This window comes from Nocardia yamanashiensis NBRC 100130, assembly GCF_001613325.1.
Classification (GTDB): domain Bacteria; phylum Actinomycetota; class Actinomycetes; order Mycobacteriales; family Mycobacteriaceae; genus Nocardia; species Nocardia yamanashiensis.
In genome coordinates, this window is the sequence record NZ_BDCD01000030.1 from 56,252 (window position 1) to 113,922 (window position 57,671).

The following is a 57,671-nucleotide window of genomic DNA, read 5'->3' on the forward strand; positions in this document are numbered from 1 at the left end:
CGGATTCGACGCCGGTTTCCGCCGCCTGTGGCAGTTCTACCTCGCCTACTCCGAAGCCGGATTCCGTTCGGGGTATCTCGATGTCCAGCAGATCGTGCTCGATCGTCCCGAGGGAGCCTCGTGAATATCGCCGACCGCCTCGAATCCGTCCTGCGGCCGCTGCTGCGCGGGCCGCTTCCGGTGCGCCTGGACGCCTGGGACGGCAGCACGGCCGGACCGGCCGACGCACCCCGGGTAGTGCTGAGCGGCCCGCACGCGCTGCGCAGAATCCTCTGGCGCCCGAACGAACTCGGCGCGGCGCAAGCGTATGTGACCGGTGAGATCGATGTCGACGGCGATCTCGGCGCGGCGCTGACCGGCGTCTGGGCCGCGGTCGCCCAGCGTGGTCTCACCGGTGCGCGAGCCACCGATCTGGCTCGCCTCGCGGTCGCCGCCGTGCGCTGCGGAGGCTTCGGTCCGCCACCGCCGCCGCCGTCCGGTCAAGCCCGGCTGCGCGGGCGGCGTAACCGGCAGCCCCGCGATCGGGCGGCGATCAGTCATCACTACGACGTCTCCAACGCCTTCTACACCCTGCTGCTCGATCCCGCGATGGCCTACTCCTGCGCCTACTTCACCCGCGGCGTGCCGGGTATGCCCGCCGATCCGGCGTACGGTCTCGCCGAAGCGCAGCGCGACAAACTGGACCTGGTCTGCGCGAAACTCGAACTCGCGCCGGGCAAACGGCTGCTGGACGTCGGCTGCGGCTGGGGCGCGCTGAGCCTGCACGCCGCCGAGCGCTACGGCGCGGAGGTCGTGGGCATCACCATCGCGCGCGCCCAGTACGAGCACATCCGGGCCCGGATCGCCGAGCGCGGTGTCGGCGATCGAGTGCGGGTGCTGCTGTCGGACTATCGCGAATGCACCAGCACCGGATTCGACGCGGTGGCCTCGCTGGAAATGGGTGAGCATGTGGGAGAACGCAATTACCCGCAGTACGCGCGGATGCTGCACGACGCCGCCGCTCCGGGCGCGCCGGTGCTGATCCAGCAGATGTCGCGGCACGGCCGGCACCCCGGCGGTGGCCCGTTCATCGAATCCTTCATCGCACCCGATATGGCCATGCGACCGGTCGGGGACACCATCGGCCTGCTCGAGGCGTCCGGGCTCGAGATCCGCGGCGTGCAGGCATTGCGCGAGCACTACGGGTGGACCGCGCGCGCCTGGCTGCGGCGACTCGAGGAACGCTGGGACGACGCGGTCGCCCTGCTGGGGGTGGAAGGGGCGCGGACCTGGCGGCTGTATCTGGCCGGCGGCGCGCTCGCCTTCGAACAGGGACGCATGGGCGTGGACCAGATTCTCGCCCGGCGACCCGGCCCGGTGGGTGCGCGACAGCCGGCTCCGCCGCCAGAGATGGTCGTATCATGAACGCCCACAACATGTTCGAGATCGGGGCGGCCTCCGCTCTGGTTGTCGCGATCGTGCAGATCACCACCTTCCTCGTGGCCCGGCGGCTGGGCCGCTACAACATCGTGGATGTGGTGTGGGGGCTCGGATTCGGCGTGGTCGCCGTGGTCGCGGCCGTGGTGGGTGATGGTTCGGGAACGCGGCGTTGGCTGCTGGCGGCACTGGTGGGGAGCTGGGGGCTGCGCTTGAGCCTGCATCTGCGGCGGCGCGTGCGCGGACAGGGCGAAGACCCGCGCTACGCCGCCTTGCTGGAGCGGCACGGGCGCACCCCGGCGGTGGTTTTCACGCGGATTTTCCTGGCGCAAGGCGTGCTGCAATGGGTGATCTCGCTGCCCATCCAGGTCTCGGCGGCGGCGGGACCGGCACGAGGATTCGGCCGGGTCGCCGTGGCGGCGGGCGTGCTGGTCTGGGCGATCGGCTTCGTCTTCGAAGCGGTCGGTGACCGGCAGCTGGCCCGGTTCAAGGCCGACCCGGGCAATCGAGGTCGCATCATGGACCGCGGGCTGTGGGCCTGGACCCGGCATCCGAACTACTTCGGCGACTGCTGCGTCTGGTGGGGCATCTGGCTGATCGCGGCCGGTGCCTGGCCCGGTCCGCTGACCGTGTTCGCGCCGATGATCATGTCCTACCTGCTGATTCGCGGGTCGGGCGCGCGGCTGCTCGAGCAAGCGATGAGCGACCGGCCCGGCTATCGCGAATACCAGGCGCGCACCTCGGCGTTCTTCCCCCGGCCCGCACGCTGAGGTGCGCGGGTGTCCCCGCCGGTGCGCCGAGATCACCGAGTTCGCCACGCGACGCGGCGGACATCACTAGGCTTCGACTCGATATGCGAACTCTCCGCAGACCATCACGCCGACGAGTGTCCGTCAGTCGCCTCGTACGGGTGCCACCGCCCGGAGGGACACGGCGTCATGGCTGATGAGCGGCGATTCCGCACCGTCGTGCGCGACACCGGCGAAACCTCGGCCGATGCCTGCCCGGTCCGGCCCGTCACATCCGAGACCGAGATCGCGCTCCGGCTCACGGCCCTGCTGGGCGGTATCGCCGACGGCGACCGGGAGGCTTTCACCGAGTTCTACCGGTCCACCCACGACCGGGTGTACGGGCTGGCCCTGCGCGTGCTGCGGCGTCCCGCGGCGGCCGAGGAAGTCACCCAGGAGCTCTACCTGTACGTGTGGAAATCCGCCGGGCAGTTCGATCCACGACTGGCCAGTCCGATCGGCTGGCTGATGATGCTCACCCATCGGCGGGCGGTCGATCGCGTGCGGGTCGAAGCCTCGGCCACCACCCGCGATATCGCCTACGGGCATCGGCACCTGGGCCGCGATCACGACGTGGTCGCCGAGACGGTCGGCCAGCGCGCGGAAGAACAGGCCGTGGTGCACTGCCTCGAGACCCTCACCGCCACCCAGCGCGAAACCGTCGCCTTGGCCTACTACGGCGGGCGGACCTACGCCGAAGTGGCTGCGCACCTGGGCATTCCGCTCAACACCGTCAAGACGCGCATCCGCGACGGCTTGAAACGACTGCAGAACTGTTTGACGGGATCGATGAGCGATGCCTGAGCCGCACGCCGCCGGCGACCTGCTGGACCTGGCCTATCCGTACGCGCTCGACGCGTTGCCCGAGGACGAGCGCCGCGCCGTCGAGGACCTGCTCGCGCGCACCGACGAGTCCACCGCCGCGGTGTTCCGCGCCATGGTGCGGGAATTGCGGGAAACGCTGGCGAGTATGACGGTCGTGGACGCGGTGCCCGCGCCGCCGAACGTGGAGGAGACGCTACAGCGAGCCCTCGACGCCGAAGCGGACGCGGCGGCACCGCCGTCGCATCGTCACCGCGGCGTGCGATGGCTGGCGGCCGCGGCGGCGATCGCCGTCGTTCTCGGGGTAGGCGCGGGAATCACGGTCTACCGCAATCAATCCCACGACGACGGCAGCCTGACCGCGCTGCAGGTGCGCACCCATGCCGACGCCCGCGCGCAAACTCTCCCCGTCACCGGCGGCGGCACCGTCGAGGTCAGTGTCTCCCGCGAATTGCGAGCGGCCGTGGTGTCTTTCGAGACGGTGCCCGCACCGCCCGCAGCGCACACCTACCAGTTGTGGCTCATCGCCGCGGGCGGGCTGCCGGAATCGGCAGGCGTCTTCGACACGCTCCCGGGCAACGGTTCGCCACTGCTGATCCGCATCGGCGACGCCGGGCAGCTCGCGGTCTCGATCGAACCGGCGGGCGGCTCCCCGGCGCCGACCACATCGCCCATCGTCGGCGTGACTTTGAGCTGATATCGCAGGCGCGTCACCCGGTGCACCGGGTGACGTCCTGATTGTCCGGATCGAAAACTATTTAGTTTTCCGACCAATCCGATCACCCGAGCTCTGCGATTCCCTACCCGAGTGTTGCGGCAGTGTTGCTGCAACGCCTGTAGGAGAGTCCACAGTCTGCTATCGGTGATTGGAGTGTCTGGATGACCGCACTGGCCTCGGAGCCCGCAGGTCGTGACGCATCGGACAGTATCTCGCATTTCCCCTTGTCGGCGGCGCAATCCGGCATGTGGAACGCGCAGCACATCGCGCCGGACGTGCCGCTCACGGTGGCTCAGTACGTCGATATCCCCGGCGATTTCGACGCGGATCTCCTCGCGGAGGCGATGCGGCTGTGTGCTGATGATTTGCAGAGTTTCCGGTTGCGGGTGGTGGAGGTGGCGGGCAGCCCGCGCCAGGTGATCGGCCCGGACGAGCCGATCGAAGTGGTACGGCACGACTTCCGCGACTGCGACGATCCCCGTGCGGCCGCGCTGGATTGGATGCGCGCCGACGTCGCGGTGCCGATCCCGGTGCTGGGGGAGCGGCTCATCGAGACCGCGGTACTGCGGCTGGGCGATCGCGAATACCTCTGGTACGCGAAGATGCACCACATCGCCATCGACGGCTACGGGGCGATGTTGCTGGTGGCGCGCATCGCCGAGCACTACACCGCATTGGCCGCGGGCACCGACCCGAGCCCGTCGGCGGCGCACGAGCTGCGCGCGGTCTACGAATCCGAATGCGCGTATCGCGCCTCGGCGCAATTCACCCGCGATCGCGAGTTCTGGCTGGATCGGCTCGACGGCCTGCACGAAGCGACCAGTTTGAGCGATCGCTACGGCCCCGCAGGTGCGCACCGGCTCCAGGAAAGCGGCTTGCTCGATCCGGAGAGCACCGTGCAATTGGCCAGTGCCCGTGCCCGTTTCGAAGCCTCTCGGCCCGCCGTGCTGACGGCCGGAGTGGCCGCCTATCTGGCCGCCGTGACCGGTCGAGAGGAGGTCACCCTGAGCCTGCCGGTCACCGCGCGCACCACGAACGAGCTGCGGATGTCGGCCGGCTACGTCTCGAACGTGGTCCCGTTGCGGGTGCGCGTCGGGCGTGACTGCACGGTCACCGAACTGGTCGAGCAGGTGGGCACGCGGATCCGGGAGGCGTTGGCGCATCAGCGTTATCGCCACGAGGACATGCAGCGTGATCGCGGCGGCTCGGGCGACCATCGCGACTTCTTCGGCCCGGTGGTCAATCTCATGCTGTTCCACAACGGAATTCGCTTCGGCACGGTGGACGCCACCATGCACCTGCTGTCCACCGGCCCGGTCGAAGACCTGTCGATCAACGTCTACAACGGCTCCGGCGCGGGGGAGCTGTTCGTCGACTTCCTCGCCAACCCGGATCGCTACGGCGACACCGAACTCCGCGACCAGCATCGCCGATTCCTGGGCTATCTGGCCAAGTTCCTCGCCGCCGCACCGCAGCATCCGGTCTCGGACATCCCGGTCCTCGAACCCGCCGAACGCGAACTGCTGGTGCGCGATTGGGCGATCACGCCCGCCACCGCGAGCGGGCCGGACACCACCCTGGCCGATCGATTCGACGCCGCGGTCCGGGCGCACGGCGCGGCCGTCGCGGTCGTGCACGCGGGCGAGTCGCTGAGCTACCGGGAACTGGATGCCCGGGCCGGGCTGCTCGCCCGGCGGCTGGCGGACCGCGGGATCGCCCCCGAATCCCTGGTCGCGGTGGCGCTTCCGCGGTCGCTCGACCTGGTCGTGGCGCTGCTGGCCGTGATCAAAGCCGGCGGCGGCTACCTGCCGATCGATCCGGACTACCCGAGCGATCGCATCGCCTACATGCTCGACGACGCGCGACCGGCCTGCGTGATCACCGCGGCGACGCTGAATCTCGCACTGCCGCAAGAGCTGCCGGTCATCGACATGGAATCGATCGACTGGCGCGCGCCGGCGCCCGCGTTCGGTCCCGCCGATCGCCGCGCCGCCCTGCGCCCGGACCATATCGCCTACGTCATCTACACCTCCGGATCCACCGGACGTCCCAAGGGCGTGCAGATCCCGCACCGCAATGTCACCCGCCTGTTCGCCAATACCGCGGGCCGGTTCGGGTTCGGGGCCACCGATGTGTGGACGCTGTTCCATTCCTACGCGTTCGACTTCTCGGTCTGGGAACTGTGGGGGCCGCTGCTGCACGGCGGCACGCTGATCGTGGTCGACCACGAGACCACCCGATCGCCCGCCGCATTCCTCGCACTGCTGCGCGAGCAGCGGGTCACGGTGCTGAACCAGACGCCCTCGGCGTTCTATCAGCTCATCGACGCCGACCGCGCCGCGCCCGCCGGCGGCGCGCCATCGGCCCTGCGCTACATCATCTTCGGCGGGGAAGCCCTGGACCCGCGCCGACTGCGCGAGTGGTACGAACGCCACGACGACCGGGCGCCGCGACTGGTCAACATGTACGGAATTACCGAGACCACCGTGCACGTCAGCCACCGCGACCTGGACCGTGCGGCGGCCGAGGCGGGCGGCGGCGGCATCGGCCGGGCCATTCCCGGACTGGGAATCCTGGTACTGGACAGCCGATTGCGCCCTGCGCCGATCGGCGTCACCGGCGAGATCTACGTCTGCGGTGCGCAACTCGCCCGCGGCTACCTGGGACGGCCGAGCCTGACCGCGACCCGGTTCATCGCCAATCCCTACGGCGCGCCCGGCGACCGCCTCTACCGCTCCGGCGATCTGGGCCGCTGGAGCGCCACCGGCGAACTCGAGCATCACGGTCGCGCCGACGACCAGGTCAAGGTACGCGGCTTCCGGATCGAACTCGGCGAGATCGAGGCCGCGCTGCTCGCGCAACCGGCGATCCGGCATGCCGCGGTCATCATGCGAGAGAACGCCTCGGGCGCACGGCAATTGGTCGCGTACCTGGTTCCGGAGAACGACGACCTGCCCGACTCCCCGGCCTTGCGCGCGGCGCTGACACAGCGCCTGCCGGATTACATGCTGCCCGCCGCGTTCGTCGCGATCGATGCCCTCCCGCTGACCGCCAACGGCAAGCTGGACCGTCGCGCACTGCCCGAACCCACCGCCGCCACGACCACCTACCGCGCGCCGTCGACCGCGACCGAACATGCCGTCGCCCTGGCTGTCCGCGAGGTGCTCGAGGTCGAGCGCGCCGGTCTCGACGACGGCTTCTTCGCCCTGGGCGGCGACTCGCTGAGCGCCACCCGCCTCGCCGCCCGGATCGGCGCCGCACTCGATGTCACCGTCCCCGTGCGGCTGGTTTTCGAAACGCCGACCGTCGCCGCCCTCGCCGCCCGCCTGGCCGAACTGGCGCCGGAGCCGCGGCGGCCGCGGCTGACCCGCCGCTCCCGGGAAGAGCGAATCCCCCTGTCCCCGGCGCAACTCCGGTTGTGGTTCATCAACCGGTTCGATCATCACGCCGCGACCTACAACATCCCGTTCGCGGTACGGATGCGCGGCGAGCTGAACACCGACGCGCTGCGGGCGGCCGTCACGGACCTGATCACCCGGCACGAAGCACTGCGCACGATCTTCCCGGACGGCGCCGACGGACCGGCGCAACGGATACTGCCGGCGCGAGAGGCCGTGCCCGCACTGCTCCCGGTACCGGTCCGCGCCGAGGACGTGACCACCCGACTACGGTCGATCGCCGCCCGCGGCTTCGACCTGACCGTCGAACCGCCGCTGCGAATGGCGCTGTTGCGCACCGATTCCGGCGACCACACCCTCGCGGTGGTGATCCACCACATCGCCGCGGACGGCTGGTCGCTCGCACCCCTGCTGCGTGATCTGTCCCAGGCGTACACCGCGCGCGCCGCGGGCAACGAGCCGTCCTGGCACGAGCTGCCCGTGCAATACGCCGACTACAGCCTGTGGCAGCACGAGATGCTCGGCGCGGCGGCCGATCCGGAGAGCCTGCTGGCGGAGGAGCTCGCCTATTGGCGAACCCGCCTGGCCGCACTGCCCGACGAGCTCGCGCTGCCCTACGACCGCAAACGACCGGCGGTGCAATCCTTCCGGGGCGCCAAGGTCGACCTCGCGATCGACGCCGGCGTGCACGCCGCCCTCCTGGACGTCGCGCACGCAGCCGACGCCACCCTGTTCATGGCCGTCCACACGGCCTTCGCGGTGCTGCTGGCCCGCCTGTCCGGCGAGCCGGACGTCGCCGTCGGCACCCCGGTGGCCGGACGCGGGGAACCCGAACTCGACGACCTGATCGGAATGTTCGTCAACACCCTCGTCTTCCGCGCGCGCATCGACGGCGATCTGCCGTTCCGCACGCTGCTCGAAACCCAGCGCGCACTCGATCTGGAAGCGTTCGCCCATGCCCGGCTCCCGTTCGAGCGGCTGGTGGAGGACCTGAATCCGGTCCGCTCCACCGCCCGCCACCCGCTGGTGCAGATCGGCTTCTCCTTCCAGAATCTGGGCCGGGTCGAGATCGAACTGCCGGGCCTGACGGTGGCGGGCAGCGAGATCGACACGGGCGTCGCGCAATTCGATCTGCAACTGGTGCTGACCGACCACTACGACGACGCCGGGCGACCGGCCGGGATCAGCGGCCACTTCGTGTACGCGCTCGATCTGTTCGACGCCGCCACGGTCGAGAACTTCGCCGCCTGCCTGACCCGGTTGCTCGCCGACGCCGCGGCCCGGCCGCTGACCCCGGTCGGCGACCTCGACCTGCTCGGCGACGCCGACCGGACGCGAATCCTGCATCACTTCAACGACACTCACGTACCGGTCGATCCGACCCGGACGTTGGCGGGCTGGTTCGCCGATCAAGCCGCCCGTACCCCGGACGCGGTCGCGCTGGTCGCGGACACCGGCCCGGACGCCGATCCCGAGATCCTGACCTACCGGCAATTCTCCGAGCGCGTGAACCGGCTGGCCCGCCACCTCATCGGATCGGGCGTCGGGCCCGGGGTGCGGGTGGCGCTGTCGATGCGCCGCTCCACCCACCTGCTGGTGGGCATGTACGCGGTCACCGTCGCCGGCGGGACCTACGTGCCGCTGGATCCCGACCAGCCCGCCGAACGCCGGAACTACATTCTCGATACCGCCGCGCCGCACTGCGTGCTGACCGCCGGCGCCGCCTCGGACATCGCGGCCGTGCCGGTGGTGGACCTCGAAACCCTCGACCTGACAGCGGTTCCGGCGTCTCCCGTGCTGGACGGTGAGCGGCGCGCGGCCCTGTCGCCGGAGCACACCGCGTACCTGCTGTTCACCTCGGGCTCGACCGGCCGCCCCAAGGGCGTGGCCGTACCGCATCGGGCGGTGGTGAACCAGCTCGCCTGGAAGGCCGAGGCTTACGGGCTCGGCCCCGCCGACGCGGTGCTGGTGAAGACCGCGGCCACCTTCGACCTGTCGGTGTGGGAGTTCTACTCGGCGATGCTCACCGGCGGCCGCACCGTCCTGGCCGCACCCGACGGCCACCGCGATCCGGGCTATCTGCGCGATCTGTGTGCCGCGCAGCACATCACGGTGCTGCATCTGGTGCCGTCGCTGTTGAACGCGCTGCTGGCGAACGAAACACTGCCTGATTCGGTGCGGCTGGTGCTGGCCATCGGCGAGACGCTGCCCGCCGCCACCGCCCAGCGCTTCCGCCACGGCCACCCGGGCGCGGCGCTGTGGAACCTGTACGGCCCCACCGAGGCCGCGGTCTCGGTGACGGCGCACCGCGTCGATGCCGCCGACACCGACACGGTCCCGATCGGCGTGCCGGAGTGGAACACGCGCGCCTACGTCCTGGACTCGCGACTGCGGCCGGTCGCCCCGGGCGTGGTCGGGGAACTCTACCTCGCCGGAAAGCAGCTGGCGCACGGCTATTTCGCCCGCGCGGGGCTCACCGCCGAACGATTCGTCGCCGACCCGTTCGATCCCACCGGCGCCCGGCTGTATCGCACCGGCGACCTGGCAGCGTGGACGGACGCCGGGGAACTGCGCTACCACGGCCGCACCGACTTCCAGGTCAAACTCCGGGGCTTCCGCATCGAACCGGGCGATATCGAAGCGGCCCTGCTCGCCCACGACGATGTCGACACCGCCGTGGTGGTGGTGCGCGCGGACACGCGGGGCAGCGATCAGCTGGTCGCGTACGCGGCGCCGGTCCCCGGCCGCGCCCTGGACGCGGAAGCGTTGCGCGCGTGGCTGTCCGGCGCGCTGCCCGCGTACCTGCTGCCCGCGGTGGTGATGGCGCTGCCGCGGCTGCCGATGACCGCCACCGGCAAGATCGACCGAACAGCCCTGCCCGAACCCGTCTTTCCCACCGCCCGCTATCGCGCGCCGCGAACCGCGACCGAACAGATCGTCACCGACACCTTCGCCGCCGTGCTCGACGGCGAACGCATCGGACTGGACGACGACTTCTTCGCCCGCGGCGGCAACTCGCTGCTCGCGGCGAAGGTCGCGGCCCGCCTGAGCGCGGCCCTGCGCACCCCGGTCGGGGTGCGGGCGCTGTTCGACGCGAGCACGCCCGGCGCGCTCGCGGCCCGGCTGGCGCCGCTCACCGGCAGCGGCGAACCGCCCGCACTGGCCGCCGCCGCACGCCCGCAACGGATTCCGCTGTCGGCGGCCCAGCAACGCCTGTGGGTGCTCAATCAGCTCGATCCGCACTCGCCCGCCTACAACATCGCGATCGGCCTGCGACTGACCGGAACCCTGGATCGCACCGCGCTGCAGCACGCGCTCGCGGATGTCGTGGCCCGGCACGAAACGCTGCGCACGCTGTACCCGCAGGACGCGTCCGGCCCGCACCAGCAGGTGCTCGCGGCCGCCGCGGATACCGTGCCCTGCACCAGGATCGTCTCGAGCGCGCGGACCGTCGACGCCGACACCGCGGACTTCGCCGCGGCCGGTTTCGATCTCACCACGCAATCGCCGATCCGCGCCGCGCTGCTGCGCCTGGCCGAACACGATCACCAGCTGGTGCTGGTCATCCATCACATCGCCGCCGACGGCTGGTCGCTGACCCCGCTGGCGCGCGACCTGACCGCCGCCTACGAAGCCCGTTGCGCGGGAACAGCTCCCGCGTGGGAACCACTGCCGGTGCAGTACGCCGACTTCACCCTGTGGCAGCACGCCCTGCTCGGATCGGAATCCGACCCGGACAGTACCGTCACGCGCCAGCTGGCCTACTGGACCGAACGCCTGGACGGACTTCCCGAGCTCCTGGAACTGCCCACCGACCGGCCACGACCGCTCACCGCCTCCCAGCGCGGGGCGACCGTGCGGGGCCGCATCGACGGAGCGGCGCACCTGGCCGCCGCGACCCTGGCGCGCCGGCGCGGCGCGACCGTCTTCATGACCCTGCACGCCGTGCTCGCCGCCCTGCTGGCGCGCCTGGCGGCCACCTCGGACGTGGCCATCGGCACGCCGGTCGCGGGCCGCTTGGACCCAGCCCTCGACGATCTGATCGGCATGTTCGTCGGCACGGTCGTACTGCGCACCGCGGTGCCCACCGGCCTCGCCTTCGGCGAACTGCTGGACCGCGTCCGCGCCGCCGACGTGGACGCGTTCGCGCACTCGGACCTGCCGTTCGAGCGGCTCGTCGACGAGCTGCGCCCGGCTCGCTCGGCCTCTCACCACCCGCTCTATCAGGTGATGATGTCCGTGCACGACGCGCCGCCGGCGGTGATCACGCTGCCGGGGCTGGGCACGGTGACGGCCACCGCGATCGACACCGGCGCCGCCCGCTGGGACCTGCAGTTCACCTTCGTGGAAACCCGCTCCGGCGCAGGCGATCCCGACGGCGTCGAAATCTCACTGACCTACGCGACCGACCTGTTCGACGAGGCGTCGGCGGCGACCCTGCTCGACCGCTTCACCACGATGTTCGCCGCCGCGATGGCCAGCCCCGCCACCGTGATCGGCGACCTGCCCCTGCTCACCGTCGCCGAGATCGCCGCCCTGGGGCACGGACACCGCGACGCCGGACTCCCCGCTCGCACGCTGGGGGAGATCTTCGCCTCGGCCGCAGCGGATTTCGGCGCACCGGCGATTCGCTCCGGCGAGCGCGAGGTGACCTACGGCGAGCTGGATCGCTACACCAACCGGCTGGCGCGCCTGCTGATCCAGCACGGCATCGGGCCCGAAGACATTGTCGCGCTCGGCATTCCACGCTCCATCGAATCGGTGAGCGCGGTACTCGCCGTCACCAAGACCGGTGCTGCCTTCCTGCCCGTGGACCCGGCCTATCCGGAGCCGCGCAAACGGCATATGCTCACCGACTCCGGAGTCCGGGTCGGGCTGACCGTGCGCTCGCGCATCGACGACCTGCCCGGCGACGTGCAGTGGATCTGCCTCGACGACCCGCAGGTCGCCGAACGGTGCAACCGGCTCCCGGACCGCCCGGTCACCGATGGTGATCGCACCGCGTCCCAGTTGCTTTCACAGCGCGCCTACCTCATCTACACCTCCGGCTCCACCGGCACGCCCAAGGGCGTCGCGGTCACCCACCGCGGCCTCACCGACTTCGCCGCCCGGCTGGTGCGGCGCGCCGACGCCGGCGCCGGCGGCCGCACCCTGCACTTCGCCTCGCCCAGCTTCGACGCCTCGATCCTGGAACTGTTGCTGGCCTGGGAATCCCGATCCACCATGGTGATCGCCGCACCCGAGATCGTGGGCGGCGACGAACTGGCCGAACTGCTCGACCGCGAAGCCGTCACCCACGCCTTCCTCACCCCGGCCGCCTTGGCCAGCATCGACGCGATCGCCTGGCCGCTGCCGCGCCTGCGCGGCCTGGTGGTGGGCGGCGAGGCGCTCGGCCCCGAGCTGCTGGACCGGTGGGCGCACGGCCGCCGCCTGTGCAACGCCTACGGTCCTTCCGAAGCGACGGTGGCCGTGGCGATCTCGGACGCGCTCACCCCCGGAACGCCGATCGTGCTGGGCCACCCGGTGCCCGGCGCGGGCCTCGCGGTGCTCGATCAACGCCTGCGCCCGGTGCCGGCCGGAGTGACCGGCGAGCTCTACATCAGCGGTCCGGCAGTCGCGCGCGGCTACCTCGACCGGCGCGGACTCACCGCCACCCGCTTCGTGGCCGCGCCCTCGGGTACCCCCGGCGCCGTCATGTACCGCACCGGCGACCTGGTGCGCTGGAACGCCCACGGCGAACTCGTGTTCGTCGGTCGCGCCGACGACCAGGTGAAGCTGCGCGGCTTCCGGGTCGAACTCGGCGAGATCACCGCGGCGCTCTCGTCCTGCCCCGGTATCCGGTTCGCGCACAGCGAGATTCGCCGCGACGAGGCCGGCCGCCCGCAGCTCGTGGCCTACGTGCTGCCCGAAGAGCCGGGCGAGGCGAAACCGCAGGCCGTCCGCACCTATCTCGCGGCCCGGCTGCCCGGCTACATGGTGCCGGCCGCCGTCGTCGAACTGGCCTCGATTCCGCTGTCGCCCAGCGGAAAACTGGACCGTCGCGCCCTGCCCGACCCGGACTGGGACGCCGCCCGCTCCGGGCGGGAGCCCGCCACCGAGACCGAGGCGATGATCGCCGCCGCCATGGCGGAGGTCATCGGCATCGAGCGCGTGTACGCCGATCACAGCTTCTTCGATCTCGGCGGCAACTCGCTGTCGGCGACCCAATTGGTCTCCCGGATCGCCCGCGCGGGCCGGCCGCGGCCGGCGGTCCGCGAAGTCTTCGAGCACCCCACGCCGGAACTGCTGGCGCGCCTGCTCGACGGCGCGGCGCCGACGCCGCGGCGATCGCGCCCGAGACTGGGCGGCACACCGCGCCCGGCGCGGGTGGAACTGTCCTCGGCGCAACGACGACTGTGGTTCCTCAACCAGCTCGAACCCGAATCCGGCGCCTACAACATCCCCGTCGTGCTGCGCCTGCGCGGAGCCCTCGATCGCCAGGCGCTGCAAGCCGCCCTGCTCGATGTCCTCCAGCGGCACGAGATCCTGCGCACCATCTACCCGCAGGACGCCCACGGCCCGCACCAGGTGACCGTGCCCGCCCACGATCTGGTCCTGGATCTGTGCGAAACCAGTGTCAGCCCACTGGAAGTCGAGTACCACATCGAGGTCGCCACCGAGGCCGGCTTCGATCTCGCCGCCGAGATCCCGATCCGCGCGGAACTGCTGCGCACCTGCTCCGACGAGCACTATCTGGTCCTCGTCGCGCATCACATCGCCCTGGACGGCGGATCGCTGCGCCCGCTGGCCGGCGATCTCACCACCGCCTACCGGGCGCACACCGCCGGCCTCGCCCCCGAATGGTCCCCGCTGCCGGTGCAGTACGCCGACTACACCGCCTGGCATCACGAACTGCTCGGCGCGGAAAGCGATCCCGACAGTCTGGCCGCCCGCCAGCTCGACTATTGGCGCACCCGCCTGGCCGGGGCCCCCGACTGCCTGGACCTGCCCGCCGACCGCCCGCGCCCGGCCCGCGCCTCGCACCGCGGCGCGACCGTGCGCGCCCACCTGGACGCCGAAACCCGCAGGCGGCTGGCCGAATTCGCCCGCGCCCACGAGGTCACCGAGTTCATGGTGCTGCACGCCGTGCTCGCCGTCATGCTTGCACGGCTCAGCGGCAGCGCCGACATCGTGATCGGCACACCCATCTCCACGCGCTCGGAACCCGAACTCGAACCGCTGATCGGCACTTTCGTCGGCACGCTCGCGTTGCGCACCCGCATCGCGGAACCGGACTCGTTCGGCGCGCTGCTGCGGACGATTCGCGAGGACGATCTGGCCGCCTTCGCGCACGCCGACCTGCCCTTCGAACGCCTGGTGGAGGTGCTCAATCCGCGCCGATCCACCGCGCATCACCCGCTGTTCCAGGTCAGCCTGTCGATGGACAATTTCGCCGCGCCCCGGCTGTCGCTGCCCGGACTGGAACTCTCGGTCCAGTCCTTCGACGCCCCCGTCGCCAAATTCGATCTCCAGTTCGTCTTCGGCCGCAAGCCCGGCGGGCCGGACGGCCTCGAACTCTGCCTGACCTACGCGACCGACCTTTTCGACGAAGGCTCCGCACTGCGCCTGACCCGCCGCTTCCTGCGCGTACTGAACGCGGCGATGGGCGATCCGGACACGCGGCCCGGCGAGCTCGATATCCTCACCGCGGACGAGGCGCGCACGCTGCGGCAGGTGCGCGGCGAATCCTGGGACCAGCCGCGCACCCTGGCCGATATCTTCGCGAGCGCGGCCGCCGACGGTGAACGGGCCGCTCTCGTGGCGGACGGCCTGCGCGTGACCTATCGGCAGCTCGACGAATGGTCGAACCGGCTGGCCCGCAAGCTGATCCGCGAAGGCGCCGGACCGGGAACGGCCGTCGCGCTGGGCATGGGCCGCTCGCTGGAATCGGTCGTGGCCACCGCCGCGGTCGTCAAGACCGGCGCGGCGTTCCTGCCCATCGACGTGCGGCACCCCGCCGACCGCATCCGGCACATGCTCACCGACTCCGCGGTCCGGCTCGGCGTCACCACCACCGCACACCGCCGCCTGCTGCCCGCCGACCTCGCCGTGGACTGGCTGCTCGCCGATGTGGACGCCTCCGGCGAATCCAGTGCGCCGGTGACCGATTCGGACCGGTCGCGAGCCCTGCACATCGACGATCTCGCCTACCTGATCTACACCTCAGGCTCCACCGGCACGCCGAAGGGCGTGGCGGTCACCCATCGCGGGCTGGCGGCGTTCGCGGCCGAACAGCGCCTGCGCTACGAGATCGACGCCGACTGCCGGACCGCGCATTTCGCCTCGCCCAGCTTCGACGCCTCGGTCCTGGAACTGCTGCTGGCGTGGAGCGCCGGGGCGACCATGGTGGTGATCTCGCCGGAGATCTACGGCGGCGACGAACTCGCCCAGGTGCTGACCCGGGAGGAAGTCACCCACGCCTTCCTGATCCCGGCCGTGCTGGCCAGTATCGATGCCGGACGCTGGCGGCTGCCGCGGCTGCGCTGCCTGGTGGTCGGCGGTGAAGCGGTCGGCGCGGACCTGGTCGCCCGCTGGGCCGGCGGCCGGGCGATGCACAACGCCTACGGTCCCTCCGAAGCGACCGTGGCCCCGGTGATCTCGGACGCGCTCACCGCGCACGGCCCGGTGGTGCTGGGCCGCCCGATCCGCGGGGCGGCCGTCATGGTGCTCGACGACGCCCTGCGACCGGTGCCGGTCGGGGTGGCGGGCGAGCTGTACGTGGCCGGCGCCGGTCTGGCACGCGGCTATCTGGGCCGCCATGCGCTGACCGCGGCACGTTTCGTGGCACATCCCTACAGCGATGCGCCCGGCGCTCGCATGTACCGCACCGGCGACGTGGTGCGCTGGACATCCGCGGGCGCGCTGGCCTTCGTCGGTCGCAGCGACGATCAGGTGAAGGTGCGCGGATTTCGCATCGAACTGGGCGAGATCACCGCGGCGGTCGCCGAATTTCCGGGAATCCGCTTCGCGCACAGCGAGATCCGATACGACCGAGCCGGGGCCGCCCGCATCGTCTGCTACGTGATGGCGGCCGGTGCGGACCCGGTCGATCAGCAGGCGCTGCGCGACCACGCGGCGACCCGGCTGCCGGCCTACATGGTGCCCACCGCGGTGGTCACGCTGGCGGCGATACCGCGCTCGCCCAGCGGCAAACTCGATCGCGCCGCGCTGCCCGATCCGGACTGGGAGCCCGCCGCGGCCGGCCGCGAACCCGAGACCGCGGGGGAGGCCCTGGTGGCGGCGGCGATGGCCGAGGTCATCGGATGCGAACGGGTCGGCGCCGACCACGACTTCTTCGAGATGGGCGGCACCTCGCTCGCGGCCACCCGGCTGGTCGCGCGGCTCGCCACCGCGACGGGCCGGCAGCTGGGCGTCCGCGCGGTATTCGAGAGCCCCACCCCGGAAACCTTGGCGCTGGTCCTCGATACCGCACTGGCGCAGACGATTCCGAACCAGCCGGAGCTGTCCGGCGGCGATCGGCCGCAGCGGGTGCCGCTGTCGCCGGCGCAACAGCGGCTGTGGTTCCTGGACCGATTCGACCCCGGATCGGCCGCCTACAACATTCCGATCGCCCTGCGCCTGCGCGGCGACCTGGATCCGGACGCCCTGCGCGCCGCGATCGGCGACGTGATCGCCCGGCACGAGGTGCTGCGGACCGTCTACGCCCACGACGAATTCGGCCCGCATCAGCGGATCGCGGCGGGCGAAAGTCCCGCGGCGGCGCTGCCGATCGTCGAGGTCACCGCCGAGAGCCTGGACGGGCGGCTCGGCGAATTGGCCCGGACCCGATTCGATCTCGCCCTCGGCGCGCCCATCCACACCGAACTGCTGCGCCTGTCCGCCGACGACCACATCCTGGTGGTGGTCGTGCATCACATCGCCGCCGACGGCGCCTCGGCCGGACCACTGGCCGCGGACCTCGCGACCGCCTACGCCGCCCGGCGGCACGGCGAAGCTCCCCGCTGGACCGAATTGCCCGTCCAATACGCGGATTTCAGCATCTGGCAGCAGCGCCTGCTCGGCGACGACACCGACCCGGACAGCCTCGCCGCCCGGCAGACGGCCTACTGGGCCGGCACCCTGGCCGGGCTGCCCGATCAGCTCGAGCTGCCCGGCGACCGCCCGCGACCGCAAATCCGGAACCAGCACGGCGACACCGTCTCCGCGCGCGTGGACGCCGCCGCGCACGCGGCCCTGACCCGGCTGGCGCGCGACCATCAGGTCAGTCTTTTCATGGTGCTGCACGCCGTCCTCGCCGTCCTGCTGTCCCGATTGAGCGGCAGCGCCGACATCGCCGTCGGCACACCGATCTCGGGCCGCGGCGACGCGCGCCTGCACCCGCTGATCGGCATGTTCGCCGGGACGCTGGTGCTGCGCACGCCGGTCGACACCGGCCGCTCGTTCACCGACCTGCTCGCCGCGGTGCGCGAGATCGACCTGGACGCGTTCGCGAACGCGGACATCCCCTTCGAGCGCCTGGTGGAGATCCTCGCCCCGGCGCGCTCGACCGCGCACCATCCGCTGTTCCAGGTCATGCTCTCGGTCCACGACACCCCGCCGCAGCCGCCCGCCCTGGACGGGGTGGCGGTGTCGATCCAGCCCATCGCGGTCGAGAGCGCCAAGTTCGATCTCCAGTTCACCTGCACCGAAACCCATTCGGCCCAGGGCGATCCCGACGGCCTCGAACTGGATCTGACCTTCGCCACCGATATCTTCGACCGCGCCACCGCCGAACTGCTCACCACGCGGTTCACCACACTGCTGGCCGGACTCAGCGGTCGCCCGCACGCGCCGGTCGGCGACGCCGAGTTGCTGACCGTGGCCGAGCGCGCGCTGCTGGCCCCGGCGCGCGGCACCGCGGGACCGGTGCCCGCCACCCTGGCCGAATTGTTCACCGCCGCGACCGCCGATCGCGAGCGCATCGCGGTGATCGCAGCGACGGGCACCCTGACCTACGGGCAACTCGACGAACGCTCGAACCGGGTGGCGCGGGCGCTGATCGCGGCGGGCGTGGGGCCCGGCGACACCGTCGCGCTCGGGCTGCCGCGCTCGCCGGAATCGGTCCTGGCCACCGTGGCCGTGACGAAGACCGGGGCCGCCTTCGCACCGATCGACATCCGGTATCCGGCCGAACGCATACGCCACATGATCGCCGACTCCGGCGCCCGGCTCGGCATCAGCACCGACGCCGCGATACCGACCCTCCCGCACGAACTGCGCTGGCTGCCGCTCGCCGCACTCGAGGAGACGGAATCGGCGGCGGCCGTGACCGATTCGGATCGGCTCCGGTCGCCGGCGCTCGACGACGTCGCCTATCTGATCTACACCTCGGGTTCGACCGGCGTGCCCAAGGGCGTCTCGGTCACCCATCGCGGCCTGGCCGGATTCGCCGCCGAGCAACGCCGCCGGTACGCCATCGAGGCGCACTGCCGGACACTGCATTTCGCCTCACCGAGCTTCGACGCCTCGGTCCTCGAACTGCTGCTGGCCTGGTCCGCGGGCGCGACCATGGTCATCGCCGCGCCCGACGTGTACGGCGGCGACGAACTGGCCGCGCTGCTCGAACGCCAGCAGGTGACCCACGCCTTCCTGACCCCGGCCGCACTCGCGAGCATCGATGCCGTGCGCTGGCCATTGCCCGCGCTGCGCCATCTGGTCCTGGGCGGGGAAGCCGTGGGCGCGGAACTGGTGGCCCGCTGGGCCGCGGGCCGGAACCTGATCAACGGCTACGGTCCGACCGAGACGACCATCATGAGCGCCATCTCCGGACCCCTCCGGCGCGACGAACCCGTCGTGCTGGGCCGCCCGATCCGGGGCACCGCGGTCGTCGTGCTGGACGAGCGGCTGCGACCGGTCGCGCCCGGCGTGACCGGCGATCTCTATATCGCCGGGGACGGCCTGGCGCGCGGGTACCATCGCCGATCCGGGCTCACCGCACAACGTTTCGTGGCCTATCCGTTCGGCGTGACCGGCGGGGAGCGGATGTATCGCACCGGCGATGTGGTGCGGTGGACCGGGACCGGGGAACTGGTCTTCGTCGGCCGCGGCGACGACCAGGTGAAGATCCGCGGCTTCCGGATCGAGCTCGGCGAGATCACCGCGGCGGTCGCCGCTGCGCCCGGAATCGCGTTCGCGCACACCGAGATCCGGACCGACCCGGGCGGGGCGGCCGCACTGGTGTGCTACGTGGTGCCCGACGGCGGGTACGCGGCGCCGCCGCCGGACCTGCGCGCCACGCTCGCGCAGCGGCTGCCCGGCCATATGGTGCCCGCGGCGTTCGTCGCCCTGGAGTCGATTCCGTTGTCGCCCAACGGAAAACTGGACCAGCGCGCACTGCCGGAACCGGTCTGGCCGGCCGGACCCGCCGGGCGGGCCCCGGCGACGCCGAACGAACGCCTGGTAGCCGCGGTCATGACCGAGGTGCTGGGCCGGGAGATCCACGCCGATCACGGGTTCTTCGACCACGGCGGCACTTCGCTGTCGGCCACCCAGGTGGTGGCCCGGCTCGCCGAGGCGAGCGGACACGAACTGCCGGTGCGTGCGGTCTTCGAACACCCCGCCCCCGCGCAGCTGGCCCTGCTCCTGGATCACGCACCCGCCGCCCCCGCGACCGCCAGGCCGGTGCTGCGCGCCGGTGTGCGGCCGGAGCGGATACCGCTGTCGATGGCACAGCAGCGGCTGTGGTTCCTCAACCGCTTGGACACCTCCTCCGGTGCCTACAACGTGGCCATCGGGCTGCGGCTGCGCGGCCACCTCGACGTCTCGGCCGTAGCGGGCGCGATCACCGATGTGGTTGCCCGCCACGAGATCCTGCGAACCTTGTTCGCTGAAGACGGCGCCGGGCCGCATCAGGTGGTGCTGCCCGCGACAGACGTCACCCTGCACCGCGTGGTGACCGATGCGGTCGCCGTGCACGTCGACGCAGCCCGCTTCGTCCGGCGCGGATTCGACCTGAGCACCGAAGCGCCGATCCGCGCCGCGCTGCTCACCGTCGAGGAGCACGAGCACATCCTGCTCATCGTCATTCACCACATCGCCGCCGACGGCTGGTCCCTGACGCCCCTGGCCCGCGACTTCGTGGCGGCCTACGACGCGCGCCGCACCGGGTCCGCGGCGGCGCTGCCGCCGTTGCCGGTCCAGTACGCGGACTTCAGCCTGTGGCAACGCGATCTGCTCGGCGCCGAGGACGATCCCGCGAGCCTCGCGGCCCGCCAGCTCGAGTACTGGCGCGAGCGCCTGACCGGATTGCCGGACTGCCTGGAGTTGCCGGCCGACCGGCCGCGGCCGGCCATCGCCACCCACGAGGCCGCCACCACCGCGCTGCGCATCGACGCCGAAACACACCGGCGGCTGGCCGAATTCACCCGCGAGCGCGACGTCAGCGTATTCATGGTGCTGCACGCCGTGCTGGCGGTCCTGATCGCGCGCACCGCCGGCACGACCGATATCGCCATCGGCACCGCGGTGGCGGGCCGTGGCGCGAGCGCGCTCGACGATCTCGTCGGCATGTTCGTCGGAACCCTGGTGCTGCGCACCGAGGTACCCGGCGAGACGACGTTCGCCGACCTGCTCGCCGTGGTGCGGGACACCGATCTGGACGCGTTCGCGCACGCCGACCTGCCGTTCGAACGGCTCGTCGACGTCCTCAACCCGGTACGGTCCACCGCACACCATCCGCTGTTCCAGGTCAGCCTGTCGCTCACCAATACCGGCCTGCCCGCGGTGCGGCTGCCGGAGCTGACGGTGGACGCCTTCCCGGTCGATCCCGGACTGGCCAAATGCGACCTGCAGTTCACCTGCACCGAATCGCACGGCGCGCAGGGCGATCCCGACGGTATCGACCTGTCGCTCACCTACGCGACCGACCTGTTCGACAGCCCGACCGCCGACCGGCTCAGCCGCCGCTTCGCGCGGCTGCTCGAGGCACTGCTGGCCGCACCCGAGCGGCCGGTCGGTGACGCCGACATCCTGAACGACTGGGAGCGCTCGGCGCTGACGCCCGCACGCGGCAGTGCCGCCGCACCGGTCGTGACGCTGCCCGAGCTTTTCGCACGGGCCGCCGCCGAGCCACAGCGCCCGGCGCTGATCGCGGAAACCGGCGCCTGGACCTACGGTGAACTCGACGCCTGGTCGAACCGGCTGGCCCGGGTGCTGATCGGCCGGGGCATCGGGCCCGGTGACGTTGTCGCGCTGGGATTGTCCAGGTCGGTGGAATCGGTCGTCGGCTCCATCGCGATCGCCAAGACCGGCGCGGCCTTCCTGCCCGTCGACATGCGCCATCCCGCCGACCGGATCCGCCATATGCTCGGCGACTCCGGAACCCGCCTGGGCCTCACGCGCGATCGCGATCGCGCCGCGCTCCCGGCGGGGCTCGGCATCGAATGGATGACGGTCGACGGCGCGGAAACCCTTGGACCGGAAACGGTGTCGGCGGCCGAGCGAATCCGCGCGGTGCGTGCCGACGACGTCGCGTACGTCATCTACACCTCCGGTTCGACCGGCGTGCCCAAAGGCGTGGCCGTCACCCATCGCGGCGTCTTCAACTGCGCGGAGGTGCAGCGCGTCCGGTTCGGCGTCGAAGCGGATTCGCGGACACTGCATCTGGCCTCGCCGAGCTTCGATGTGGCCGTGCTCGAACTGCTGCTGGCCTGGTGCGCGGGCGCGGCCATGGTGGTGGTCCCGACCGAGATCTACGGCGGGGACGAACTCGCCGAACTGATGGACGCGCACCGGGTGACCCACGCGATCATCACCCCGGCGGTGCTGGCCGGAATCGACCCCGCCCGTTGGCCGTTGCCGCACCTTCGGACCCTGGTGGTGGGCGGTGAGGCTTTCGATCGGGAACTGATCGACCAGTGGACCCGCGGCCACGACATCGTGAACGGCTACGGTCCGTCCGAAGCCACCATCGCCGCCACTTTCTCCGAACCGATGGCGCCCGACCGGCCCATCGTGCTCGGCCGGCCGATCCGCGGCGTCAGCGCCGTCGTCCTGGACGCCCGGCTGCGGCCGGTGCCGTGCGGGGTGGTGGGAGAGCTGTACGTCGGCGGCGTCGGCGTGGCCCGGGGCTACCATCGCCGTGCCGCGCTGACCGCGCAACGCTTCGTCGCCGACCCCTTCGGCGCCGCCGGGGAACGCATGTACCGGACCGGTGATCTGGCGCGCTGGAACGCCGACGGCGACCTGGTGTTCGCCGGCCGCGCCGACGATCAGGTCAAACTGCGCGGGCTGCGGGTCGAGCCGGGCGAGATCTCGGCCGTGGTCGCCGCCTGCCCGGGAATCCACTTCGCGCACACCGAGATTCGCGCCGATGCCGCCGGAATGGACCGGATCGTGTGCTATCTCGTCGCCGCGGACGGCCATGCCGTGGACGTGCCCGCCTTGCGTGCGAACGTGGCGACGCGGCTGCCCGCGCACATGGTCCCGTCGGTGTTCCCGATCCTGGACTCGATCCCGCTCTCGCCCAACGGCAAACTCGATCGCCGCGCCCTGCCCGAGCCGCAATGGCGGGTCGCGACCAGCGGCCGGCTGCCCGCTACGGCGGGTGAGGAACTGGTGGCCGCCGCCATGGCGGCGGTGATCGGACTCGACCAGATCGGGGCCGACCAGAGCTTCTTCGAACTCGGCGGAAACTCGCTCTCCGCCACCCAATTGGTCGGCCGCATCGCCGCCGCTTCGGGCCTGCGGCTGCCGCTGCGGACGGTGTTCGAACATCCCACCCCCGAAGCGCTGGCCGAAGCACTCGATCGGGCGGCGGCCGGTCCCCGGCAGTACGCCGACCTGACAGCCGGTCCCCGGCCGGACCGGATTCCGTTGTCGGCGGCGCAGCAGCGACTGTGGCTGTTGAACCGATTCGATACCGCGAGCAGCGCCTACAACATTCCGCTCGTGCTCGAACTGCGCGGGCCGTTGGACGTGGCCGCGCTCGGGCAGGCGTTCGGTGATGTGGTGGCCCGTCACGAATCCCTGCGCACCGTGTTCCCGGCCGACGCCGAGGGGCCGTATCAGCGCATCAAGGCGGCGGCGCCGGTCACGTTGCCGGTCGCCGAACTGCCGCCCGCGGCCGCCGCGGCGTTCATCCGGTCCCGCTGCGCGGCGGGATTCGATGTCACCCAGGAGATCCCGCTGCGCGCACAGCTGATCCGGCGGGGCGAGCACGATCACCTGCTGGTCTTGGTGCTGCACCACATCGTCGCCGACGGCGCCTCGATGCCACCCCTGGCCGCCGACCTCGCGATCGCCTACGCCGCCCGCCGGACGGGTACCGTCCCGGCCTGGCAGCCGTTGCCGGTGCAGTACGCGGACTACAGCAGCTGGCAGCACCGGATGCTGGGCAGCGACACCGACGCCGAGAGCGTCTTCACGCGGCAATTGGGCTACTGGACAACGCAACTGGCGGGCCTGCCGGACGTGCTGGCATTGCCCGCCGACCGTCCGCGCCCCACCACGCCGACCCAGCGCGGGGCCTCGGTCCGGCAGCACCTCGGTGTGCAGTTGCACGCCGCGGTGGCCGAACTGGCGCGCGCCCGGGGCGCCACCGTGTTCATGGTGCTGCACGCGGCGCTCGCGGCCTTGCTGGCACGACTGAGCGGGACCGGCGATATCGCGATCGGCACCCCGATCGGCGGGCGCATCGATCCGCGACTCGAGCCCTTGGTGGGCATGTTCGTCGGCACCGTGGTGCTGCGCACGCCCGTCGATACCGGCCACTCGTTCGCCGAATTGCTGGCGGCCGTGCGCGATACCGACCTCGACGCCTTCGCCCACGCCGACATCCCGTTCGAACGGCTGGTGGACGAATTGCAACCGACCCGGTCCGCGGCCTACCACCCGCTGTTCCAGGTCATGCTGTCCGTGCACGGCGGCGTGCCACGACTGCCGGATCTCGAGGGCGTCGCGGTGACCGCGGTGGATCCCGAAGTGGAGACCGCCAAATTCGACCTCCAGTTCACCTTCGTGGAAACGAGCGCGGACTCGGGGCAACCCGCCGGCCTGGACCTGACCCTCACCTACGCGCAGGATCTGTTCGACCCGGACTCCGCGGCATCGCTCATGGGCCGCCTCGTCCGCCTGCTCGGGGCCGTCGTGCGCGAGCCGCGGTCGCCGATCGGGGACGCTGGCCTGCTCGACGGCGCGGAAACCCGGATGCTCGCCCCCGCGGTGGGGCCGGACTCCGTGGCGACGCTGACCTTTCCGCAGATCTTTGCCCGCGCGGTGACCACGGCCCCGGCGGCTGTCGCGGTACGCGATCGAGACGTCCAGATGAGCTACGACCAGATCGACCGGGCCACCAACCGACTGGCGCGGCTACTCATCGCGCACGGCATCGGACCGGAATCCTATGTAGCCCTCGCTATTCCGCGATCGGTCACCTCGGTGCGGGCGATGCTCGCGGTACTGAAGACCGGCGCCGCGTTCGTCCCGGTCGATCCGGCCTACCCCGCCGATCGCCAGCGCCACATGCTCATCGACTCCGGCGCCGCCCTCGGGCTCACCGTCACCGCCTGCCGCCCGGCGATCACCGACGGACCCCAATGGCTCGCGCTCGACGACCCGGAGATCGCCGCACGGATCCGGGCACTGCCCGACACCCCGATCCTCGACGCCGAGCGCGCGACCATCGCCGCGGCACAACCGGCGTACCTGATCTACACCTCCGGATCCACCGGCGTGCCCAAGGGCGTCACCGTCACTCACGCGGGTCTCGCGAACTTCACCGCTGAACTGACCGAACGCTGCGGCCTTTCCACCGGATCGCGCGTATTGCATTTCGCGTCACCGAGTTTCGACGCCGCGATCCTGGAACTGCTGCTCGGGCTCGGCTCGGCCGCGACCGCGGTGCTCGCCGACACCGCGGTGTACGGTGGTGACGCGCTGTGGCATCTGCTGCGCGAGGAACGCATCACCCACGCCTTCATCACCCCCGCCGCGCTGGCGACCGTGCTGCCCGACGGGCTCGAAGACCTCGAGGTGATCATGGTCGGCGGTGACCGCACCGGACCGGAACTGGTGCGGCGGTGGGTGGGCACGGGCGAGGTCCCGCAGCGCACCATGATCAACGCCTACGGGCCGTCGGAAGCGACCGTGGCCGCCAGCATCAGTTCGCCGCTGCGCCCGGACATTCCGGTCACCATCGGCGGCCCGCTGCGCGGATTCGCGGTCGCCGTACTCGATGCGCGCCTGCGGCCGGTGCCGATGGGGGTGCCGGGCGAGCTGTATCTGGCCGGTCCCGCGCTGGCTCGCGGCTACCACCGCAGGCCGGGGCTGACCGCCCAGCGCTTCGTCGCCGACCCGCTGGGCGCGCCCGGCACGCGCATGTATCGCACCGGGGATCTGGTCCGCTGGGTATCGCGCGGCCCGCGACCGGAGCTCGAATACCTCGGGCGGGCCGACGATCAGGTGAAGATCCGCGGTTTCCGCATCGAACTGGGCGAAATCGACGCGGCCCTGGTGGCGCACCCGGAGATCACCGCCGCGACCACCATCGGATACGAGACGGACGGCGGCCCGACCATGCTCGCCTCGTACGTGTGCTCCACCGCGGACCCGGCGCCGGCACCGGCCGAACTGCGCCGGCATGTGGCGTCGCTGGTGCCGGGATACATGGTGCCGCAATCGATCACGGTCCTCGATGCCCTGCCGCGCACCCCGGCGGGCAAACTCGACCGCGCCGCGCTGCCTGCCCCGGTGCCGCAGGCGGCCGCCGGTTATCGCGCGCCCGGCACCGCCGCCGAGATCATGGTCTGCGCCGCGTTCGCCCGGGTGCTGGCCGCCGACTCGGTGGGCGCCGACGACAACTTCTTCGAACTCGGCGGAAACTCGCTGCTGGCCACCACATTGGTCGCCGAGCTGCGCGAACGACACGGACTGGAGGTGCCCATGCAAACCCTCTTCCTGGACCCCACGCCCGCCGGGATCGCCGCCCGGGTGAGCGGGAACCTGCTGGACGACACCGTGATCGAGTCGGCGTTCGACCCGATGCTGGCACTGCGCGCCGCGGGCGATCGGCCGCCGCTGTTCTGCGTCCACTCGGTCAGCGGCGTGGCGTGGAGCTACACCGGCCTGCTGCCGCATCTGGACCCGGAGCAGCCGGTCTACGGCCTGCAACTGCCGCATCTCACCGAGGAGAACACCGGGCTGGGCACCATCGAGGAACTGGCCCGGCGCTACCTCCACGAGCTGAAAACCGTGCAGCCGCAAGGGCCGTACCATCTGCTCGGCTGGTCCCTCGGCGGGCTGATCGCCTACGAGATGGCCGCCCAGCTGACCCGGGCGGGCGAGCGGGTCGGCCTGCTGGCCCTGCTCGACAGCCGCATCCTGGCCGACGAGCCCGAGATCGCCGATCCGAGCGCCGGGGAACTGCTGGCGGCGCTGCTCGGCGACGCCGGGCTGGCGGCGGAGAACATGACGGCCGAACGCGCCGCGGAGCTGCTGCACGAGGATCAAGGGCCGTTCGGCGCGCTCGGCGCCGCGCACGTCGAGCGCCTCTACGCCGGTTACCTGGCCGGGACGAGCATGGGATACCGCTACCGGCCCGGGAAGTACGCCGGGGACCTGCTGTATTTCACCGCCACCGCGGACCACGCCGCCCCGGCGGGCAGCGCCGGACGAGCACAGCCGGCACCCGGCGCGGACCCGTGGCGCGAATACGTCCTCGGTGAGATCGAGGAACGTTTCGTGCACTGCACCCATGTCGACATGGGCGCACCCGAAGCGCTCGCCGAAATCGCGAAGGAGGTGCGCGAGCAGCTGCCCGGCGGGCGTGCCGGCACCGGCTCCCCGGCCCGAGAACGCAACATCACCAATTCCGGAAGGATCGAAAAGTGACCGGTACCAACCCGTTCGACAACGAGGACGGCCTGTTCAAGGTTCTCGTCAACGACGAAGGCCAGTATTCGCTGTGGCCCGACTTCGCTCCCGTGCCCGACGGATGGCATGTGGTGCACGACGGTGACAAACCGAGCTGCGTCGACTACGTCGAAAAGCATTGGCTGGATATGCGTCCGCGCAGCCTGATCGAGGAGGTCGATGCCTAGAACGGTGCGGGCTACGGCCCGGTGCGCTCCGAGCCGTTCGGAAAAAGAGTCACCGCCCGACCAAACCGGTAACCGCGACAGTGCGAACCCCTTTTCGTGCCCTCCCGGCAACGGAGGGGCACGGGGCGTTCGTCGCCCGCTCGACGGAGATGGCCGGTCCCCCTTCACCCCGACCCGGGCCGGCCATCGCCGCCTGATGTTCGGCTCTGCTCTCCCGTGCTGCTCGTGCGTTCACCGCGACCGGCGAATCGGCTGGAGAGCAACGGGTTCGGAGGATTGCGGGTGAGCAACGTGATGGAGGAAGAAGGCGCGCGGGTGATCCGCCTGGCACACTACGAGGCCGAGGCGGTCCCCTCGTGCCCGGCACGACCGGAGCGGGACTCGGACAATTCGCGCCTGCTCGGCCGGCTGATCATCGGTATCGCACATCGGGATCGGGACGCCTTCACCGAGTTCTATCGAATGACGAGCCACCGGGTGTTCGGCCTGGCGCTGCGCATGCTCCACAACCGGGCAGCGGCCGAGGAGATCACCCAGGAGGTCTACCTGCAGACCTGGTCGCACGCCGAGCGATACGACCAGCGGCTGGCCAGCCCGATCGGCTGGCTCATGATGCTCACGCATCGGCGCGCGGTCGATCGCCTGCGCGCCGACATCTCGATCGCGGGCCGCGAAACCCTCTACGGCCGCACCCGAACCGAACGCGAACGCGACGTCGTCATCGAATCCGTGGAGGAACGCGACGACCGGCGCGCGGTCCAGCACTGTCTGGGCACGCTCACCGAACTGCAGCGCGAAAGCATCGAGCTGGCCTACTACGGCGGGCTCACCTACCCCGACGTGGCCGACCGGCTCGGCACCCCGGTCGCCACCGTGAAGAGCCGAATCCGCGACGGCCTCAAACGGCTTCGGACGTGTCTGACAGGAAGTGATCACACATGAGTGCCCCCGGGCGACTGGACAGGGAACTGCTCGAACTGGCCTACGCGTACGCGCTGGACGCCGTGACCGAGCGCGAACGCCGCGCCATCGAACGCCGGCGGGCCCGGGCGGACAGCCGGACGGCGGCCCAATTCGATTCCACGGTCAGTGCCTTGCACGAGACGCTCGCGGAAGTGAGCGCCGTCGATATATGCAGTCCGCCACCGGAATTGGAACGCAACCTGCTGGATGCGCTCGATCGGGTCATCTGCGCCGCCAAGCGGCGGGCGCGAACCCGGGCCGGCGCACCGGGCCGGCTGCTGTTCGCCGCTGCGGCGCTGCTGGTGGTGGTACTCGGTACGGCCTTCGCGGCAGGGACGCATCGCACCCCGGATCCCGCTGCGCCATCGACCGTCATCGAGCAGATCATGGCCCGGCCGGACTCGACGATTCGCTTCGCGCCGGTGCTGGGCGGTGGCGAGATCCAGGTCCGGACGTCGATTTCGCTGGGCGCCACCGCACTTACCTTCCGGGGCGTCGCCGCACCGCCGCGGGCGCGCTGCTACCAGGTCTGGCTGGTACGCCTCGGTGAGCGGCCGCGATCGACCGCCGTGCTGGACTTCCTGCCCGATGGACCGGTGACCGCGGCAGCCGGGTCCGGCGATACCCTCGCGATCACCGTGGAAGCGGCCGGTGGTTCCGCTCAGCCGACCACGGCCCCGATCACGAGCCTGAACCTCGGATAGCGCGCTGCGCCAACGCGATTCCGCCGGTGAGTGATCCATGTCACACGACGTCACCAATCTGGCAGCACACTCCCAGCGAACTCGGAGATGAGGCCCGTCCCCGACCATGGAGTGAATGTGAACCTACGTGTTTCGATCCTGCGCACACTGGCTCGCGGCGCCGGCATCGCCGCTGTGCTCTGCGTTGTCCTCGGCGCTGCGCCGATAGCCCAAGCGGGACCGGTGTTCCCGGCCGCCGAACCGGATCCCTTCTACGCGGCGCCGGCGGACATCGCGGTGAAGTCTCCCGGCGACGTGCTCGGCGCACGCCCGGTGTCGCAGACCCAATGGCCCGGCGCGACCGCGTGGCAGATCCTGTTCCGCTCCACCGATTCCGGCGGCCACCCAATCGCGGCGGTCACCACGCTGCTCACACCCGGCCCCGGTCCTCGGCCGCTGCTGTCCTATCAGCCGTTCGTGAACTCCCTCGGATTACAGTGCGCCCCTTCGCACACGCTGTTCAACGGTGGACTCCCCGAGGCGCGGGCGCTGGCGCTGCCCCTGGCGCGCGGCTGGGCCGTCGCCGTCCCCGACCATCTCGGCCCCACCAGCGCCTACGGCGCCTCCCGCCTGGGCGGGCAGATCACCCTCGACGGCATCCGGGCTGTGAAACGCTTCGACCCGGCCGGACTGCGCGACGCGCCGGTCGGATTGGTCGGCTATTCCGGCGGCGCGATGTCCACCGGGTTCGCCGCCGCCCTCGCCGGTGAATACGCGCCGGAACTGCCGATCGTCGGCGCCGCGGTCGGCGGCCTGCCCGTCAACCCCGGCAAGATGGCGGCCCGTATCGGCGACGCCCCGCATCCGCTGTTCGGGCTGGGCTTCGCCGTCGCGCTGGGCCTGCAACGCGAATACCCGGCCCAGTTGCCGCTCGATCGCGCCCTGACCCCGGCCGGTCTCACCCTCCGCGACCGCATCGCCGACGCCTGCGTGGACGACATCATCGCCGCCGGCGCCGGCCACTCCGCGAGCGAAATGTTCACCAAGGGCATGGAATCCGACCCCGCCCTGATCGACACGATGCACGCGAACGCCCTCGAGACCTTCCCGGGCATCCCCCGCACCGCCATCTACCAATGGCACGGCGCGAAGGACGAGGTCCCCCTGGACCAAGCGCAGGCCACCGCGGCCCGTTACTGCGCCGCGGGCACCCCGGTCCAATTCGACATCATTCCCGGAGCCGACCACGCCGCCGCCATGCTCCTCGGCGCACCCGACGCCATCCGCTTCCTCGACGATCGCTTCGCGAACCGTCCCGTACCGTCCAACTGCCAGCGCTGATACCCGGCGACCGGCGGATTCGCGGCGTGAAAGACCGGTGGACGGGACTTATCAAGCGCCGGTGAGTATTTCGGCTTGGGGCGCGGCTGTGATGGAACTTTCGGCGGCCGGGTAAAGGCCGGGGGTGGGGGTTCCGGTGAAGAAGTCGCGGGTCCAGCCGAGTGCGAGGGTTTGCAGTGCGGTCGTGGCGGTCGCGTCGGGGGAGCCGCACAGGAGGCTACCGAGTAGGTCGGTGCTGGCGCCCTCGGCATCGGTGTGTTTGCCGGTGGGCAGCCGGACGCCGACGAAGGCACGGTGCAGATGGGATTGGACCGCAAGGGTGCCCAAGCCGAAGGCGTTGCAGAGCGCGGGCGGAGCAGAGATGGTGAGCAGCGGGAGATCGGTGGTGTCGATGCCGCTCAGCGCCTGGTCGATATTGTTGCCGAGGAAGGAGCGGACCGGGTCGAGCAGGATGATTCCCCGAAGATCGGACCAGGTTCCGGGATAGGTGGTGCGGAGGCGGTCGGCGACGAAGGCGACCGCCTCCGCACCCGCGGAATGGCCGGCGAACACCAGTTGGTGCGGCAGGGCGGGCGGGGTGGTGCCGGCGCGGCGGGCGGCGGTGGCGAGGCTGGTGGCCAAGGGGCCGGTGGGGTCGGTCGTGGTGCCGAAGAGGGCGGCGACATTGTCGAGGAATCCGGTGTTGTCGCCGAGGTTTTGGAGGGTGCAGCCGTGCAGGTTCATGAAGGGCAGGCTGGGGGCGAAGACCAGGTAGCCGGCTGCGGCGTAGCGGGTGGCCAGGTCGGCGACGTGGGCGTTGCTGCGGGCGAAGCCGTGCTGGAGCCAGATCAGGCCGGTGGGTTCGCCCGCGGGTAGATACCAGTCGGCGCTCTGTTCGATCGTGGTTGCCGAACAACGGATTTCGATGGAGCCGGACAATACGGTGTCGGCGCGGGCGGCGCTGTGGCCCAGGGCGGCGGCGAGCAGCAGCGGCGCGAGGACGAACGCGGCCGGGCGGCGAAGGAACATGGAGACTCCCACGGCAGACGCCGGTTTCCGCTGCCGGAATGGCGTTTCGATATTGGGTGACCATTAGCGGGCATCGGGGACGTGCTGTCAAGCCGAGCGCGGCGATGTGGACAGGAGCGGATTCGAACACTACGTTTCCATGTGTGGAACGGCGTTTCTTTTTTGATGTGGCGGCTGCGCTCGGTGGAGTGTGCGGATGAGGTCGGCGCTGTACGTGCCGGGCAATCGCCCGGACCTGTTCGACAAGGCGTTGGCGGGCCCGGCGGATGTGGTGCTGCTCGATCTCGAGGATGCGGTTCCAGTGCGGGACAAGGACTCCGCGCGGGCGGAGGTGGTGAGCTGGCTACGAACAGCCGCCGCTGCGGGCCGCCGGATCTGGGTGCGGGTCAATCCGGGCGAGTTGGGCGAAGCCGAGCTGCGTGCACTCGCACCCACCGCGATCGAGGCCGTCTCGCTCGCCAAAACCGAGTCGGCAGAACAGGTGCGGGCTGTGGGCGCGCTGCTGGCGCGATACGAGACGCGGCCGGGAACGATCCGCCTGTGCCCGTTGCTCGAGAGCCCGGCGGCCGTCTACGCGGCGCGGGAAATCGCTGCCGCGCCGCGCGTTTCACGCCTGCAACTCGGGGAAGCGGACCTGCGGGCCGACCTCGGCATCACCCCGGGTCCGGATGAGCGGGAACTGCTCGCGGTGCGCGGACAGGTCGTGCTGGCCAGCGCGGCGGCGGGCATCGACCCGCCGATCGGCCCGGCCCGCACCGATTTCCGGGATCTGGACGCCCTGCGCGAGACCACCGTGGCGCTGCGCCGCCTGGGCTTCCGGGGCCGCTCGTGCATCCATCCCGACCAGGTGCCGGTGGTGAACGCGGTGTTCACCCCGGCGGCGCACGAAGTGGAGCAAGCGAGGGAGCTGGTGCGCCGCTACGAGGCCGCCGCCGGGGGAGTGCTGCTCGACGAGGCGGGCCGGATGGTCGATCTCGCGGTGGTGCGCCAGGCCCGCCGGCTGCTCGAATCCCTGCGCGGCTGAACGGATTCGGGCTACTGGTGGGTGGGCTCGGCCCAGGCTCCGATCGACCGGGAGCGCACCGGTGAGATGAATTGCGGCGCCAGGCTCTGCGGGAAGCCCGGCCCCCAGTTGGTGGCGTCGCCGGACATGGTCACCGTCGCATTGTCGGTGTACCAATCGACCAGGTCGGCATCGGAGCGGACGATCCAGGTGCAGCCCTGTTCGGCGTCGGCGGTGAAATCGCCGTGCCGGATGAGCGCGGGCCGCCAGAAATAGGTACCCGGCCACATCTTGCCGAAGTTGTAGTCGAACCCGCCGTCGAGGCAGTACGCCTCCTCCGAACAGGGGTGGTGGGCCAGGGGTTCCTCGCGCCAGCCGGGCTTGGCCTTGATCAGCCGGGTGTAGAACCCGGTCTCGGAATCACGGTGCAGGAGTTTGATATACAAGCCGGGTACCGGGGTGCCGCCGAGGTCGAAGCGCATGGGACTGCCGTCCTTGACATCGATCCACGGCATGTCGGCGGAGTTCAGCACGACCAGTCGCTGATCGGGGCGCACGGTCTCGCGATCGGCGTCGGCGAGCTCGAAATGCCAGTCGCCGTATTCGCGGAACAGCAGGATCTCGGTCCCGGCGGTGACGGTGATCGCCGGGGTCCACACCCCGATCGGCGCCATCCAATAGCCTTCGGGCCCAAGGGTTTCCTCGCCGATGGTCACCGCACCGGACAGCACATACCACTCGGTCTCCGCGAGGTGCACGCCCGCCGGCCGGGACCAGTCACTGGTGAACCGGACCCTGAGCGAGGCCGACCCGTCCTCCTCGTCGTAGCTCAGATTGCGTTGCAGCGCAGTGCCTTCGGCGTGCTCGAACTCGGCGGGATGCTCGATCAGGTCGCGGTCGTCGATGAGTTCTACGTGTGGACGCATGAGGTCCTCCTGAAGAGAGAATTTATCGATACAAAATGTAGTGCTTATTAATAAGCACTACAAGGTGTATCGTAAATTTTCGTGACCAGACCTGGACGGCCCACGGGCCCGGCCACCGACACCGCGACCATCGTGCTGACCGCTGCCCTGGACCTGCTGCTGACCGAGGGCGCGACCGCGCTCACGCCGCAGCGCCTGCACGCGGCGACGGGGATCGCGCGCACCACCATCTACCGGCACTGGCCGACACCGCGCGACGTGCTGGCCGCGCTCATCGCGGTCGCCCCGCACGAGCCGATCCGCACCACCGGCGATGTCTCGGCGGATCTGCACACCGAAGTGGACCTGCTGTGTGATCGCTTGCGCGACAAGCCGGTAGCGGCGTTCCTGCGGGCGCTGGTGACCGCCTCGTCGGCGGATCCGGAGTGCGCGGAACTGCGGCGGCGCTACGTGTCGGATCTGCTCGAACCGTTCCGCACGGCGCTGCGGGCCGACGGCGTGAGCGACGCGGCGCGGATCGAGGAACTGGCGGCCGCGGTGGTCGCGCCGCTGCTGCTGGATGTGCTGCTGCTGGATCGTCCGGTGGATCGCGAACGCGCGCACCGGGCCGTCGACAGCGCTTTCGCCCCCTCGGGTTCGGCACGCACCACTCGTACGCGCAACAGCAGCAAGGATCGACGATGACCAATGCCGTGGGACCCCGGGCCGTGTTCGGGGTCATCGTGCCCAGCACCAATACCGTTGTCGAGCACGATTATTGGCATGCGGCCGTGCCCGGCGTCGCCTACCGCGCCGGATCGATGTACATCCCGGACCCGCGCATGGGCGACGACGAGGATTTCCAGGGGCTGCTCGGGCAGATCCGCGCCTCCATCGACACCGCGGTGCGCGACGTGCTCACCGCCGAGCCGGACCGCATGGTCATGGGCATGTCCGCGGAGACCTTCTGGGGCGGGGCGGAGGGGAATGCCGTGTTCGAGGCGCGACTGGGTGCGCGCACCGGCCTGCCCGTCACCACCGGCGCGAGTTCCTGCCGGGCCGCGTTGCGGGAGTTGGGTTGTCGCCGGATCTCGGTCTTCTCGCCGTATCAGCCGATCGCGGACCGTGAGGTCGGCCGGTTCTTCACCGAAGCGGGGTTCGAGGTCGCCGCCATCACCGGATTGCGGTGCCCGACCGCGATGGATATCGCCCGGGTGGACGAGGAGCGGCTGCGCACCGTGGTCGCCGAACTGGACGGCCCGGACGTGCAGGCCATCGTCCAGGTCGGCACCAACCTCTCCTTCGTGGCCCAGGCCGACCGGCTGGAAGCCGAACTGGGCAAACCCGTGATCGCCATCAACGCGGCGACCCTCTGGCATGCCTTGCGCGAGCACGGCCTCGGCGATCGCCTCGAAGGGATGGGTCAGCTGCTGCGCAACCACTGACGCGCGGTAGCGCCCGCACGCCGCGAGACCGGGTTCTGAAGCGCCCGGTCTCGCAGGTGGCTCAGTGCTCGCGCAGCAGCCTGCCCGCGCCCTCCAGCCGGTCGGGAATATCGTTGTCGCGCAGCGCCATCCACCAGGTCGCGGCATTAATGGCGATCACCGGCTTGCCCAGCCAGCGTTCGGCCTCGTCGGCGAGGCGCACCATGGACAGATTGGTGCCGCACTGGATCAAGGCATCGATGTCCTCGCCGTCGACCTCCAGCAGCGCCGCGCGCAGCTCGTCCTCGGTGACGTGCGCGATCGACACGGCGGTCGGGCAGCGCAGCCCCTTGATGTTCGCGACCTCGAAACCCAGCTCGCCGAAGAACCGCACCACGTTCTCGTCCCCGACCGGCTGATACGGCGTCACCACACCGATCCGTCTGGCGCCGAACAGGTTCAGCGCCCGCCGGCACGCTTCCGCGCCGGTGGCGACCCGCAGCCCGGTGATGTCGTGGATCTGCTCGACGAACTGGCGATTGCCTTCCACCCCGCCCCAGAAGGTCTCGGCCGACATGCCCATGACCATGTAGTCCGGGGCGCAGGTGAGCACCCGCTCGCACGCGCCGGTGATCTCGGCCCGGATCTGCTCGAGCAGCCGGCCCATCCCGGCGTCGTCGCTCATATCCTGGTCGCGAATGTGGATGCGGCCGAAATGGGCGGTGACGCCGGGCACCGTCATCCGGTAGAAGTCGGGTTCGACAATGGTGTTGGTGGAGGGCGCGATGACGCCGAACTTGCGGCGCCAGCCCAGCGCGTCGGTCATGAGGTCGTCTCCTGAGGTTGCGAGGGGAAGGTCGGGCGGGGTGCGGCCGAAAGCCGGCGGGCCGCAATCAGATACGCCGCCTGCGCCGCGGTATTGCACAGCTGCTCGACCCATTGCAGGGCCACCGTCTGCTCGGGCCGCGAGGCCAGCGGGCCCAGGATGAAGAAGACCAGCAGTTGCACGCCGAACAGCGCGGCGGTGGCCGTGTCCCCGCGGTCGCGTGCGTGACCGATCAGCCGGATGCCGGCAAGAGTGGCGAACACGATGGTGGAGACCAGCATCGGCAGCGGATCGCCGGCCAGTACCGCGCCGAGGGCGCAGACCGCGGTGACACCGGGGACCAGCACCGTCAGCCAGCGCGGGACCCGGCCGTCCGCGGTCCGCGCCAGTTCCAGGCAGAGCAGCCCGAACCCCAGTGCCAGCAGCGGGAAGAGCAGACCGCTGAGCCAGTTCAGGTGCGGACCGTCCAGGGCGGCGATGAGTTTGGCGGTGGCCTTGGCGGTGCCGCCCGCGCCGATCAGCGCCGCGGCGAGGGGGATACGGCGGGTGTGCGGGAACGCCCGGCGCAGGCTCAGCACACCGGCGGTGGTGAGCAGCACCGGCACGAAGTCCTCGACGGCCAGCGAGACCGGATAGTCGATGGTCGCGCTCATGCGGCGAACAGGTCCCGGCGGCGGAACGGGGCCAGCGCGAAACGGCCGATCACCTTGGGGGTGGTCAGCCAGCGCACGTGCGCGCCGTTACCGCGCTGGGAGACGGCCCGTTCGGCCAGCCAGGGCGCGACCGTGTCCACGGGATCGGCCAGGATGTTGAACACCCTGCGCGCCTTCGCCAATTCGCCGGGATCGGCATAACCGTGGGTGAGCAGGTCGGTCACCACCATGCCGGGACTGAGCAGGCCGATCGATACCCCGGGCGGCACCTCCTTGGCCAGCGCGGTGGTCAGATAGGTGACCGCTCGCTTGCTCGCCCCGTAGGTGGCCAGCCCGGCCACGGCACGTCCGTCGCTGCCCAGGCCCTCCATGTTCCAGACGTGGCCGCCGCCCGCCTCCGCCATGGCCTCGATGGCCACCGCCGAGCCGTGCAGCACGCCCAGCAGATTGGTGTCGACGACCCGGTTCGCGGTGTCGGCAGGAAGCTGCCACAGCGGTTTTCGATCGTGGGAAATTCCCGCGTTGTTGATCCAGATCTCGGCCGGGCCGAACCGGTCGGCGGTGGTGTCCCAGAGCCGGCGCAGTTGCACGCGATCGGTGACGTCAGCGGTGGAGACCATTGCGGTATCGGGCAATTCGGCGCGCGCCTGTTCGACTCGCTGCGGATCCGAACCGCACACCGACACCCGGTGCCCCTGGGTGAGCAGGGCGCGTGCCATCCCGAGCCCGATGCCGCGGGTGCCGCCGGTGATCACGATGGTGCTCATGCGCGCTCCAGTACACCGTGCATGACCACGGCCAGGCTGTTGTGGTCGAACATCTGGTAGACCACGGCCAGCCGCCGTCCCGCGCCCATGCCCGGTTCGGCGTCCATCATGAACTCCCGGCCGATCAAGCGCTGCCCTTCGCTGGTGTGCAGGCGCACGAAATTGGCTCGGCCGTAGGAGTTTCCGTTGCCCCACACGTCCGGTCCCTCGTGGAAGGAGCGCACGCCGTCGCGTCGCACGGTGATGCGTGAATCCGAGGCGATCGGCCCGGACATGACCAGATGATGCTCGGCGATGAGGAGATTCAGCGGTTCGATGGTGAGCTCCATGTGCAGCCCGCCGAGCGGTTTCTGATCGGCGCTCCACAACTCCAGCTCACCGGAATAGGCGCTCTTCTCCTTGGTTTGTACGGTGAAAACCGAGGGACCGCACCGGGTTTCGTCATCGAGGTGTCGCTCCGCCAGTGCCGGGTCGCGGGTGTAGAGGCCGTTGAACACGCCCACCAGCGCGGGACCTTGGAACAGCTGCGAGGAGTAGATCTGGGTATCGCCGATGGTCTGATTCCAGGTATTGAGCGAAACCTGCCAGCCCGGCCCGTAATAGTTGGCGTCCACGAATCCGCCGTAGGGCTGGCCGGATCCGTAGAAGTCGGGTCCGGTGTAGACCCGGTCGCCGTCGGAGTCGCGCACGCCGAACGCGAACGGCGCACCGAGGGTGAACCGTCCCGCCAGCTCACCGCCGCCGGTGAGGCCGCCGTCCATGTAATAGGTGGTGACGCCGTCGTCGAAGACCGAGGATCGGCGGATGTCCTCGAATCCACGCCAGGTGCCCTGACCGTCGAACAGGGACGGACGGCCCACCCATTCGCCTTCGATGCGCTGCTGAAAGTTGCTGGGAGCGTTCATCGCTCGACCTTCCTTCTCGCCGGATGCGGCGGGGATTCACGCGAGGAGTTCGCCGCGGACGTGTTCGGCCTGCTCGGCGCCCAGCAGCCGGGTGACCTGCGCCCAGACCGGATCCACCTCGGGACTGAACAGATTGGCCCGGTTGGCGCGATCACGCGCGGCCGGATCGCCGTCCACCGCCGGAACTCCCTTGTCCACCAAAGTGAGCCAGTGCGCCAGATAGGCATCGACGATCGGATCCAAGGCCCGGAAGGCGTCGGCGGTGGCCCGGCACACCACCATCCACGGCGACATCATGGCGCGCTGGCGGGGCCCGATCGCGGCGGGCGACACGCCCTCGATGCGCCAGGCGTCCTCGAGCAGCGGCGTCAACGGCAGGAACGCGGCGTCCAGGTATTCCAGCTGTACGGCCAGATCGGCACGCGGGATCAGATCCAGGTGCATGGCGTGATAGTCGCCGCCGTAAACCGCATCGACGGTGAAATGCGGTACGGCCGAATCGGTTCCGGTGAACGCGAAGATCATGTGGCTGTCCAGTCCGATGGGCGGCACCACCAGGTCCACCCGGACCGCCTTGTCGATCGGACCGCCGCGCCACACCCGCAGCCGGCCCACCGGCTCCGGGGATATGGCGCTGGTCAACGGGAGATCCTCGGCGAGTTCGAGGCCGAGCGCCGAGGTCAGGGTGTCCCCGACCCGGTCGGCGAGGGCGGTGGGCAGACTCATTGGGCGTTTCCTCCGCTGCGGGCCTTGTGCACCCAGGCACTGGCGAATTCGGGATTGTCGCGTCGGGCGGGGGAGGCGATCACGGTCGCGGTGCGCCGCGGCCCGTCGCCGACGATGATGTCGTCATCGCCCACCCACCAGCCCTGTTTGATCAGCTCCAGCCGCCGGCGCCGATAGGCCACCTGCAGGCTGTCGCTGCGCACATGCAGTTCGTCGGACAGATCGAACGGAAGCAGTTCGGGCCGTTGCGATTCCACCACCGGCCGATCCTGCAGCAGAATCTTCTCGATGCGTTTGCGGGTATTGCCGTCGGCCCACGCTCCGGTGAAGAAGTTCCGGTACCCGAGGATCTTGATCAGCGTGCGGTCCTGCGAGAGCGGGATATTGAAGTCGTAGAGCAGCAGATCCCCGATCGGCAGCCGCACGTGCAGTTTCACGATATTGGGCAGATACCAGGCATTGGTGACCGTGACGTACTCCGGACGCGGCCGCCGCCTGGCCAGCACACCCCACAGGCCCTTGGGCAGCGGCGGGCTGAGCTGGATATCGGCCTCCGCCGACCACTCCGTCTGGGTGACCCGGAAATCCGGGATCTGCGGCTTGTCCGGATTGCCGAAGGAGGTGCCGTGCACGAACGGGGTGTGCGCGGCATCCACCACGTTCTCGAAGGCCCGTTCGTAGTTGGCGTTGATCTCCATCTCGAACTGGACCACCCGGAACGCCGGATCGTCGTGTTCGGGCAGCACCGGAATGGGCGGGCGTTCGGCCTCGGGCAGATCGCCGAGGAAGGCCCAGATCATGCCGTAGCGCTCCACGGTCGGATAGGCGTCCACGCGGGCCTTGCGCGGAATCTTGCGCTCCTCGGCATTGGCCGGGATCTTCACGCACGCACCGCCGGCGTCGTACTGCCAGCCGTGATACGGGCAGGCGATGCAGTCACCGGTGACGGTGCCCATCGACAGCGCGCCGCCGCGGTGCACGCACAGATCCGACAGACAGGTCACCGCGCCGGACTGTGTGCGATACAGCACGAAATCCTGGCCGAGACAGGTGACCTTGTGGGGTTTGCGGCCGACGCGATCGGCGAATTCGACCGCGTACCAGAAGTTCTTGAGCATCGTGGGGCGCTCCTAACGCCGGTGGAGTTGGACGGCGTCGTCCTCGAACGAGGCCAGCGCGGAGGCGGCCGCGGCGTCCGCGCGCAGATGTGCGCGCAGGAACGTCGAGACCAGCCGGGCGAACGGGGCGAGGGCATCCACCTCGGCGGGAAGGTCGAGGAAGGCGCGGGCGGCGGTGGGATCGGCATCGGCGATACCGAAATGGTTGGCGCCCGGCACCACCGCGAGCAGATGGTCACCGCTCGCGGGCAGGGCCTCGAAGAAGGTGCGGCGCACCGGATCCGGCCGCTCCGCTCCGTCTTCGCCGTAACGGTCGGCGCTGCCCTGGATGACGCCGTCGCGGGTGCCGACGCCCAGCAGCACCGGACCGTCGACCTGGGCGGGCAGCACGGTTCCGGGCTCCCAGCCCAGCATGGTGGCCACCATGGTGTGTGCGCCCCAGGCGAAAACGGCTGCGATGGACGGGAAATAGCGTGCGGACTGCAATGCCACGGTGCCGCCCGCGGAATGCCCGCCCAAGGCGACCCGGTCCAGATCGAGCGCGCCGCGCAAGGGGGACTGGGCGTCGAGTTCGGTCAGCGCTTCCAGGATCGCGCCGATGGCCGGGCAGGTCGGGCGGGTGCCGTAGGCGTCGGGGCGGGCGGCATCCAGTTCCACCCCCGGTGTGAGTCCTCGTTGCCCGCCGAACAATTCGGCGACGCGATCCATGGTGACTACCACGAAGCCCGCCTCGGCGACGGCGCAGGCGAAACGGCGGTAGGAGTCCTGCCCGACGTTGACTCCCGAGAGGAAGACAACGACCGGATAGGGCGCGCCGGCCGGGTCGGGCGCGAAAACGCCGGTGAGCCGTTCGGTGTCGTCGCCCGCGACGGCCGCCGGGTAGTAGACCTTGAGATGGGCGGTGTCGAAAGGCGGTGTGCCGTCGGTGCGCGCCGACCACCACAGCGAACGGACCAGCCGGGTCGAGGTCGTGGCGGTCATAGGCCCGGCCTCGGCAGTTCGCGGTCCCCGCCCCACAGGGCGCGCACCAGGCGTCCGGTCAGCTCGGCCCCGAACAGCCGCTCGCCCATCACGTTCGCCGGATCGCGTTCGGCGATATTGCGGCGCACCGCCAGATCCCGGTCCGCCAGCGCGGCCCGCTCCCCGGCCGGTACGGGCTCGGCGTTCTCTACCCAGCCCAGCCACTGGTCCACGCGGGCGGTCAGGATCTCGGCCACCGTATCCAGGTTCGGTCGGGTGGGTGGGAAGGAATAGCAGTAGGCGGTGGGGGACAGGCTGGCGCGAATGAAACCCGTGCGGCTGGTGAACCAGGTGAAATCGGGGTGCGCTTCCTTGAACTCCAGCCAGGGGGCGTCATTGCCGGTGTAGTAGCGATCGAAATAGCCGGTGTCGCCGACCAGATCGCCGCGCGGAATGGCATCGGTGTAGAACCAGCCGTCCGGCCACAGCAGCAGCGCGGTGCCCAGGTGCGGCACGTCGATCTGCGGTCCGAGCCAGGCCGTCAGATGCAGGTTCACGAATCCGGTGCGCGGGTCGCCGATCCAGGAGTGCACCAGCCAGTCGATCTCCGGCCCGCAGTAGGCGGCCAGGCTGCCGGACGGGCCGGTCGCCGCATCACCGTAGCTGTCGAGATCAGCGGTCGAGGGATCGCGGGTCAGCTCGAAGCGGGCGGCAATGCGATCGCGCAAGCCGCTCAACAGGTTTCGCCATTCCTCGAAGGTCTCGGTGACATCGGCACGCGGGGTGCCGTCCACCATGTCTTCGACGTGTTTGAGGGTTTCGCTCATGGGTGCTCCGGTGCGGTTGTCGATCGCGTTGTCACGCGCGGGCTTTCGGTCGGGACGTGGTCATGGCGTCCAAGGGGCGGCGCGGGCGCCCGGCCACCAGGTCGGTGCCGCGCGACACCAGGCGGTTGACGGCCTGGGCCGGGCGGATGACGGCGTGCGCAGTGGTGGCTCCGGGCTCGACGGCGGTGATCTCCGGATGGCTGATCCGGCCGGTGAACGGCCCGGACCAGGTGGTCCACAGCGTGAAATCCCGGCTCAGGCCGTAGATTCCGCCGGTCAGCCCGTGGCTATCGAGGGCGGCGGCGACCACATTGAGCCGGTTCTCCGCGGCCCGCTCGGGCAGGCCGAGTGTGAGTTCCCAGGGCTGCCCGGTGATGCCGGGGACGGCGACCACATCCGCGTCCGCGACGGCGGCCAGCCGGAAGGTCTCGGGAAACAGCGCGTCGTCCCCGACGACCACGGCCAACCGGCCCCAGGGCAGTTCGAAGATCCTCAGCTCCGAGCCGAGTTCCACCGCCCAGGGGTGCCGGGCGCTGCGGTGCAATTGCGGCTGCCGTCCGGCGATGCCGTCGGCGTTCACCAGGAGGCCGTGGTGTGCGTCGCCCTCGCGCACGCTCAGCACTACGTGGCTGCCGGTATCAGCAAGGGCGGCAACGATTTCCGGCACGGTGACGGTCGCCGGGCCGGGCAGCACGATGAGATCGGTGCCCGCGTCCGCCAACTGTTGCACCAGGGCCGCGTCGGGTGCCGCTATGGCGGCCGTGATCGTATCCGCACCGGGTGCGGCCTGCCGGACGCCGGTCGCGGTGATCAACGGTCGATACAGCTCCGGCCGTCGATCGGCGAGCAGGTCGGTGCCACCGGCGGCACGCTTGTCGTCGGCCTGCCGCAGATCGATATCGGCGATCACGATGGCCTCGCCCCACACCGGCGCGACCGCCACCCGGGTGCCATCGGGCGCGACGATCTGGCTCTCACCCGCACCGTGCAGGCGATCGGCCGGTACACCGAGACGTGCGGCGATGGCGGGCAGCTGGGTGTCGGGCAGCAGCGGGCCGACCTTGTTGGCCGCCACCACCCACACCCGGTTCTCGGCCGCGCGCACCGGAATGTGCAGGCTCGCTTCATCGATGGCGAACGAGTTGAGGCTGTTGAGCAGCAATTGCGCACCACGCAGCACCAAAGACCGGGTCACCTCGCTGATGACGCCTTCCATGCAGGCGTACATGCCGATCCGGCCCAGCGCGGTCTCGATGACCGGAGAATCGTCGGTGCCCGCGTCGAGATAGTCGTTCTCCGCGCCCATCAGGATCTGCTTGTCGGATTCACCGAGCAGAGCGCCGTCAGGTGCGTAGAGCAGGCTGGTGCCGGTGGTCCGGCCGTCGGCGCGGGCCAGCGTGACGCCGATCTTGACGTACATCCGGTGCCGGGCGGCGCGGGCGGCGATAGCACTCAGGAAGGAATCCCCGAGCCGGCAAGCCATTCGCCGGGCGTGGGCGCGATCGTCGTACCAGGATAGGTGATTACAGAACTCGGGCAGCACCACCAGTTCGGCCCCTGCCGCCGCGGCGGCGTCGATCATGCGCAGGCAGGCCGCGAGATTCGCCTCGGGATCGGTTCCGGCGGCGAGCTGGGCGGCCGCGACTCGGGTCATGGGCAGACACCCTTCCGCTGGTGCGTTTCGTACATCGAAACGACGTTTCCTCTGTTGGGATTCTGTACCGGGGGCGGTGATCTGTCCAGGGCTGCCGCCGGATTTCCCCGCGCCGTAACAACCAGGTGGTCCAAACGCCCACGGTTTCAGCGGTATTGCGCTCCGCCGCCTTGACACCCATCGCGGGCGCGGGTTCAATATGGCAATTCCGAAACCGCGTTTCCATCAGAGAAACGCTCGCGGGAGGTGAACGTGACGACCTGCGAATCGTCATCCCGACTCAGTACCGAATCCGCCACCGGCCGAACCGCTTTGCGCGTCTGCCGGGCAACGCCATGAGAGCCGCCACGGCCGGCCGCGCCGCGATGCTCGCCGCGGCAGCGAGCGCCGGCCCGGTCGCCGGTGGTCAACTCGCCTTGCTCGCCAAGCCTTTCGGGGGCGCACTCGGCATCCCCGGTGCGGTAGTCGGATACCTTGCGCTCACCGCCCTGCTGCTCGGAACCGTTACGGGTGCGGTGTGCGTCCGATTCGCGCTCTCGGCACGCGGTGCGGGCGTCTGCGCGATCATCGCCGGTGCGGCCATCGCCGCGGCGGGCGCGACGACTTCGCCGATGTCGTTCACGGTCGCGATTCTCCTCGCGGCCGCGGCAAGCGGTCCGCTGCTGGTCACCGCCCGCACCCAATGCTGTTCGCACCGTTCGTGGCTCACCGCATGGCACCTAGCCCTGACGGCCGGCCTTGCAGCAGCCGCCGCCTTCGCCGCGGCGACCGCCCGGAACCCCGGTGCCGGTCTGCTCGTGGCCGGAATCGCGACCGCGGTCGGTGGCCTACTGTCGTCGATCCTCGAACCAGCTCCGGACCAGCTTGATTCGGCAGCCACCGCAAACGAAACCGAGACCCCTCCCGGATCGGAGACCGGTCGCGGAAGCGGCTCGGCGACTGCCACAGCCGAGGGAACCGCGGATGCGATGGTGCTCGGCTACGGAAGTCTCGGCGTGCTCGTCGGCGGCACGGTCCTGCCTACGCTGCACCTGCTGCTGTTCCGCTGGGACGCGCTGACCGCGGACCAAGCCGCACTACTGCTGTGGGCGGCGCTGCCCGCGGTTGTCGCGGTGGCGCTGCCCGGCCCCCGCCCCGCCGCGATTCCGATCCTGCTACTGCTGGCCGCGGGCGGCCCGGTACTGGTGGCCACCGCACCCGGCCGCGCCACGGCCGCCGCCGGACTCGGTCTCACACTGGCGGCAGCCGCCCGCGCCGCCCACGGACTGGACACCTTCTACCTCGACCGGATCCGTCGCATCGGCAGTGCCGCAGCGACTTTCGGACTCATGACCGTCGCGGGAGTAGCGGGCCTCGGCGCGGTCACCGTGTGCGATCGATGGTTCGGCACCGGCACCGCTCTGACCCTGCTCGCGATCCCTATCGCTCTCGCGGCGGCGTGCTACGGCCGAATGCTCTCGCCGACCGCAGTGGTTCGCACCGCCGCCCCCGCACTCGAAGGAGGCTCCTCGTGAACCGTTTCGCGGCAACCCGTGCATCCCACGCCATGAACGCCATTACCGCGCCGGCGACATCTCGTCCCGGTTCCGTTTTGCGAGTGCGTATCGGCCCGCTCGCGAATAGGCGAACCCGTCTGCCGGTATCGCGTGCGGTGCTGTGTTCGGTGTGGGTGAAGCGTCCGTCCATCCCTGTGTCGAACGGGCGAGCCCTACGGACGGCCGTGGCCCTGGCCGCAGTGGTGCTCACCTCCGCCGTTCCGCCCGCGCACGCCGAGGGGCGGGCGTCGTTGGTGGTGAGCGCCAGTACCGGGCTGGTCGAGGGGCAGCGAATCACGCTGGACGGCAGTGGATTTCAGCCGGGCTTGGCGGCGGTCGCGGTCGGGCTGTGCAAGTCCGGGTACAAGAACGGGTTGAAGGATTGCGATCTGGAAGGCGGCGCGACCTTCGTGAATATCGCCGCCGATGGCACCTTCCCGACCGTCACTCTCACCGTGCGGCCGCGCTTCCGCGACATCGACTGCACCACCCAGCAGTGCGTGCTCGCCGCCGCGCCGTTGCCGGGCAGCGAACCGCAATCGATCATCGACGCGAACTCCGCGCAGGTACCGGTGGGATTCGCGGGCGGGCAGCCGAGCGCCGTCACCTCCGCGCCGATTTCCGTTGCGGTGCAATCCGACTCGGAGAACCGAGGCCCGTCCGCCGCGCTGTGGACGGTCACCGCCGTCCTGTTGTCGATCATCGCAGTCTTCGCGCTCGCCGACCGGCGACGCCTGTGACATCCCTCGAGGAGAACCCCATGAATCGTTCCGTGACCCGTTGCGCCCTGCTGCTGACCGCCGCCGCGTCCGGCCTGCTGCTGAGCGCACCGGCCGCCCAAGCCGACGCCACGCTGCGGGTGAGCGAGACCTCCGGTCTCGCCGCCGGGCACACCGTCACCGTGAATCTCGACGGTCTGCCGGCCAATCTGGCGACCGTCGCGGTCGGACAGTGCAAACCGCAGATCGTCCAGCCCACCGACTGCAATCTCACCGGATCGCTCATGGGCCGCGCCGACGAGCAGGGAGTGTGGCAGCCCAACGGCGGCAATCGCACCCTGACGCTGGTGGCCGCGATCAACGGCACCGACTGCGCGACCTCGGCGGGTGCGTGCACGGTCTCCGTGACCAGCCTGACCGATCCCTCGCACATCCTCGCCTCGGTCCCACTCACCTTCGGCGCCAAGCAAACACCGCCCACCTCTAGCCCCGCCGCAGCGGCATCCTCGGACAGCGACGACGACAACACCGGCGTGGCAGTCGGAGTCGGCGCGGCGGTAGTCGCGGTGGCCGCGGCCGTCGGCGTGGTCCTGTTCCGCCGGCGTGGTGCGGGAACCCGATGAGCGTGCGCGTCCTGACGCACGTGGTGCTCATGAAGTTCCACGACCGCGCCGACAGCGAGGAGGCGGCGCGGCTGCTCACCGCACTGCCGGCCGCGATCCCGCACCTGCGCGCCCTGCGCGTCACCCTCGACACTCTCGGCACGCCGGTGTCCTACGATCTGTGCCTGGTCACCGAGCACGATTCCGAGTCGGAACTAATTGCCTACCAACAGCATCCGGCGCACCTCGAACTCGCCGGCTGGCTGGTGCCCCGGCTCGCGTCCCGCGCCGTAGTGGATTCCGTGGCCGACAGCGCGCCCTGAACGACCGCGTGACCGTCGACGTCCGCGTTGGAACGTGGCCGTCGACGGGCTCACGTGGCGGTGGTATCCGGCTATTCGGGGTAGGCGCGGGCGGCCATGCCCCGGCCGCCGGGTCGGAATGCGGCGGGGGCGTGGACGATCGTGGTCTGGGTGTATTCGAGCAGGCCCTCGTCGGCGTATTCGCGCCCGAAACCGCTGCGCTTGATGCCGCCGAACGGGGCGCGCAATGACATCCCGGTACGGTTGTGGGTGTTGACGAAGGTGAATCCGGCTTCGAGACGGGCGGCGACGGAGAAGGCGCGGGCTTCGTCGGCGGACCAGACCGATGCTCCGAGACCGTAATCGGAGTCGTTGGCGCGCGCGAGGGCTTCGTCCTCGGTCCGGTAGGTGAGGATCGGCACCAGGGGACCGAACTGCTCGTCGCGGACCAGGGCCGCGTCATCGGGCAGGTCGAGGGCGAGCGCGGGGGTGGCGTAGTAGCCGCCCGCGGTATCGGCGGGCAGGGCGGCGAGCGGGATGAGCCAGCCGCCGCGATTCCAGGCATCGGCGATGAGGTCGTTCATGCGCTCGACCGCGGCCGCGCTCACCACCGGACCCATGGTGACCTTCTCGTCGAGGGGATCACCGACGGTCAGGATGCGCTGGGCGGCAGCCAGATACGCCTCGGTGAACTCGTCGAACCGGCGCTCGGGGACGTACAGGCGCTTGGCCGCCATGCAGACCTGTCCCGCGGTGGCGAAGGAGGCCAGCACCAGGCGCTCGTAATCGTCGGGGGAGAGGGCGAAGTCGTCGAGGAAGACGGCCGGATCGTTGCCGCCGAGTTCGAGTACGACCGGTTTGAGCGCCGCGCCCGCCGCCGCGGCGATGCTGCGGCCGGCCTGCGCGCCGCCGGTGAAGGTCACCTTGCCCACCCGTGGGTCGGCGATGAGCGCGGCGACGGTATCGGGGCCGCCATGGATGACCCGGGTGCCCGGGAACAGGCGGGCCATCTCGGTGACGGTCAGCGGTGCCAGCGGAGAAGGCTTGAGCACCACCGTGTTTCCCGCCGCCAGCGCCGGGCCCAGTTTGAGCGCGGTGAGGATGACCGGCGCGTTCCACGGGGTGATCGCCGCGATGACGCCGAACGGCGCACGGGTCGCCACGATCCGGCCCTGCGCGTCGTCCACCGCCGCCGGCTCGGATTCGAGCACCCGCGTGGCGTTCGCGCACACCCAGCGCAGATATGTTGCGGCGAAACCGATTTCACCCCGGCAGTCGACGACCGATTTCCCGGTTTCGCGGGCCAGCAGCTCGCCCAGCTGACCGCGCGCGGCATCGAGCCCGTCGGCGGCGGCCGCCAGGGCGGTCAACCGGTCGGCGAGCGGTTGAGCCGACCAGTCCCGGAAGTCCCGGAAAGCCTGGGCGACAACGGCTTCGACATTCTCCGGTGCGGTGATGGGCACCGAGCCGACGATCTCGCTGGGCCGGGCCGGATTCTCCCGGACTATGGCCGAACCGGTGGTCGTCACGATCGCTGCTCCAGGGAATCGAGCAGACAGGCCCGGCGCAGGTAGGCGCGGGCGGCTGCGGGATCGGCCGCCAGCTCCCGCAAGTGCTGGGCATAGCTGGCATCGTGCCCGCGCAAGCGCCGCCAATTGTCGTGGCTGGCCCGCTGCACATGGTCGACGGCCACCGTGCGCCGCCGGGCGGCCACGGTATCCAATTCCCTTTCCGCATCGCCTTCGAGCACATCGGCCAGCGTTCCCGCCATTTGCACGGCGTCGTGGATGCCGCTGTTCATGCCCATGCCGCCGAGTGGATTGTTCACGTGCGCGGCATCGCCGATGAGCAGCACCCGGCCGCGCCGGAAACGATCGGTGACCCGCTGATGCACCCGGTAGAGCGAGGCATGCCGGATACGCCACGGCCGTCCGAGCGCCGCGACCGCGTCCAATCGACCGGGCAGCCGCGCGGTTTCGAGTTCATCGGCGGTATCGGCCGGCGTGGGCAACAGCACCCGCCAATGTTCGGGCGTACGCAGCAGCACCAACCATTCGACCGGATCGAATACATAGTTGATGGGCGCTATCCCGGGCAGGATCTCGGTCAGGTCCTCCTGCACCGAGGCCACCAGGAACCGTTCGGGGTAGGTGCTGCCGTCGAATCCGGCCCCGATGGCGGTGCGCACCACCGAATGCGCGCCGTCCGCGCCGATCACCCAGTCCGCCCGCAGCGGACCGTGATTCGTGTGCACGACCACGCCGTCGTCCCCGGCGTACACCCCTTCGACGCGATGCCCGAACCGGACTTCGGCGCAGCGGGGGAGCGCGGCCAGCAGGATCGGGGTGAGCTTGCTCTGCTCGCACTGCACCCGGTACGGGTAGGCCGTATCCGATTGCAGCACAGTGAGATCCAGCGTGGCGATGGCATCGCCGCCGCGCTCCCGATACTGGAAGGTCCGGGCCACGATGCCGCGCTCGAGCAGCGGCTCGATCACCCCGAGCGCGTCGAGCATCTCCAGGGTCGGGGGATGGAAGGTGGAGGCTCGCGATTCGGCGGCCAGGGTGACGCCCTGTTCCAGGACCAGGACGTCGATGCCGCGTCGCGCCAGCACGAGCGCGGCGGTCGAGCCGACCGGCCCGGCGCCGACCACGATGACGGTGCTCACGAGGTGTGCAGGGCGAAGCGGCCCTCGACGCCGACGACCCGCGCACCGGTGAAGAAGCGCAGTGTTTCCGCCGTGCCCTCCTCGCCGAGCCCCGACCAGCCCCAGGCCGGGCGCGGCGTCATCAGGTGCAGGCTCATCACCGACGAACCGTTCACCTTCACCTCTCCGGCCCGGATACGTTGTGCGACAGCCAGTGCCGCGTCTTCGTCGACTCCGCACACGTAGGCCTCGAGGCCGTACTGCCCGGCATTGGCCAGGGTGACCGCCTCCTCGACCGTCTCGTAGGTGACGGTCCCGGCGACCGGGCCGAACACCTCGTCGGCCAGATCGTTGTCCAGCAGCGTCGGCAGCACATAGTTGCCGTGTTCGGGTGCGGTGCCGAAGGATTGGGCCCGGCGGCCGGACACGGCGGTGCGGACGCCGCGAACCGCGCGCACGTGCCGCGAGTGCACGAGCGGCCCGAATTCGGTGTGGGGATCGAGCGGCGGTCCGATGCGCAAGTCCGCCAGGCGTTTTCCGATGGCCTCGCGGAGTTCCGCGGCGCGCGCGGCGGGCAGGATGAGCCGGCCCAGCGCCCGGCACCATTGGCCGTTGAGGGTGGTGAGCAGTTCGGCGGCCATTCGCGCGGCGGTGTCGGTGTCGGCATCTGGCAGCACCACCAGTGGATTGTTGCCGCCGAGCTCGAGCTGGCACGGGCGCAGCAGCGGCGCCGACGCGGCCGCCACCGAGCGACCGCCGACCAGGCCGCCGGTGAAGGAGACGGCCTTGATCCGTTCGTCGTCCACCAATTGCGCGCCGGTCTGCGCGCCGCCCTGCACCAGCTGGAACATGCCCGGTGGCACGTGCTCGGCGATGGCCTCGGCGATCGGAATGGCGCTGTAGGGCGCGAGTTCGCTGACTTTCAGAATGACCGGGCAGCCCGCGGCCAGGGCATTGGCCACCTTGTGCGCGGCCATCGGCGCGGGCGCGTTCCACGGCACCAGGCACAAGGCCGGTCCCAGCGGGAGCCGGTGCACCTGGATGTGGTCGCGATCCGCGCGTAGTACGCCCGCCCGAAGTTGTTCGGCGGCAAGCCGGAACGCGCCCGGGACGATGACGGCCAGCAGCCGGGTCTGCTGGATCGGGACCCCGGTGGCGCGGGCGTCGAGTTCGGCGATCTGTGGGAGTCGGTGCTCCAGGGCGTCGGCGATGGCGTCGAGCACCTCGGGGGTGATCGAGCCGGTGCTCGTGGCGGCGACGGCGAGCGCCCGCTCGACCCGGTCGGCGTCGCTGGCCACCGCGCGAGCCACCGGCTCACCGGTCGCCGGATCTTCCAGATCGAAGCCGAGATCCGTTGCGGGGGTGCCCCATTCGCCATCGATGAGATCGGTGATGGCGGGCAGCGCGGCGGTCATCGCACGGCCCCCGCTCCGGGCGCGGTGGCGAACAGTTCATTGGCCTTGGCATCGGTCACGATGCGCGCGACTTCCAGGACGCCCCGCTCGGCAGGGAAGGTCATCACCAGTCCCATGGCCAGATCACGCAGCGCCCGTCCGGCCACACCGTCCATCGAGGCCGCAGAAGTGCCGCCGGCCTTGAGCGCCCCGAGCGCCACCTGGAAGCACGCCTCGGTGACCGCGCCCTTGCCCAGCCGCCATTGGGTGAACACCTCCGGTTTGGGTTTGATCGGCGGCTCCACCGTCTCGATGCCCAGCTGGTAGCGCAGCCACAGGTAGGCGGTCTGCAACTGCCGGGTCATCTCCCCGATGAGCACCTGATGCACCGGCGAGGACGCGATGGGTTCGCCCGTGTCGGCGAACGTCTTTCGCGTGGTGGCCGCCAGGGTCTCGTCGTACACGCGCTGCGCGCACCCGGTGTAGACCGCCGCGATGGCGAGCTGATTGCCGACGAAACTGCCCCGGCTCATGGTGAGCATCTTGGTGAACGCGCCCGGCACCGCCAGCGCCTCGTCCTCGGCGATGAACACCTCATCGAGCCGGATGCCGTTATTGGCGGTGGCCCGCATGCCCAGACCGTCCCACGGTGCGCGCACACTCACCCCGGGCGCATCACGCGGCACGAAGAAAGTCGCCAGCCCCTCGGCGGTGTCGTAGCCCTCCAATTTCGCGGACGTCAGATAGTAGTCGGCGACCCCGGTGGCACAGCCGAAGGACTTCTCGCCCTGCAGGATCCAGCCGCCGTCCACCTTGCGGGCGGTGGTGGCGATGGTGATATTCGCCTGAGCGGTCTTCACCGCCTCGGAGGCGAAATTGGCCAGCCAGACCCCCTCGGCCATGCGGGTCAGCACCTTCTCGGCGAAGGCCCGGACCGCCGGAATCTCCTCGTCCGCGAAAAGCCCGGCGTCGATGGCCTCCAGCGGCAGCAGACCCCGGGAAGCGCTGGTGTTGTGGAAGAAATAGGCCAGCGCGGTCGACGGGCAGGCGGTGCCCATGGCGAAGGTGGCGGCCGCCAGATCGCGCAGGGTGCCGCCCAATCCGCCGAACTTCTCCGGCACGACCAGCCCGAGCAGTCCGGCCTCGCGCAACAGCGGCAGGTGCGAGGGCGGGAAAGTGGCGGTGCGGTCGGCGTTTTCGGCGGCCTCGCGCAGTGCGGGCAGGACGGCTTCGACGCGGCGGGCCCGGTCGCGTTCCGATGCGGTCATGTCTTCGACGAGTCGCTCGCCGGTCAGTCGTTCGCCGGTCATCGGCTGATCCCCTCGTGGTAGGTGCGGTCGTGATAGATGAGCGGGGGTGCGGTCCGAGGTGCGCGGGCCTCCTGGACCAGGCCCAGCACGATGGTGTGGTCGCCGGCCGGATAGCAGGCCGCGACAAGGCAATCCAGCCAGGCGACCGCGTCGGTGAGCACCGCGGAGCCGCTGGCGGCGGTACTCCAGTCGCCGACCGCGAAACGGTCCGCGCTGTGCGGGGCGGCGGCGAAACGACGGCCGATGTCCTGCTGATCGTGGCCCAGGACGTTGACGGCGAAGACGCCGCTGTAGCGGATCAGCCGGGCCGTCGTGCCGGCCGAGGCGAGACAGATCGAGACGAGCGGCGGATCCAGCGCCACACTGGTGAACGAACTCGCCGTCATCCCGTGGCGGTCGCCGTCGTCGCGGGTGGTGGTCACCACGACCACGCCGGTGGCCCATTGCGCGAGCACGCCGCGGAGGTTCATCGCGTCCACTGCAGATCCTGTTTCGATAGAGGAAACGCTGTTACGCACAAGGTAACGGCTGCGGTGGTGGTTCGGCAAGGGCTGAGCGGGAAGCGGTGTGGCGGCGGCGGATTCGGCGGGGCGTTTCCCATCGGGAAATGGAGTGGCCTAAGCTGTACCCGTGTCGGACATCGAGGCCGAGAACCCGAGTCGTTCCATCGCCGCCGTGGAGCGGGCCATGGACGTATTGCTGCTGTTCGGCCGCACCGGACGGCCCGACCTCGGCGTCACCGAGATAGCCAATGAACTGGGCATCACCAAGGCCGCCGTGCACCGCATCCTCACCGCGCTGCGCAATCGCGAACTGGTCACCGTGGAGCCGACCACCCGGCGGTACGCCCTCGGGCATGCCGCCATCGCGCTCGGCCGGGCGTATCTGGCTCGCACCGATCTTCGCGTGATGGCCGCGCCCGAGCTGCGCCGCCTGGCCACCGCCACCGGTGAGACGGCCACCCTGTCCATTCGCCGCGGCGACACCCGCATGTACGTGGATCAGGTGGTGCCCGATCAGGAACTGCGCATGGAAGTCGCGCTCGGCGTGCCCTATCCGCTGCACGCGGGCAGCTCCTCCAAAGCGATCCTGGCCTACCTGCGCACCGACGAAGTCGATGAATACCTGGATCGGCACGAGCTGACCCCGTTCACCGACGCCACCATCACGACGCCGCGCAAACTGCGCAACGAGCTGGCCGAGATCCGCTCGCGCGGGTTCGCGATCTCGTTGGGGGAGCGGCAGATCGGCGCGGCCTCGGTGGCGGCGCCGGTGCTCGATCACGACGGCGGGGTGGTCGCGGCGATCAGTGTGTGCGGTCCGCTCTCGCGTTTCGAACCGCACATCAAGGATTACGCGCCGCAGTTGCAGAAAGCCGCCGGGGCGGTGTCCGCGCAGCTGGGCTACGTCGGCTGAATCCCGTTCGGGGCACACCGTGTCACAGGTGTGCGCCGGGCTTGAGAACCCCCAGCGCGGCGGCCGCCAGTACGCTGCCCCAGATCGCCCACACGTAGGGCAGGCAGCCGTCCACGCTGCGCCGTAGCGTGCGCTCCACCGCCGGGGTGGACCCGCCCGACATGATCGCAGCGAAGGCGGAACCGAAGGGGCGCAAGGTCATTCGGATGCCCAGGCCGGCCGCGATGGCGGTGGCGTAGAGCAGGATCTTGCCGCCCAGCCAGCGCGGCTCGGTAGTGACGCCGAACGGTTCGCCGGCGAACAGCGTGTAGAGGCCGGCGGCCGCCATGGCGGTGACGACCGTGCAGCGGATCGCGAGGTCGGCGCGAACCACGATCGGGAAGCGGCCGTGCGTGCGATGCGCAATCACCGTGAGCGCCAACCAGATCGCGGCCAGCAGCCAGGCGGCGGCCACGGCCCACCACGGGAAGAAGTCGATGCCGAAGAGCGAGGCCCCGTGCGGTTCCAGGGCCATCAGGGTCAGCCCGCTGGGCAGGAACAACACCAGACAGATCTTCGGGCCGAGGTCCAGGCCGCTCATCACGGCCAAAGCGGTGGCCCGGGCGGGTGGGGTGAGCTCCGGGTCGATCACGAACCGGCTGGAGTAGTAGACCCCGAGATCCCCGCCCAGCCAGAACACGAACAACACCAGGTGCAACAGAATCCACCAGCCGTGCGGGTGTGCGCCCATCCAACTCTCCCTGTTCTCTTCTGCGAAACGCTGTTTCGGTGTAGGCTCCGTCGCTAGTTTCACATCGAAACGCTGTTTCCACAATCGAAACGGGGGGTTCGTGCGCTCCTTACTGGCTGCCACCCTGTCCCTGCTCCTGCTCACCGCCGCACCCACGGCCGCCGCCGAAGACGTCACCCACGAGGACGCCCGGATCGGCACGGACGAGGCCACCATCTGGCATCCCGCCCACGCCGATCACCGCCTCCCGGTGGCACTCCTGCTCACCGGCGCGAACGTGCACCGCTCCTACTACTCGGCCTTCGCCGAGGCACTGGCCCGCTACGGGTTCGTCGTGGTCGCCCCCGAACACTTCCTGATGCCCGGCTACAGCCTGCCCAGCGAATACGAGGTCGACGACGTACTCACCTGGGCCCGTACGCAAGCCGCCACGAACTCCGACCTCGGCGCCCTCATCGACCCCTCGAAGCTGGTGATAGCCGGCCACTCCTACGGCGGCGCCACCGCCCTCTACGCCGCCGCCGACCGCTGCCAGATGCCGTTCTGCTTCGGCCCGTCCTACCGCCACCCACCCGAACTACGCGCGATAGTCGGCCACGGCACCAACACCACCATCGGCCCGTACGTCGATTCGGTTGCCGTACAAGGCATTCCCGTGATGTACATCAACGGGACCGAAGACGGCGTGAGCGAGCCCCCCGAAGCCCACGAAAGCTTCACCCGCATGTCCGGCACCCCCGCCGCGGTTTTCGTAAATATCCTCGGCGCCAACCATTTCGGCCTCACCGACCAGGACAACCCACCCGGCGCATCCCCCGACCTACGCCCCGCCACCGCACCCCGCGCCCAAACCATCTCCACCGCCGCCCGCTGGACCGCGATGTGGTTCCTCGCCCAACTCGGCGACACCGAAGCCCACCGCTACGTCTACGAAGTCGGCCCAAGCGCCGATCCCGCGGTGCGAGTGGAGATCCCCTGACCTACCGACGCCTCACCCATACGTGATTCAGGAGAACAGGCGGGCGACGAAGGGGGTGCTGTCGGGCAGCGAGCCGTTCACGGTGGCGCTGTGGTCCTTGCCGGGATAGAAGTGTGGCTCGGGGTGGAAACCGTGAGCTTCGAGTTCGGCGATGAGCGCGATGGTGCCCGGAGCTATCACGTCGGTGTCGGCCAGCCCTTGGCCGATGAACAGTGGCCGGTCGTAGCCGGTCACCGGCACATCGAAGATCTGGTGGCCGATCTCGCCGAAGTTGCCGTCGCTGAGCGGGCGAGCGAACAGGTCCTTGATGGTGGCGCCAGGGTGCACGTCGACCAGGTTCTCCAGGCACACCGTGGCCGCGGCGCGCACGACGTCCTTGCCCAGGGGCGTGAGGTAGTAGTCGGGGTCGAAGTCCGGGCGCGCGGAGTGCAACGCGGCGAGGACGAAGGCTGGGTAGACATTGGTGTGCGGGTTGGCGACGGTGGGTGCGACGGGGCTGGTGGCCAGGGTCATCTCCTCCACGACGTGGCTGGCGGGCCCGGTCGCCACCGCGCCCCGGTAGTCCAGTTCCGGGGCATAGCGGGTCGCCATCGACGCCGTCCACACCGCCGCGCCACCACCCTGTGATTGCCCGATCGCGACCCATGTCGAGGACAGCGACGGTTCGATACTGCGGGCCGCGCGGACCATGTCGATGCCGGAGTGGGCCTCGGCGCGTCCGTCGAGGTAGGGCTGCACCCCATCGACGCTCAGGTAATCGGTGGCCACGATCGCGTACCCCTGGCCGAGCCAATGCGCCAGATAGTCGTTGTCGCGCTGAATTCGCCCGGCAATCGAGGGCTGGCAGTGATCAGCCAAGCCGACGGTGCCGTGTTCCCAGGACACCACCGGCCAGCCACCAGCCGGAGGGTTACCCGCTGGAAGGAAGATCGCGCCCGTCGACTGGGCGGGTGTGTCGTTATTAGTGCGGGTCCAATAGGTAACCCGCTCGCTCTTGGCCGCACCTGGCACCTCGGCAACCGAGGACAGCGGTCCGACGCTCACGACGGTACCCGGCGCGGGGTCGACGGGGTCGGCGACGACCACCGCGGTCGAGGGAACACCGAGCGCGGCGGTGGTGGCCAGAACGGCGAGGAGGCGGATAGGACGGACTTTCACTCGTTCACCTCATTTGTCTCTCAGTGGCAAGCTTGCGACTACGGGAGCATTCGAAGTTCTCGAGCGACTGACATACTGCGTTACACGATTGGGGAACCCGAAAGCGACTGCGGACCGCGAGAATATTTGGCGCTCAGAGTTTCCCGTTACGTCACGGTCCGGGTCGTGCAGCGGTGTCCCTGAAACGTAGAGCCGAAACGCTGAGCACCTGCCGATAGCCTTGGCGGCTGTGGCGCACTCAGCGAAATAGGTTAACGGATGACGAAGCTGTCGAGAAGTTTGCCACGCGAATCGACCTGCGTCAGATGGCATTGCGTCGATCCGGCAACGACTGTCTAGTCGACGGCTACCGGTATCGGCCTGGTTTAGTGGGTGGTATCGAGCACCGGCTCGACCGATTGCAGCAGGCCCCAATCGAAGAGTGCCCGGTAGGAGCGCCTGTGCCCGGTTTCTGGGTCGGCAGCCTCGAATTCGTATCGGTGCCCGGTCGAGCCGAGGTCGATGTCTTCGACGAACGGGCCCAGTCCCGAGTTCAGAAACTCCTCCTGTGTGCACGACCACGGAGTCAGGTCCGTGACGGAATCCAATTGCGGCACCGGAACTCCTGGCTTTCGCAGCAGTCGATGAAGGAGATGACGAGGACCCACCGCCCTGAACTCGAACTGCATGCCGGGCCAGAACGGTAGATCCCACCGAGCCGATCGGACTTCTCTTTCGCCGTAGAGCACGATGTGTTCCGAATCCGGTGTCCCCCAAGCAGTCGCGTATTCGGCGAGTGTCGTGAAGTTGTTCGTAGCGTCACCGAACCACCACCGTGTCTCGGCGATCGCCGTGTCGGCATGCGTCGCGCCGACACGCTCGAGCAATTCCGCGGCCTGCGCTGGGGCACTCCGGCACATCGAGTGAAGCATCGACAACTGAAAGTCGTACAGCGTCGTCACAGGTTCGCCGGCCATCCTGCCCTCCCGTTGCCGCGATCGAAATCGAACGTACCAGCTCACCTGGGATTGCCTAGCTGCCGGATGCTCGTTCGTATGCTGGCGGCGTGAACGACTTGGCGTATTTTCTGGCGGCGTCCGAGCAGGGGTTCCGGCTCGATGGGGACGAGGTGGTGGATTCGTTGATCCGGGAGGGGATTCTCTTGCCGGTCGACTGGTCCGGTGAGGAACGGACCGGACAGATAGCGCACTTCGTGGCGGGGCGGGTGGTGGCCTTCGGGAAGGATCGCGCGGTTGTCGCTGCCGTCGAGTCCGCGGCCGAGCAAGCGAGCGCGGCCGACCTCGACCGTGGTGAGCACGTGCCGGCGATTCTGCGCGCAGTGGATGAAGCACTGGCGAGTGCGGGGTTGGCGCTCGGGGAACTCCGTTCCGGCGACGACGCTTACCGTATCGGCGTCATGCTTCGCACGAGGGCGTCGAATCTGGCGTGGGGTGTGAATCGGCCTTCCCTCGAGCTGCTCTACGTCATCGACTGTCCGTGTGGTGGCATGAACGTGTGGCAGCTGGCCGCGACGGAAGCGAAACCCGCTGAGGGCGAATGCGACTCGTGCGGGCGGAACCTGTTCGATTCCGCCGGTACCCCGATCGCGCCTATGGTCGTGGAACCCGTCCGCTGAGGTAGTTCAGTGCTCGCGAGCTTGGGCTGGAGCGAGTGGATCTATCGGCCTGTCGGGTAGCACCTTGACCATTCTCTGAGTAGCCGCGACCCGGGTGTTCGGAACCAGCCGCGGACTGGCCCGGCGGGTGCACGCAAGTGGCGATGATCGTACGAGTTCGGGCGCGATTCACAGTGTGAGACCGACCACGGAACGCAGTCCCTGGTTGAGACCGTCGTCGGAGTCGGGGTCGTCGGCCCACTCTTCGGGCAGATGCGCCTCGTAGGGCGTACGACCCCATACTG

Annotated in this window: 40 protein-coding genes (2 of these 40 running past the window's edge); 20 read left to right on the forward strand and 20 right to left on the reverse strand. The window is 70.0% G+C overall.

All coding sequences use genetic code 11. The features are described 5' to 3' along the window. The 10 genes from NY1_RS31900 to NY1_RS31945 all read left to right on the forward strand — a co-directional run. Window positions 1-124 carry the end of a class I SAM-dependent methyltransferase gene (locus NY1_RS31900; RefSeq protein WP_067720858.1) on the forward strand. It extends 1,136 nt beyond the left edge of the window, so 124 of the gene's 1,260 nt are visible here — the last part of the coding sequence; the start codon falls outside the window, past its left edge; it ends in the stop codon at window positions 122-124. Beyond that, window positions 121-1,404: an SAM-dependent methyltransferase gene (locus NY1_RS31905; protein ID WP_067720859.1), complete on the forward strand. Its 1,284-nt coding sequence runs from the start codon at window positions 121-123 to the stop codon at window positions 1,402-1,404. The genes NY1_RS31900 and NY1_RS31905 overlap by 4 nt, the downstream gene beginning before the upstream one ends. Next, a complete protein-coding gene (locus NY1_RS31910; RefSeq protein WP_067720860.1) occupies window positions 1,401-2,186 on the forward strand; it encodes a DUF1295 domain-containing protein in 786 nt (261 codons plus the stop codon). The genes NY1_RS31905 and NY1_RS31910 overlap by 4 nt, the downstream gene beginning before the upstream one ends. Before the next feature lie 168 nt (window positions 2,187-2,354). Next, window positions 2,355-3,008: an ECF RNA polymerase sigma factor SigK gene (gene sigK / locus NY1_RS31915; RefSeq protein ID WP_067720861.1), complete on the forward strand. Its 654-nt coding sequence runs from the start codon at window positions 2,355-2,357 to the stop codon at window positions 3,006-3,008. Further along, on the forward strand, window positions 3,001-3,723 hold the full coding sequence (locus tag NY1_RS31920; RefSeq protein ID WP_067720862.1) for an anti-sigma factor: 723 nt from the start codon (window positions 3,001-3,003) through the stop codon (window positions 3,721-3,723). Before sigK (NY1_RS31915) ends, NY1_RS31920 begins: the two co-directional genes overlap by 8 nt. Before the next feature lie 182 nt (window positions 3,724-3,905). Further along, a complete protein-coding gene (locus tag NY1_RS31925) occupies window positions 3,906-27,008 on the forward strand; it encodes a non-ribosomal peptide synthetase (protein WP_067720863.1) in 23,103 nt (7,700 codons plus the stop codon). Further along, complete coding sequence (locus NY1_RS31930; protein ID WP_067720864.1) at window positions 27,005-27,217, forward strand: MbtH family protein; 213 nt, start codon at window positions 27,005-27,007, stop codon at window positions 27,215-27,217. Before NY1_RS31925 ends, NY1_RS31930 begins: the two co-directional genes overlap by 4 nt. Before the next feature lie 282 nt (window positions 27,218-27,499). After that, window positions 27,500-28,159, forward strand: coding sequence for an ECF RNA polymerase sigma factor SigK (sigK, locus tag NY1_RS31935; protein ID WP_233434583.1), 660 nt, complete (start codon window positions 27,500-27,502; stop codon window positions 28,157-28,159). Then, window positions 28,156-28,884 carry an anti-sigma factor gene (locus tag NY1_RS31940; protein WP_067720865.1) on the forward strand — a complete coding sequence of 243 codons (729 nt, stop codon included), beginning with the start codon at window positions 28,156-28,158 and terminating at the stop codon, window positions 28,882-28,884. The genes sigK (NY1_RS31935) and NY1_RS31940 overlap by 4 nt, the downstream gene beginning before the upstream one ends. Before the next feature lie 87 nt (window positions 28,885-28,971). Further along, window positions 28,972-30,204 carry a lipase family protein gene (locus NY1_RS31945; RefSeq protein WP_084535730.1) on the forward strand — a complete coding sequence of 411 codons (1,233 nt, stop codon included), beginning with the start codon at window positions 28,972-28,974 and terminating at the stop codon, window positions 30,202-30,204. Between the two features lie 51 nt (window positions 30,205-30,255). Here the strand turns inward: NY1_RS31945 and NY1_RS31950 are convergent, their stop codons facing one another. After that, window positions 30,256-31,212: an alpha/beta fold hydrolase gene (locus tag NY1_RS31950; RefSeq protein ID WP_067720866.1), complete on the reverse strand. Its 957-nt coding sequence runs from the start codon at window positions 31,210-31,212 to the stop codon at window positions 30,256-30,258. 196 nt (window positions 31,213-31,408) lie between these two features. Here NY1_RS31950 and NY1_RS31955 point away from each other — a divergent pair, with 196 nt between their 5' ends. Next, complete coding sequence (locus tag NY1_RS31955; RefSeq protein WP_067720867.1) at window positions 31,409-32,236, forward strand: HpcH/HpaI aldolase/citrate lyase family protein; 828 nt, start codon at window positions 31,409-31,411, stop codon at window positions 32,234-32,236. Between the two features lie 11 nt (window positions 32,237-32,247). Here NY1_RS31955 and NY1_RS31960 read toward each other — a convergent pair whose 3' ends face one another. Beyond that, window positions 32,248-33,141 carry a DUF4437 domain-containing protein gene (locus tag NY1_RS31960; protein ID WP_067720868.1) on the reverse strand — a complete coding sequence of 298 codons (894 nt, stop codon included), beginning with the start codon at window positions 33,139-33,141 and terminating at the stop codon, window positions 32,248-32,250. An 81-nt stretch (window positions 33,142-33,222) separates the two neighbouring features. Here NY1_RS31960 and NY1_RS31965 point away from each other — a divergent pair, with 81 nt between their 5' ends. Together NY1_RS31965 and NY1_RS31970 are read left to right on the forward strand one after the other, a co-directional pair. Next, window positions 33,223-33,825 carry a TetR-like C-terminal domain-containing protein gene (locus NY1_RS31965; RefSeq protein WP_067720869.1) on the forward strand — a complete coding sequence of 201 codons (603 nt, stop codon included), beginning with the start codon at window positions 33,223-33,225 and terminating at the stop codon, window positions 33,823-33,825. Then, a complete protein-coding gene (locus NY1_RS31970) occupies window positions 33,822-34,565 on the forward strand; it encodes a maleate cis-trans isomerase family protein (RefSeq protein ID WP_067720870.1) in 744 nt (247 codons plus the stop codon). Before NY1_RS31965 ends, NY1_RS31970 begins: the two co-directional genes overlap by 4 nt. 61 nt (window positions 34,566-34,626) lie before the next feature. Here NY1_RS31970 and NY1_RS31975 read toward each other — a convergent pair whose 3' ends face one another. Genes NY1_RS31975 through NY1_RS32015 form a run of 9 tightly spaced genes read right to left on the reverse strand, consistent with a single transcriptional unit; the run spans window position 34,627 to window position 42,980 of the window. After that, entirely contained in the window at window positions 34,627-35,370 is a 744-nt protein-coding gene (locus NY1_RS31975) for a maleate cis-trans isomerase family protein (RefSeq protein ID WP_067720871.1), read from the reverse strand. Beyond that, window positions 35,367-36,023, reverse strand: a complete 657-nt coding sequence (locus NY1_RS31980) for a hypothetical protein (RefSeq protein WP_067720872.1) — start codon at window positions 36,021-36,023, stop codon at window positions 35,367-35,369. The genes NY1_RS31975 and NY1_RS31980 overlap by 4 nt, the downstream gene beginning before the upstream one ends. Further along, a complete protein-coding gene (locus NY1_RS31985; RefSeq protein ID WP_067720873.1) occupies window positions 36,020-36,790 on the reverse strand; it encodes an SDR family oxidoreductase in 771 nt (256 codons plus the stop codon). Before NY1_RS31985 ends, NY1_RS31980 begins: the two co-directional genes overlap by 4 nt. Then, window positions 36,787-37,695 (reverse strand): hypothetical protein, encoded by a 909-nt coding sequence (locus tag NY1_RS31990; protein ID WP_067720874.1) that lies wholly within the window; start codon window positions 37,693-37,695, stop codon window positions 36,787-36,789. The genes NY1_RS31985 and NY1_RS31990 overlap by 4 nt, the downstream gene beginning before the upstream one ends. A gap of 36 nt (window positions 37,696-37,731) precedes the next feature. Then, complete coding sequence (locus NY1_RS31995) at window positions 37,732-38,421, reverse strand: hypothetical protein (protein ID WP_067720875.1); 690 nt, start codon at window positions 38,419-38,421, stop codon at window positions 37,732-37,734. Continuing rightward, the gene (locus NY1_RS32000; RefSeq protein ID WP_067720876.1) at window positions 38,418-39,539 is read right to left on the reverse strand and encodes an aromatic ring-hydroxylating dioxygenase subunit alpha; all 1,122 of its coding nucleotides are present in this window, start codon (window positions 39,537-39,539) and stop codon (window positions 38,418-38,420) included. The genes NY1_RS31995 and NY1_RS32000 overlap by 4 nt, the downstream gene beginning before the upstream one ends. A gap of 12 nt (window positions 39,540-39,551) precedes the next feature. Next, window positions 39,552-40,520 (reverse strand): alpha/beta hydrolase family protein, encoded by a 969-nt coding sequence (locus tag NY1_RS32005; RefSeq protein WP_067720877.1) that lies wholly within the window; start codon window positions 40,518-40,520, stop codon window positions 39,552-39,554. Then, window positions 40,517-41,326, reverse strand: coding sequence for an oxidoreductase (locus tag NY1_RS32010; protein WP_084535734.1), 810 nt, complete (start codon window positions 41,324-41,326; stop codon window positions 40,517-40,519). The genes NY1_RS32005 and NY1_RS32010 overlap by 4 nt, the downstream gene beginning before the upstream one ends. 31 nt (window positions 41,327-41,357) lie before the next feature. After that, a complete protein-coding gene (locus NY1_RS32015) occupies window positions 41,358-42,980 on the reverse strand; it encodes a nitrilase-related carbon-nitrogen hydrolase (protein WP_067720878.1) in 1,623 nt (540 codons plus the stop codon). Between the two features lie 335 nt (window positions 42,981-43,315). Between NY1_RS32015 and NY1_RS43840 the strand changes: the two genes are divergently transcribed. The 4 genes from NY1_RS43840 to NY1_RS32035 all read left to right on the forward strand — a co-directional run bounded on the left by NY1_RS43840 (window position 43,316) and on the right by NY1_RS32035 (window position 46,159). After that, window positions 43,316-44,494: a hypothetical protein gene (locus tag NY1_RS43840; protein WP_067720879.1), complete on the forward strand. Its 1,179-nt coding sequence runs from the start codon at window positions 43,316-43,318 to the stop codon at window positions 44,492-44,494. Window positions 44,495-44,700: 206 nt separating this feature from the next. Beyond that, window positions 44,701-45,255, forward strand: coding sequence for a neocarzinostatin apoprotein domain-containing protein (locus tag NY1_RS43845; protein ID WP_067720880.1), 555 nt, complete (start codon window positions 44,701-44,703; stop codon window positions 45,253-45,255). 20 nt (window positions 45,256-45,275) lie between these two features. Next, a complete protein-coding gene (locus NY1_RS32030; protein ID WP_067720881.1) occupies window positions 45,276-45,857 on the forward strand; it encodes a neocarzinostatin apoprotein domain-containing protein in 582 nt (193 codons plus the stop codon). Continuing rightward, complete coding sequence (locus NY1_RS32035) at window positions 45,854-46,159, forward strand: Dabb family protein (RefSeq protein ID WP_067720882.1); 306 nt, start codon at window positions 45,854-45,856, stop codon at window positions 46,157-46,159. The genes NY1_RS32030 and NY1_RS32035 overlap by 4 nt, the downstream gene beginning before the upstream one ends. A gap of 71 nt (window positions 46,160-46,230) precedes the next feature. Here NY1_RS32035 and NY1_RS32040 read toward each other — a convergent pair whose 3' ends face one another. From NY1_RS32040 to NY1_RS32060, 5 genes are read right to left on the reverse strand one after another with little or no spacing between them, the layout of a single operon-like run. Further along, window positions 46,231-47,667, reverse strand: a complete 1,437-nt coding sequence (locus NY1_RS32040) for an aldehyde dehydrogenase family protein (protein ID WP_067720883.1) — start codon at window positions 47,665-47,667, stop codon at window positions 46,231-46,233. Further along, on the reverse strand, window positions 47,664-48,806 hold the full coding sequence (locus tag NY1_RS32045; RefSeq protein ID WP_067720884.1) for an FAD-dependent oxidoreductase: 1,143 nt from the start codon (window positions 48,804-48,806) through the stop codon (window positions 47,664-47,666). The genes NY1_RS32040 and NY1_RS32045 overlap by 4 nt, the downstream gene beginning before the upstream one ends. Further along, window positions 48,803-50,200 carry an aldehyde dehydrogenase family protein gene (locus NY1_RS32050; RefSeq protein ID WP_067720885.1) on the reverse strand — a complete coding sequence of 466 codons (1,398 nt, stop codon included), beginning with the start codon at window positions 50,198-50,200 and terminating at the stop codon, window positions 48,803-48,805. The genes NY1_RS32045 and NY1_RS32050 overlap by 4 nt, the downstream gene beginning before the upstream one ends. After that, a complete protein-coding gene (locus tag NY1_RS32055) occupies window positions 50,197-51,489 on the reverse strand; it encodes an acyl-CoA dehydrogenase family protein (protein WP_067720886.1) in 1,293 nt (430 codons plus the stop codon). The genes NY1_RS32050 and NY1_RS32055 overlap by 4 nt, the downstream gene beginning before the upstream one ends. Then, the gene (locus NY1_RS32060; protein ID WP_067720918.1) at window positions 51,486-51,959 is read right to left on the reverse strand and encodes a flavin reductase family protein; all 474 of its coding nucleotides are present in this window, start codon (window positions 51,957-51,959) and stop codon (window positions 51,486-51,488) included. The genes NY1_RS32055 and NY1_RS32060 overlap by 4 nt, the downstream gene beginning before the upstream one ends. Window positions 51,960-52,119: 160 nt before the next feature. Here NY1_RS32060 and NY1_RS32065 point away from each other — a divergent pair, with 160 nt between their 5' ends. Beyond that, window positions 52,120-52,905, forward strand: coding sequence for an IclR family transcriptional regulator (locus tag NY1_RS32065; protein ID WP_067720887.1), 786 nt, complete (start codon window positions 52,120-52,122; stop codon window positions 52,903-52,905). A 22-nt stretch (window positions 52,906-52,927) separates the two neighbouring features. Here NY1_RS32065 and NY1_RS32070 read toward each other — a convergent pair whose 3' ends face one another. Continuing rightward, window positions 52,928-53,635, reverse strand: coding sequence for a hypothetical protein (locus NY1_RS32070; protein WP_067720888.1), 708 nt, complete (start codon window positions 53,633-53,635; stop codon window positions 52,928-52,930). Window positions 53,636-53,735: 100 nt separating this feature from the next. On the opposite strand from NY1_RS32070, the gene NY1_RS32075 reads away from it, so the two are divergent. Further along, on the forward strand, window positions 53,736-54,614 hold the full coding sequence (locus tag NY1_RS32075; RefSeq protein ID WP_067720889.1) for an alpha/beta hydrolase family protein: 879 nt from the start codon (window positions 53,736-53,738) through the stop codon (window positions 54,612-54,614). Window positions 54,615-54,641: 27 nt separating this feature from the next. Here NY1_RS32075 and NY1_RS32080 read toward each other — a convergent pair whose 3' ends face one another. Together NY1_RS32080 and NY1_RS32085 are read right to left on the reverse strand one after the other, a co-directional pair. Then, the gene (locus NY1_RS32080) at window positions 54,642-55,772 is read right to left on the reverse strand and encodes a lipase family protein (RefSeq protein WP_067720890.1); all 1,131 of its coding nucleotides are present in this window, start codon (window positions 55,770-55,772) and stop codon (window positions 54,642-54,644) included. Window positions 55,773-56,137: 365 nt separating this feature from the next. Continuing rightward, window positions 56,138-56,728 (reverse strand): hypothetical protein, encoded by a 591-nt coding sequence (locus NY1_RS32085; RefSeq protein WP_067720891.1) that lies wholly within the window; start codon window positions 56,726-56,728, stop codon window positions 56,138-56,140. Between the two features lie 89 nt (window positions 56,729-56,817). Here NY1_RS32085 and NY1_RS32090 point away from each other — a divergent pair, with 89 nt between their 5' ends. After that, window positions 56,818-57,387 carry a DUF6630 family protein gene (locus tag NY1_RS32090; protein WP_067720892.1) on the forward strand — a complete coding sequence of 190 codons (570 nt, stop codon included), beginning with the start codon at window positions 56,818-56,820 and terminating at the stop codon, window positions 57,385-57,387. A 168-nt stretch (window positions 57,388-57,555) separates the two neighbouring features. On the opposite strand, the gene NY1_RS32095 is transcribed toward NY1_RS32090, so the two are convergent. Beyond that, window positions 57,556-57,671, reverse strand: partial view of a hypothetical protein gene (locus tag NY1_RS32095; RefSeq protein ID WP_157762589.1) — the 3' portion only. The gene runs 367 nt beyond the window's last position; only the last 116 of its 483 coding nucleotides appear in the window; its start codon lies beyond the right edge, outside the window; its stop codon occupies window positions 57,556-57,558.

Bases quoted from the DNA above. Each gene is read 5' to 3' on its own strand.
- NY1_RS31910 (WP_067720860.1), top strand. From the start codon at position 1,401: ATGAACGCCCACAACATGTTCGAGATCGGGGCGGCCTCCGCTCTGGTT.
- sigK (WP_067720861.1), top strand. From the start codon at position 2,355: ATGGCTGATGAGCGGCGATTCCGCACCGTCGTGCGCGACACCGGCGAA.
- NY1_RS31920 (WP_067720862.1), top strand. From the start codon at position 3,001: ATGCCTGAGCCGCACGCCGCCGGCGACCTGCTGGACCTGGCCTATCCG.
- NY1_RS31925 (WP_067720863.1), top strand. From the start codon at position 3,906: ATGACCGCACTGGCCTCGGAGCCCGCAGGTCGTGACGCATCGGACAGT.
- NY1_RS31940 (WP_067720865.1), top strand. From the start codon at position 28,156: ATGAGTGCCCCCGGGCGACTGGACAGGGAACTGCTCGAACTGGCCTAC.
- NY1_RS31945 (WP_084535730.1), top strand. From the start codon at position 28,972: ATGAGGCCCGTCCCCGACCATGGAGTGAATGTGAACCTACGTGTTTCG.
- NY1_RS31950 (WP_067720866.1), bottom strand. From the start codon at position 31,212: ATGTTCCTTCGCCGCCCGGCCGCGTTCGTCCTCGCGCCGCTGCTGCTC.
- NY1_RS31955 (WP_067720867.1), top strand. From the start codon at position 31,409: ATGAGGTCGGCGCTGTACGTGCCGGGCAATCGCCCGGACCTGTTCGAC.
- NY1_RS31960 (WP_067720868.1), bottom strand. From the start codon at position 33,141: ATGCGTCCACACGTAGAACTCATCGACGACCGCGACCTGATCGAGCAT.
- NY1_RS31970 (WP_067720870.1), top strand. From the start codon at position 33,822: ATGACCAATGCCGTGGGACCCCGGGCCGTGTTCGGGGTCATCGTGCCC.
- NY1_RS31975 (WP_067720871.1), bottom strand. From the start codon at position 35,370: ATGACCGACGCGCTGGGCTGGCGCCGCAAGTTCGGCGTCATCGCGCCC.
- NY1_RS31980 (WP_067720872.1), bottom strand. From the start codon at position 36,023: ATGAGCGCGACCATCGACTATCCGGTCTCGCTGGCCGTCGAGGACTTC.
- NY1_RS31985 (WP_067720873.1), bottom strand. From the start codon at position 36,790: ATGAGCACCATCGTGATCACCGGCGGCACCCGCGGCATCGGGCTCGGG.
- NY1_RS31990 (WP_067720874.1), bottom strand. From the start codon at position 37,695: ATGAACGCTCCCAGCAACTTTCAGCAGCGCATCGAAGGCGAATGGGTG.
- NY1_RS31995 (WP_067720875.1), bottom strand. From the start codon at position 38,421: ATGAGTCTGCCCACCGCCCTCGCCGACCGGGTCGGGGACACCCTGACC.
- NY1_RS32000 (WP_067720876.1), bottom strand. From the start codon at position 39,539: ATGCTCAAGAACTTCTGGTACGCGGTCGAATTCGCCGATCGCGTCGGC.
- NY1_RS32005 (WP_067720877.1), bottom strand. From the start codon at position 40,520: ATGACCGCCACGACCTCGACCCGGCTGGTCCGTTCGCTGTGGTGGTCG.
- NY1_RS32010 (WP_084535734.1), bottom strand. From the start codon at position 41,326: ATGAGCGAAACCCTCAAACACGTCGAAGACATGGTGGACGGCACCCCG.
- NY1_RS32015 (WP_067720878.1), bottom strand. From the start codon at position 42,980: ATGACCCGAGTCGCGGCCGCCCAGCTCGCCGCCGGAACCGATCCCGAG.
- NY1_RS43840 (WP_067720879.1), top strand. From the start codon at position 43,316: ATGAGAGCCGCCACGGCCGGCCGCGCCGCGATGCTCGCCGCGGCAGCG.
- NY1_RS32030 (WP_067720881.1), top strand. From the start codon at position 45,276: ATGAATCGTTCCGTGACCCGTTGCGCCCTGCTGCTGACCGCCGCCGCG.
- NY1_RS32035 (WP_067720882.1), top strand. From the start codon at position 45,854: ATGAGCGTGCGCGTCCTGACGCACGTGGTGCTCATGAAGTTCCACGAC.
- NY1_RS32050 (WP_067720885.1), bottom strand. From the start codon at position 50,200: ATGACCGCCGCGCTGCCCGCCATCACCGATCTCATCGATGGCGAATGG.
- NY1_RS32055 (WP_067720886.1), bottom strand. From the start codon at position 51,489: ATGACCGGCGAACGACTGACCGGCGAGCGACTCGTCGAAGACATGACC.
- NY1_RS32060 (WP_067720918.1), bottom strand. From the start codon at position 51,959: ATGAACCTCCGCGGCGTGCTCGCGCAATGGGCCACCGGCGTGGTCGTG.
- NY1_RS32070 (WP_067720888.1), bottom strand. From the start codon at position 53,635: ATGGGCGCACACCCGCACGGCTGGTGGATTCTGTTGCACCTGGTGTTG.
- NY1_RS32085 (WP_067720891.1), bottom strand. From the start codon at position 56,728: ATGGCCGGCGAACCTGTGACGACGCTGTACGACTTTCAGTTGTCGATG.